We start from the raw sequence: 43,849 nt of genomic DNA, 5'->3' as shown, positions 1-43,849 counted from the left end.
ATCAAAAACAGCAGGTCGCTTGATTCTCATACACCAGATTTGACTATAGCTCTTCTTAAACTTTGAATGTAATAGCACGGCATTTTCTTGGTGCTGATTACGAATAAAGCTTTTTTGCGCGGTCAAAGCTGTATTGCTGATGACAATGGTGTTGGAGTTCTGGCTTTGATATAGGGGATTAGTTTCGTCTTGCTTGGTTTCATCAAAGATTTTGAATCCAATACGGTATGTGCTTTGGTTAAAAGACGGCATGGCAACAATATCTTCTGGCTCAAGCGTCAATACATGTCTGAGATAAAAATAATGCGGTGTGGCAGACACGAGCAAGGTATTGGCTGCGCGCTCTTGCTGCTGTTTGCAAGCGATTAACTCAGCAAACAGCAAATTGAAAGCCGGCATGTTGATATATTCGTGAAACTCATCAAACACCACATGCGCATTCAGATATTTAATCAACGTATTAACTTTACTATGTGTAATGATGCCGCTGAATATTTGATCTATGGTGGTGATGACTATATCGCCAAAGAAGTAATCTTTTTCTGGTGTTGGGTTATCCCATTTGCTTGTAAATTTAAATTCTCCTGTATTAATTTCTATTCTGGCATCCGGCAAATATTGCTCAGAGGTTAGGTCATAGAATAATCCTTGGCAAACTTGCACTCTTGGACATATCCAAATCAATTGTTGGGCATTTTTTAACTTTGCCCATTCCAGGGCAATTTTGGTTTTGCCGCAACCGGCAGGGCCGGCCAGAACGCTAACACCTTGGGCTTTGATGAGTTGGATGGCGACTTCATTTTGTTTGTTGCTACGATCACCTACAGGGAATTGTTTTAGGCTCGCATCAATGCGGGAACACAGCGTAGATTCAGATAGGAGAGTTTCAGCTACTAAGTTATCAAGAGAGTTATTTTTTATGTGAGCGTGCAAATCAGTGGCTGATAATGCGGATACTAAACGGTCGGATGAGATAACACAGGTGCGCATGATGTTATTGTCGGCATTGTGCTTGATTTGCGATTGATATTTCTCAATGTGTTCTACTGGCTTGTATTTTTTATAATAGGGTAATAGCAATCCATCCAGTTCTTCGGTAGCATCTAAATCAACATCGGCATTAAAAATTTTGGAAACTACCGATTCTTCAATCATCCGATACTTGATATCAACGGTACACACATTGTTAAGCAATTTAATGGCTTTATCTAATAACTCGGTGAAAGAAGTGTTTTTTAGGTTATTAGTTAATTTGGTATAGATGTCGCCATAATTGGCAAAGTCCTTTTCCTTGCGAAAAGGTTTGGCATGATGCCAATAAATGGCATGCTTAATGGATTCTTTATTGTCGGGATTTATTAATTTCAAGCTTCTGTCATCGAGCAAGCGATAGAGCAATACTGAAACTTCATTGTGCCGAGGATGCTTATCAAAGCTGAATTTAATATCGTCAATATGCTGACCATCTTCGGCCACGAAATCTTTCCTTTTCGGATTTCTTACCCATTCTTGAAAACACGGGTCTATTTTGCCTAAATCATGTAAACAGCCCGCAACAAAGATAGCCGTAGATTGTTTTTCTTGGCTCGGCATCAGCTTTCTGTGCAATTGCTCTGCGACATAACCCACAGCAAATAAATGTTCAGCTAAAGACTGCAAATGGGTATTTGCGTATAAAAAATCTGGATTTGGTTTATCGCTTGTTATGTCCATAATTAACTCTTTGGAAGTAGTATTTACTGGCACAATGCCTTGTTGATCAAATTGTTCACGATTCCCCACAATCCAAACCAATTCACTGCGACTTCTGGAGCGTATCCAGTGGCAAGCAACAGCAGTGTTTTTAGTAGCGGTTTTTCTTAATAAAGTTTTAACAGCAATTAAGCCATCCTCGGTAATCACAGTCTGCCAGGTTCGGCTGCCGATGCGATTGGCGAAAGCATCGAGTACGCGTCTGGTTCTGGTCAGTGCTTTTTTTTCGCATTCAGATATAAAAGTAACCATCATATTGAGCCACCTCGTAAACTGACTTGTTTGATGCTATCAAACATAAAATCCAGCGCTTTATGTTCGGTAAATTTTTGTAAGATTTGCTGGCGGAATTCCTGTTCGGTAGTTTTTTCTTTAGCGCAGATAAATGCCCAAGGAAGGATTAAAGCATCTTTGACCAGATCAGCCACGTCAAATACCAAAGCGCCACGTCGGGTTTTGCCATGCATAACGGCAAAGCCGTGGGGTATGCCCAATACCCAGAGTGTGCTGGCTGCCAAGCCGTAGGCCAAGTAATTGCCGTGATTGAGAAACAAGTTTGCATTATCCGTATTGTCATAGTTGCGGACAAAGTCTTCCTGTTTCGTGCGGTTGACGGCGGCTTTATAGAGATTCTTGGTGAGTTGGGCCTCGATCAGTAGTAAGTCGGTAACATTCCTTGCATGTTCCACTTTGTCCGGATAACCGGAGAATGATCGAGTAATATCTTCGTCGTCAATAAAGAAGCCTTCATTCTTCAGATCCTTATCTTTGCTCCATACGGATTGCAGATAATTGATGCGCAATAATTGGAAGTGTTTTGCGATTTGTAAACGTTTTCCATCATCAAACCAGAATGATAACCATCCCTGGACATATTCAGTGGGTCGATATTCACTTTGTGGCGTAAGCCATTCAATTTCACTGGCTGCCAGTAATGGTGTGGCTCCACCGCCACTGAAACCAATCAAAACACCAGCTGATGCGAGCATGCGCACAGCCGCTTGCGTGATAGAAGTGCCGGTGCCTAATAAAACAACGGTGGTATTGGCAATTGGGATATTCCAGTAAAGTTGCTCGTCTTTGGCTTCTGTCAAATAGAGAACGCGACCGTCTTTTTGCATTACCCGACATTTCTCCAGGTAGTAAATATTGGCCCGTTTGGAGTGCAATATCGCTTTTAGGTCAGTTAATTGTTCCATTTATTGCCATCCTATAATCTTACACAGAGAAGAAGCAGGAATATCAATACAAATCACGAATAAGTGTGGAATTTCTGACATCTCACTTTCACCATGACTCGGTTCCACGAATTATTACTTTTTTTCAACCCTACAATCAAAGCTGACATTCTTTCTCCGCGATCAATCAATTGCTAGACGGTGGTGTTGTCCTTTCGGAGAATGATTTTAAAAATACGCGACGTAGCGTGATGTTCGCGGTAAAAATATCTTCTGGAAGATTTTTTCTAGGTTCGGAATGATCCATTTGGCTTGGAAAGATAAAAAACATGTCGTGTGGCATTAGTCACATCGATTGCTGGAGAATTTCACTAGAATAGCGCACTGAACAGCTTCATACGTGTGACAGAGGTAGTGCTGCTGGGATGTAATGCATAGTCGTAGGTTTGATCAGGTATATATTGAGCTCGCTTATTTGTTTTTCTTGCAATGATTGTCTCGATTATGTTTTTCAACAGCTTGTCAGATAAATAACTCGCGCTCATTCACGTTTTTGTAGATAATACGACACCTGTTATCGCTGTCATAATTCTGCAATCAAGCAATATGAGTGGAGGGGATTTTCTTCCATTTTTTGCAGAAGTGCTTTCGGTAAGGGTTTATGCATTTTGTAAGATTAGAAAGTTTGTTTGTAAGCTTGGAATATTAAAATTGAATCCGCACGCTGCTCGATCGATCTCTCCATTTACCCTAGTCAATACACTCAAGACTCATCGAAGTCTGATCTATTCCCTGATCAAACGGGAAGTTATTGGTCGCTATCGCGGTTCGATTATGGGGATATTATGGTCATTCTTTAATCCAGTTTTGATGCTGATTATTTATACATTTGTTTTTAGTGTGGTATTCAAGGCACGCTGGGCGGGCGGCACTGATTCCAGAACCGAATTTGCCTTGGTGCTGTTTGCCGGCCTGATGATCTATAACTTGTTTGCAGAGTGCATCAACCGATCTCCGGGTTTAATATTGGGAAATGTGAATTACGTTAAGAAAGTGGTGTTTCCCTTGGAAATACTACCCATTGTTACCATTGGTTCTGCAGTTTTTCACTTCTTGATCAGTTTTTTGGTCTGGTTGATTTTTTACTTGCTTTTTTTTGGCGTACCGCAAGCAACGCTTTTATTGTTTCCTTTGCTACTGATTCCATTTTTATTGCTGACTTTGGGGCTTAGTTGGTTTTTGGCAGCTTTGGGCGTATTTTTACGCGATGTCAGCCAAATTGTTGGCGTGATGACGACGGCGCTGTTATTTTTGTCGCCGATTTTTTATCCGATCACTGCTTTGCCTACGGAATATCATCGATTTCTGCAAATGAATCCACTGACATTTGTCATTGAACAAGCTCGTGGCGTGATGATTTGGGGAAATGGAATAAGCTGGCAGGGATGGATTATCTATTTGATGCTTGCCGCGATAACGGCGTGGCTCGGTTTTGCCTGGTTTCAGAAGACACGTAAGGGATTTGCCAATGTCCTCTGACATTGCCGTTAAGGTCGAAGACCTGAGCAAGTGCTATCAGATTTACGATCATCCGCGTGATTTCCTCAAACAAATCATTCTTCCCCGTTTGCAACGCCTGGCTGGACGAAGGCCTAAGCAATATTTTCGTGAGTTTTGGGTGTTGCAGGATATTTCATTCGAGATCAAGAAGGGTGAGACCGTTGGCATTATTGGTCGCAATGGCTGCGGCAAGTCTACTTTGCTACAAATGATTTGCGGTACGTTAAACCCGACCAGTGGTAATGTCCAGACCTACGGGCGTATTGCCGCGTTGCTGGAATTGGGGTCAGGCTTCAATCCGGAGTTCACTGGGCGGGAAAATGTTTACATGAACGCTACTGTGCTGGGTTTGAGCCAGGAAGAGATAGATGCGCGTTTTGATGATATTGCGGCCTTTGCCGACATCGGTGAATTTATTGAACAGCCGGTCAAGACATATTCTAGCGGGATGATGGTGCGCCTTGCTTTTGCTGTTCAAGCCCAGATTTCTCCGGATATATTGATTGTTGACGAAGCTTTGGCAGTGGGCGATGCAAAGTTTCAAGCTAAGTGCTTTGAGTGTTTAAAACGACTCAAAGACAAGGGGGCATGCATCTTATTAGTGACGCATTCCAGTGAGCAGATTGTGACGCATTGCTCACGCGCGATGCTACTCAATGAAGGTTCAGTCGTGGTGACCGGCGAGCCACGACATGTCACCAATCGCTATATGGATTTGTTGTTTGGTAAGGTGCGTAAAGAATCTAGTCTGCTACCTTCTTCCACTATCCCCAGCTTTTCCACGGATATAGGAAGCGATCCGCTCATGCTGAATTACATCGACGATGTATTTGCTACGCGTGCTGGATATAATCCGCATGAGTATCGTTGGGGAGATGGGTCGGCAACAATTCTTGATTTCTATTTGTCAGCTGGGAATGAGCTTTATCCATCAGTGGTTACGACAGGGCAGTCCATTACGCTGGGTGTTGTGATAAGGTTCCACGCCGACTTGATAGATCCGATTCTGGGTATCACTATCAAAACTAAGGCAGGTGTTACAGTTTACGGTGCTAATTCTACAACGCTGCAAGTAGCAGCCTTTGAGTCATTGGGTAAAAAAGATACGGTGATAGTTGCCGATGCTGTTTTTAATTGCCGACTTGCACCGGGAGATTATTTTATTTCTCTAGGAGTTGCAACCCAACAGAATGGGGAAGTGATTCCGCATGATAGACGGTATGATGCCATTCATCTGCAGGTGAGCCCAGTTACTGCATTTTTTGGTTTGTGTGATCTAGAGCTGGAACTGACAGTACAGGAAATAATATGATGCAATCATTTCTGTCACAAGCGGGCTATATTTCGAATGCCGAAGCCGACATTTGGTCGCGACCTGAATATTGCGGCATTGCTTACAGCGATGGGGACGAAGTTGAGCAGCGTATTGAGCAAATTGTTAGGTCGACAAAGGATCTTAGCGTATTGTCAAGTGAGTTGCGCAGCCATTGCACAGATTGGCCTTCGTTGTATCATTTGTCAGGTGTCCGTGCCAATATTTTGCGCCCGTTTGAATCCGATCTTAATGGGCATATTCTTGAAGTCGGCGCCGGTTGCGGTGCGATTTCACGTTATTTAGGAGAATGCGGTGCAACTGTTTTAGCGCTTGAAGGTAGTCTTCGGCGCGCTGCTATTGCCAGATTAAGAACGCGTGATCAGCCGAATGTCATGGTGGTTGCAGAGCAATTTGATCAGTTCCTGATTGATCAGAAATTTGACGTAATCACGCTCATTGGAGTGTTGGAGTATGCTAATCTTTTTGCTACGGTTGAACATCCTGCATTAGCGATGCTCGAGCATGCACGGTCATTGTTGAAGCCAAATGGCAAGCTGATTATAGCAATCGAGAATCAACTTGGGCTTAAGTATTTTGCAGGCGCGCCTGAAGATCATCTTGGGCAATCAATGTACGGTATAGAAGGGCGTTATCAAATGGATGAGCCACAGACGTTTGGGCGTAGATTCCTTTCTGAATTGATCCATCAAGCAGGTTTTGCAAAGTCAGAATTCCTGATCCCGTTTCCTGATTATAAACTTCCGGTCTGTATCCTCACTGCCGAAGGCTTAAATGCGCCTGATTTCGATGCGGCTGAACTTGCATGTCAATCTATCACGAAAGATGCGCAATTGCCCGAGAGGACATTGTTTTCGTTAGAACGGTCTCTACCGGTTGTTTTTCTCAACGGCTTGGCTGTCGATTTGGCAAATTCATTTTTGATCGTTGCGGCCAATAGCTCTGAAGATGATTTGAGATCAGGCTCACTTGCCTATTATTTTAGTACAGACCGGAGATCTGATTTTTGTAAGGAGACTATTTTTGTTCGATCCGATGAATCTATCCTGGTAAAACGTCGTGCTCTTCCAACCAATAGTTTTCCTGAACCGATAGAGAATGCCCATCTATTTTTTCAGCCACCGTGTGACTTGGCTTATTTCCGTGGGAAAACACTTTACCAGAAATTTGTTGCGATCGTGACCAGACCGGACTGGAGTATTAAAGAAATTCAGCATTATTTTTCTAAGTATCTGGAAATTATTCTGGAAATTGTCCATTCGGAAGGCCATTTGTGTAGCTCACAGTTGCAAAATATATTACTTCCCGGAGATTATCTTGACGCCATTCCGTCGAATATTGTTATGACAGATGATGGAAAAGCAGTCTACATTGATCGTGAATGGTGCGCGTTGCAGGGGATTTCGCTCGATTACTTACTTTTTCGTGCAATCACATCGCTGATGAAAGGCATTTCCACATTCTCCCAGCCGCAAGATCCTGCATTGGCAACGAGAGGAGGGTTTCTTCTGGCCGTTATGAATAGCCTCGGTTTTTCACCTACCGACGAAGATTTTTCTAGATTTTTGTGGATGGAATCCGAGTTAGGTATTTTTGCATCCGGTGTTGAGAGTAGGGTATTTACAACCTGGTCTCCCGATGCAAGCTTGCCAGGTTGCTCCGGTTCTTTTCCAGGAGAAGCTCTGGAGTCGCGACTTAAGCGCACAGAGTTGGCAAAATCTGTGGCCGAAAAATTTGCTTATGAACGCCTGGCCGAAATTCAGCGTTTGCAAACTCAACTTGTTGCTACCGAAGAAGCCAAGGATTATGCAGAATCGCTTGCTATTGATCGGTTGCAAGAGTTACAGCAATTACAGGGCCAATTGACACAAACACGTGCGCAACTTGAATTTATTCAGTCTTCTCGAGGCTATAAGCTACTAAAAATAATAAGGCTCGACCCAAACCGCAGGAGACCGGATGTCTGATTTATATTGGACAATTGATTCCTTGGTGGTTAAGGATAATGTGTTATTTGGCTTTGGCTGGATTTTTCATGCTCGACACGAAATTGCTTCGCTGCGTTTTCGGGTGACGTCAGCGGAAAAGGATGTGCCAGAATATATTTACGCCGACTTTGGAAAACCTCGGGAAGATGTTGGGCGTACTTATCCGAGCCATATTAGAGCATTGAATTCTGGCTATGTGGTGTTCGGAGCGCTTTCTGATGAGAAATATCCAGATGCCATTGTATTGGAATGCGCCTTGGCGGATGGTTCTGTAATCGACTTATCAGTTCCACCTTCGAAAATCATCCGCTTTTCTGATGATTATACAAAGGTTAAGAATCGTATTGTACTAAGACAAGCAGGTACTCTATTTAAACGGGGACTGTATCTTATCCGATCAGGAAAAATTTCTTCTTTCTTTGATAAAGTAAAACGATACCTTAATGGAAGACCGCAAACCGCGTTGCAAAAACCTGATGAGCTTGCCTCTTTGTTTGAGCCACTGGAAGGCGAGAATCTGAGTGTGATTCTAGATCACAATCTGGGTGGAGGTGCAAATCAGTACCGAGATCGTCTGGTTGAAGCCATCATTCGCGAGGGACGAAGCGCAATTATCTTGACCTATCATGTGACAACCTTATCGCACATGGTGATTGTGCGGAACAAACGGTTGAATGTTCGATATTCAATACCCAATATCACATTCTTGTGGAGAGCGCTCCAACAGCTTTCAGTCAGCGATATTATATACAATACCGCAGTGTCTTTTGTTAAGCCAGATGAGATTCCGCAATTCTTAATACAATTGAAAACGCTGACTTCCGCTCGGCTCATAGTGCTTGCACATGATTTTTATCTGGTTTGCCCCTCTCATTTTCTCCTTGATCATGAGGGGAAGTATTGCCAGATTCCAGAGATAAGCTTGTGTAATAATTGCTTGCCTAAAAATCGCTATGGCTTCGCTACGCTTTTTACCGAACGTGATATTTCTAAGTGGCGGGCAATATGGGGGTCGCTCCTGGCTGTTGCCGATGAAATCGTTACTTTTTCCAACAGCACGGCACAGCTCTTAATGAAAGCTTATCCACAAATTGAAAGCTCGCAGATTTCCATCAGGCCACATCAGGTTGCGTATCTGGTGGACAAGATTACCCGGGTCAAGCAGACTGCGCCACTGCGCATCGGTGTTGTTGGACAGATCGGATTCCACAAAGGCGCGGTATTTATTCAGCAGCTATCTCGTGAGATTAAACGGCGTGAGATCAATGTCAATATTGTTGTCATTGGTTCCATTGAGGTAAGTTGTGAGCCTTCTATTGTCAGTCAGACCGGGGCATACCGATACGATCAGTTAGCTAGTCTCATTGATGCCTCAGGCGCGAATGTTATGTTGTTTCCTTCAATCTGGCCTGAAACGTTTTCCTATGTTGTGCAGGAATTGATGTGCATGGATCTACCCGTTGCATCATTTAACGTTGGCGCGCCAGCTGAACGTATTGCTACTTATTCGAAAGGGCTCATCCTTGCTTCTATGGATGCTGCAAGCGTTCTTGATGAATTGATTTTGTTTCACAGCAGGATTTATCTTGCACACTGAGGTTCGCATGTCCAATATTCACGTATTTACCAGCGCAGCTTTTAATTATATTCCAAAAGTACGCATGCTATTTCAATCCTTGCGGCAGCATCATCCGGAGTGGCGTCTTCATTTGGCGCTTGCCGATGAACCGAGACCAGGTGTCGATCTTAGCCAAGAGCCTTTCGACGAGATTTGGCCCGCAAGTGAACTGGATATTCCTGATTGGCGCGGATGGGCGTTTTGCCATACGATCGTAGAATTGGCAACCGCTATCAAGCCATTTATGCTGGCCCGGTTGCTTAAGCTGCCTGGCTGCCAAAAAGTTATTTACCTTGATCCGGATACCGTTGCATTTTCTCGTCTTGATGACATTACCGCAGCATTAGACACTGCGAATATTGTTTTGACGCCGCACCAGACTCGACCGGAGCAAACGCTCTCCGCGGTGATGGATAATGAAATCTGTAGTTTGAAGCACGGTATCTATAATCTTGGATTTATCGCCGTTACTGCTTCTGATGTCGGTCACGAATTTGCGGAATGGTGGAGTCAGCGTATATATCATTTTTGTCGTGCTGATATTCCAAATGGGCTTTTTACAGATCAACGGTGGATCGATCTTGTACCTGCATTCTTTGAGGGTGTTGCAATCATGAAATCTAGTCGTCACAACGTTGCGACTTGGAACCTGACCACTCGCAAGTTAGGTTTGTCTGCATCGGGCAGCTACACTGTTGACGGTGAGCCATTAGGATTCTATCATTTTACCGGTTTTGACAGTGGTGCCCATCGCATTATGGCTGCCAAAAATGCCGGAAATAATCAGGCTGTACATCAGCTTGTTAATTGGTATGCAAAGCAGATTGAAGGATTGGTTGATGAGCCGCTGGCAAAAGAGCCTTGGGCTTATGGTTCCTATACTGACGGAACACCGATCACTAAGCCGCAACGTCTTGTTTATCGTGAAAGAATTGATCTTCAAGGCGTATTTCCGAACCCTTTCGATGCGACTACTTATTTGGCTTGGTGGAATACCCAAGGCAAAATGGAATTCCCAGATTTCTTCGATCAAAAGAAGTGTGAAGCGGCAATGAAAGAATTCTCATCGGTACTGACTCCTGGGTTCCGTGGAAACACAAGCAATATCGATTGGGGAAAATTAGGCGGAATCCTCCGTCAATCGTTATCCCAGCCTAAGACGGGTTTGGTGATAGGAAAGCGCAGTTGGGAAGTTCTTAAGAGTGAGGGGATTGCCGGCCTAAAACGCCGGCTGCTTGGATAAGTTAGCCTTATTTATAGCAAGAAAAAGGTTGCCAAACCTAAAAAAATAAAAAAACCGCCGCTGTCTGTCACCGCAGTGATCATCACACTGGAGCCTAAAGCCGGGTCTCGGCCTAGTTTGCGCAAGGTCAATGGTATTATTACGCCCAATAAAGCGGCTAGCAGCAAGTTGAGGGTCATGGCCAGCGTCATCACTAAACCCAATTCGGCATTTTGGTAAATGGCGAAGGTGAATAAGCCGACAACGGTTCCCCATAGCAGGCCATTGACGATGCTGACACCGACTTCCTTGGTGATTAATTTCCAGGCGCTGCTGGTGTTGATCTGGTCTAGTGCCAATGCGCGTACGATCATGGTGATGGTTTGGTTGCCCGAATTACCGCCAATACCCGCGATGATCGGCATGAGTGCGGCGAGGGCGACTAACTTTTCGATCGAGTCTTCAAATAAACCGATGACCCGTGATGCGATAAAAGCGGTGACCAGGTTGATCGCCAACCAGCCCCAACGGTTCTTGACACTTTTCAGAATCGGCGCAAAGAGGTCTTCCTCTTCATTCAAGCCGGCTAAGTTCAACGCTTCGCTTTCTGCTGTTTCACGAATGAAGTCGATAACTACGTTAACAGTGACACGGCCGAGTAACTTGTTGTTTTCATCAACCACCGAGGCTGAAACCAAATCATAGCGTTCAAACGCGTTAGCAGCCTGTTGCGCGATATCGTTTGGCCGCAGTTTAATCATTTCCTTGGTCATCACTTCGGCAACCAGGATGTCAGGGTCACTAACGATTAGTCGGTTGATCAGTAATACCCCTTTCAATTGTTCATTCCTGTCCACGACGAATAATTGATCGGTATGATCCGGCATTTCATCCAGCCGGCGTAAATAGCGCAGAACAACTTCCAGTCGCACATCTTCCCGAATTGTGATGACATCAAAATCCATCAGTGCGCCTACGGAATCTTCCGGATACGACATGGCTGCACGCAGTTGCTCGCGTTCTTCCATAGGTAATGAACGAAAGACATCATCCATCACTTCCTGTGGTAAATCAGGCGCAAGATCGGCAATCTCGTCGGCATCCAGATATTCCGTGGCCGCGACTAATTCTTGAGTGCCCATATCAGTGATCAGCGAGGTGCGAACGGCATCGGAGGTTTCCAGTAATACTTCACCGTCTCGATCAGTTTTGATCATGCCCCAGATCAGAAGACGATCTTCGATTGGTAGTGCTTCCAAAATGTTAGCGATATCGGCGGGATGAAGCTGATCCAGGAAGTCCTGGAGTTCGGTTAGGTTTTGTTTTTGGACTGCTGATTCGCTGAACGACTGATCTGTGCTATCTTGCAAATTAACCAGGCCTTCGACTAATTTGTATTTACGTAACAGAAAAGAGGCTTGTTGCAGCGGAGTCGAGGGGCTTTCCTGATCGTTGTTATTGTGCGGTTCAGTCATAACGGATTTTTGCTAGCAAGATAATCTTTTCATTGAAAATAAATTCAGACTGTTTATACGCCGAACAGTTTGCAATTTGATGACCGGTGAGTATAAACCGCGTTGCGACCTCAGCACCATAAAATTGTTGATCGGCGTTGCGGTTAATTAAATCGGTTTGATGAAATTACAACTGATAACTATAAGAAGCAGCTAAGATTGATTTTACATGTGCGATTTCAGCATCGTAATGACTGGTTTTGTCTGAGGATTAATGCCGCGCCAGATAAAGAAAGATTCAGCGGCTTGCTCGACTAGCATACCGATACCGTCGGCCAATTGTTGCGCGCCGTTTTGTTGAGCAAATTTAAGGAAGCGCGTGAGTTCACGGCTGTACATCATATCGTAGACAAGCTCGGCATGCGAAAAAACACTCGCGGATATTTGCGGCAATGCATCGTGCAGGCTAGCGGAAGTGGCATTGATAATGATGTCGAATTTTTCATCTGAAAAAGCCATAAAATCACCCGCTACGATATGGCCATGCGAAATAAACTGTTGTTGTAATGCTTCAGCTTTGTGCGGTGTGCGGTTTGCTATGGCTAGTAAAGCGGGATTTTGCTGCAGCAATGGAAGAATAACGCCTCTTGAAGCACCTCCGGCACCGAGTAACAGTATGCGTTTTGCTGTAATTGAGAGGCCCAGATTCGATCCGATATCGCGTATGAGTCCCGTGCCATCCGTGTTATCACCTAATATTCCATTATTTTCAAATTTAAGGGTGTTAACTGCCTGCGCGATTTTTGCCCGCCCCGTCAGGTGGGTGGATAGGTGATGCGCTTCCAGTTTGAAGGGTACGGTGACGTTCAATCCTTTGCCGCCTTGTTGCCGGAAGTTTTCTACAGCAAGCATGAAACCATCGAGCGGAACCAAGCGTGCATCGTATTGCATGGATTGATTGGTTTGTTGTGCAAAAGCAGCGTGGATCAGTGGTGATTTACTATGTGAGACGGGATTGCCAATTACAGCATACAAATCGAGCATAGGTAATAACTCTTTAATTAAATTTGAAGAAAAAGATTAATTCCCATTTCAATAAAAATTATTGACTCAGCAGTGTGTCTGAGGATGCGAATACCCACGTCCGTGTAATATGTAAAATGTCCGTATCTTGACTAATATCTGGCGGAAAAGGTGCGAATCCATTCTGTCCAGCTAATCTTACGATATTGATCGCGGCTTTATCGAGAACTTTTTTTCCGGAAGAGCGGTTAACTTCAATTGATTCCAGGCTGCCGTCTGCACGGATTCCAACCGTGAGTTGCAAGTTGCCATATAGCTTTTCTTTTCTGGCTGCTTCCGGGTAATTTAAATTACCGATACGCTCGACTTTCAAGCGCCAATCCTCAACATAGCGCGCAAAGCGGTATTCTCTAGTGCGCGCACCAACAAATTTTCGCTTTGGACGTTTCTGATAGCTATCGTGATCTTCATCCACTTGTGCTCTGAGCCGAGCGATGTCAAGGCTGCGCAACAATAATTCAGTGGCATCAGCGGTGACAGGTTTGCTTTCGTCCTCATTTTCATTATCGTCTGTGCTAGGTTCCTGGATTTGCGGTATGTCACTGACAGCGGCCATTAATTTCTTAGCTTCCTGTTCCAGTTGTTTTACTTTTTGTTGCGCGATTTTTTCATTCAGGATGGGCTTGTTTTTCGGCAGAACCGGGAAGGGTGTTTTTGCCTTGCGATCATCTTCTGTATTACCACCGCCATCCAGATTATCTTGTGCAAGTAATTTACTTTCTTTAGGTTGACTTAAAGTCTTATTGTTAACTAAAACAACTTCAAGGGAGGATGTAATTTTGTCCATTGGAGGTGGCGGAAATTGAAAAGTCACTCCAAATAATATAATGACGTGTAACAGTAGCGAAGCTACCATCGCAGTAAAGAAGCGATTGGTCTGCAAGAGTTGATAGCCACCCGTTATTATGGATGAGATTCCGTGTGTTTGAAAGGTCACAGCCAAAGGGTCAAACCTTGAAAATTAAATCTAATATCTCTAGGGATTGCGGTATTTTAGGCAACAATCTTTTTCTTATCACTGGGTTCATTTTATTCCCGATCAGTGAATTTCATGCATCCTGTTTTTGCATGAATTCTGCATGCAAAGTTCGTTCTAGTAAATCTATTTCAGATAGTTTAAGCTTGACGTAAGTGTTTGGTGCCATCTCCGGTAGTGAAGGAACCCGTGTGATGAAAGGAATACGATCAAACTTCACTAAATTTTCTTTAATAACTTGTGCATTTATGGTTTGAATTTTTTCTTGTAGCAGCCAGCGCATGCACCAGTAACGTTCCATGGCTCGTTGAAATTCTCCATAGATGCCATAAATCATTTCAAAATCGCGCATCGCAATTAAAAGCTTGTCGCTATCTTTGGTGTAAAAAGGAGTTTCATTACGTAACAGCGCAATAATTTGCCGTTGGTTAATCAGATCCACATAGCGCCTCATAGGAGAGCTGCTCCAGGCATATTGAGATACCCCGAGTCCTTGATGTGGAGCGGGAGAGGTGCTCATTCTGACTTTTCCATTAGCTTGGCTGCGAAAAATACCGGTAATACCTGCATCAGCCAGCTGTTTACCCCATTCCATATTGACATAAATCATCAGCTCGGACACTACTTTATCAATCGGAGATCCACGCCTACGTTCGTTGATTGTGACATGATTGTTTTTGATTTCAAAATTGTAGTCAATTTTATCGTTATTAATATCGTTGGCTTTGCCACGCTGATTTTCCATTTTGCAGGCAAATTTCCATAGCAGACCTAATTCCTGGCTAAAGGTATGTTGAAAATCGTCTTTATTTAATGAAGTTTCATTGAAGTGTTGTTCCAATTCGTGGTGACGCAAATTTGCGACGATTTTTATTTTCTCAATTCGGCTTTCGGTCTTGATGACGGTAAAGTCATCGGAAACGTCTAAATATAAAGAAAGTGCCGGGCATACCGTGTTTTCCGCGAGTGTGAAATGATTGATTATTGCTTCCGGTAACATAGTGATTTTGTTTCCGGGCAAATATACCGTCGATAATCGCGTTGCAGCGGTTTTATCAAGCGAGGAATCAGGATCAATTCCCAGGGCAGGTGCGGCAATATGAATGCCAATGCGGAAACTTCCCAATGGCAGGAATGTAACAGAGAATGCATCATCAATTTCAGTCGTTGAAGCATCATCTATACTGAATGCCGCCACATCTGTATAGGGTAGGTCGAGCACTTTGCTGGTTGTTGGCTGCGAATCTAATTCACTAAAACCGGTTCCAGAAGGAAAATGTTCCCAGATAAATTGATTGAAATGATAGTTGTGTGAACACGGAATGGCACCGCATTTTTCCATTAACTTTACAGGAGTGAGCTTAGTTTCGGTACAAACTGCTTCGAGCGCCTTCCACTCAATGGAATTTTTTTCTGGTTTGTAGAGTAATTGTGGAAGATATGGTTTAAATTCCTCGGGTAGGATGAATTGTTTAAGTCGCTCAACATAAAGCGCTTGTTGTTCTGCTTGCAGTCGCTTTTTCTCCAGGCTGGTGAGGGCTGCTTTGAGTGCATTGGGCGGTGCTGCTTTGTAGCGTCCTTGTCCCTTTTTGTAAAAATACATCGGAGCATTTTGAAGTAGCATCAATGTAGCAGCGGCCTCAATCGGATTGGGTGAGTGCCCAAAGTAATCAGTAGCCAGTGTATCGCTGGCGAATTCAACTTCCTGAGCGCAGCATTCCCAAAGAAAATTTGGATCCAGTTCTTCAATAATTTTCTGCACATGACTCATGAATTCGGATAATGGTGGCGTATCGAATTTGAATAATACGGATGCGGCTTTAATCTTTGAGCGTTTGCCATGGATAGCTTCGATTTGTAATGAGGTATTATTATCAGCCAGTATGGTTCCTATCTTGAAGGTTCCGGCTTCTTCATAAAAAACGTTCATAGGGTTTTTATACGGTCAGCGGGATAATTGGAACTAAGCTGACGCATTGAGGTTAAATTATCATCGGAAAAATAAAGGTTTTGACAGACAATTGAGAACAAGTTGTTTTGTCATGTATAAACCTGTTTAGTATGTATGCATTATATACGAGACAGTTACAGAAAAAAATGAAGCAGACAATCGTGCGCAAGAATAGTGCAGTTTCTCTAGGATGCTGATTGGGTCAGGTGATCGATAAACTGATCGGTATCAAAAAGAAGAGAAGAGCTTCATTTTTTGGAGCGAGGCTCTTCATTTGCGTCACGTTTCTGAAGCATTGTGATCAGCTGGATCGTTCTGGTGTTTTCCTACGAAGAGTTGTATGGTGTTTCTGAGTTCTGAATCTGGCATCGTAGCAGCAAGCTGAGTTAAGCATTTTTTGCCAGTCTGGCTTAATTTCAATTTTCTTTTACTATGTCCTTGCTTTTCAAATAATCTTGAATTTCTGGCTGAGTTATGTGCTTGCACCAATATTTGAAATGCAGTAACTTTCCAACCAAGCTGCTGTAGTTTAACCAGCAGTGATGGTGAAATTTGCTTGAGCTTTGAAGCAATTGCGCCATTTTCTACCAGGATGGTCAACTTGCCATCCAAAATCCGACCCATACGACAATATTGTATTAATTGTGTTGGGATGAGTTTAAAGAATGTTGATTGAGCCTCGTGCAATTGACGCGCCGATGAAAGCAAACCCGCGTACTCAGGTGTTTTGCCCAGAGGATCAAGATATGTATCAACTTTAAGAGGAAACATGGTTATTTAAGAAATACCCTGTGAAAATAAAGCATGAATATTATTTTTATTTCTAGTAATACCGAGCGTGCGCGCAAGCTGACACTCACACGACCACTTATTATATTATTGTTAGGTATTTTTTCTGTCATAGTTGTGATAGTGGCTCTGGGGTTGAATTTTGTTTCGCTGCGTTACGCTGACAAAATTGATGCTCCATTATTAAGAGCAATTTTGGTTAATCCGCAAGAAGAAAGACATCAGAAAATTCAAGCCCATCTGCAAGATAATCTCAATATTATGGCCAGTAAAGTTGGACATATGCAAGCACAATTAATTCGCCTAGATGCCTTGGGTGAGCGTTTAGCGGAGTCTTCAGGAATCAAATCACGTGACTTTTTGTTTAAAGAGGCACCGGGACAAGGTGGACCAAGGAGTAGTCTCGATCTTTCAGTGGGTCAGTTAACGGTTGGGGAGTTTGACGGCATGCTTCAGGAATTGTCCAATATGCTTGACGAAAGAGCCGATAAGCTCGGGGCTCTCGATTCGTTATTGCGTTATGGCAGGATAACTAAATTTGTTTTACCTTCTGAGATGCCGGTTGAAACAAGTTGGCATTCTTCTGGTTTTGGTTATCGGATTGATCCTTTTACCGGGAAGAGAGCATTTCATGAAGGTGTAGATTTTGCGGCAAAAACAGGCACGCCGATAAAGGCTTCTGCTAGTGGAGTAGTGATCTATTCGGATCGTCATCCTGAGTATGGTAATATGGTTGAGATTGATCATGGCGATGATTTGGTGAGTCGATATGCACATGCATCAAAGCGAATAGTAAAGCTTGGGGAAGTTGTATTGCAGGGCCAAAAAATAGCTGAAGTTGGTAGTACAGGGCGTTCTACCGGACCACATTTGCATTTTGAGATTCGTCACAAGGATAAACCGCAAAATCCAGCCAAATTTCTGAGAAAGCCGAGTTGAGCCTTAATAGGTCGTTGAAAAAAGCTTTCTAGGAAGTGAATGCGAGGTAATAACGGGTGAAGGAGTGCTTAATAACCTAGTAAAGCATTCTGAGCCCGTTTTTAACGCCAGCCCAGATAGTTATTCAACGGCCTGTTATATTCCTCAGGGATATTGCAGGGCGAGAGAGAAGCTCATTCTTCGTTTCTTAACTGATTGTTCAAATATGGAATTATAAGAGACTTATTTATGTTAGGTAATCTACTCAAGAAAGTTTTCGGTAGTCGTAACGACCGGATGATTAAACAATATTCTCAGGTCGTGCGCGCTATTAATGAAATGGAATCGGTTATTTCGGATTTATCGGATGCAGATTTGCGTGCCAAGACGGATGAATTTAAGCGGCGTATCCAAGATGGTGAGGTATTAAGTGATTTACTACCGGAAGCATTTGCTGTGGTGCGAGAAGCTGGCAAACGAGTGTTGCAAATGCGTCATTTTGACGTACAGCTTATCGGCGGTATGGTATTAAACGAGGGTAATATTGCAGAGATGCGCACGGGTGAGGGTAAAACGCTTATGGCCACTTTACCGGCTTACTTAAATGCGCTGTCGGGTAATGGTGTGCACGTTGTTACCGTGAATGATTATCTGGCAAAACGTGATGCCGATTGGATGGGGAAAATTTATCAGTTCCTTGGGTTGAGTGTCGGCGTTATTTATGGGCAGATGTCTTATGCTGATAAGCAGGCTGCTTATGCCGCAGATATCACCTATGGTACGAATAATGAATATGGGTTTGATTATTTGCGTGACAATATGGTGACGCACACAAATGAACGAGTGCAACGCGCACTTAATTTTGCGATTGTGGATGAGGTGGATTCAATCCTGATTGACGAGGCACGCACGCCATTAATCATTTCAGGGCAGGCGGAAGGTGATACAGAAATCTATATACGTATCAATGCATTGATTCCCAAACTCATACGTCAAGAAGCGGAAGACAGTCCAGGTGATTATAGTGTCGATGAGAAATCTCATCAGGTTACATTAAGCGAATCTGGTTTTGAGCACGCTGAAAAATTATTAGCATCTGCTGGATTATTGAAACAAGGAACTAGTCTTTATGATCCAGCCAATATTAATTTGATCCATCATGTAAACGCAGGTTTGCGTGCACATGGTTTATATTTTCTGGATCAACATTATGTTGTGCAGAATGATGAGGTGGTGATCGTTGATGAATTTACCGGACGTTTGATGGCTGGACGCCGTTGGTCCGATGGATTGCATCAAGCTGTAGAAGCGAAAGAGGGGGTGGTTATTCAAAAAGAGAATCAGACGCTTGCTTCCATCACTTTTCAGAATTATTTTCGTATGTACCAGAAACTATCTGGTATGACAGGAACAGCGGACACGGAAGCAGCCGAGTTTCAGCAAATCTATGGATTGGAGACCGTTATTATTCCGACGCACAAGGCAATGATTCGTGATGATCGGATGGATTTGGTATTTCGTACCACAAAAGAGAAGAATGAAGCCATTATTCTAGAAATCAAAGAATGCTATGAGCATGGGCAGCCGGTGCTGGTAGGTACGACATCCATTGAAAGCAACGAATTACTATCTAAGCTGTTGGAGCGAGAAAAGTTGCCGCATCAAGTTTTGAATGCCAAACAACATGCGAGTGAAGCGAGTATCGTCGCGCAAGCTGGACGACCTAAAATGGTTACAATTGCTACCAATATGGCAGGTCGTGGAACTGATATTGTGCTGGGAGGGAATCCAGAACCAGAAATTGAACGGATACGACATGATGAAAAGATAAGCGAGGAAGCTAAACTAAAGCAAATTAGTGAAGTTTCGGAGAAATGGAAAGAAATTCACGAAGAAGTCTTGAGGAATGGAGGATTACATATTATCGGCACTGAGCGGCATGAGTCGCGTCGGGTGGATAATCAATTGCGTGGTCGATCGGGCAGGCAAGGTGATCCAGGTTCCAGTCGTTTTTTTCTTTCGTTGGAAGACCCACTGCTTCGAATATTCGCTTCTGATCGTGTTGCAAATATTATGACGCGTTTAAATATGCCCGAAGGGGAGGCGATCGAGCATCCTTGGGTTACAAAGGCTATTGAAAACGCGCAGCGCAAAGTCGAAGCAAGAAATTTTGATATGCGCAAGCAATTGCTGGAATACGATGATGTCGCCAATGATCAGCGGCAAGTGATTTATCAGCAGCGCAATGAATTATTAGAAGCGGAGCAGAATATTTCGGAAACCATCACAGCGGTTCGTGAGAGCGTATTGAATGATTTATTCAATGTGTATATACCACCGCAGAGCGTTGAAGAGCAATGGGATGTGGCCGGACTTGAGAAAGCGCTTGTGACAGATTTTCAGTTACACTTTCCAGTGAGAGAATGGCTTGAGCAGCAACCTGATTTGCATGAAGAAAGTTTGAATCAGCGAATCATTGATCTGGCCAATAAAAAATATCAGGAAAAAGTTGATGCGGTTGGTGCAGAAATAATTCATCACTATGAACGTGTTGTAATGTTGCAAATTCTTGATTCTCATTGGCGAGAGCATTTGGCGGCATTGGATCAATTGCGTCAAGGCATACATCTCCGCGGTTATGCGCAAAAGAACCCAAAACAAGAATATAAGCGGGAAGCTTTTGGACTCTTTACTAATATGCTTGAAGAAGTCAAGACCGTAGTAACAAAGATACTGCTGACGGTTCAAATAAAAAGTGAACAACAAGTGGAAGCGGTGACAGAGACACTGCGGTCGCCAGAGAATGTTCAGTATCATCATGATAATTATGATGAGATAACTGGAGAAGAATCAGGTAGAAGCAATGTTGAGGCCGAAAAGAATCAGCCATTCGTGCGTAATGACGAGAAAATAGGGCGTAATCAACCATGCCCCTGTGGCTCTGGTAAGAAGTATAAACAATGTCACGGAAAGGTTAAGTAATGAGCTTGTAAATAATACATACACAGCTTTTTTACTTGACTCTCAGACAGAGCAACCTGCATAGAGTTTTTTATAATCCTTATAATGATTGTGGTATACTGCGCGCTTTTGAAACAAGCATTGGCGAATAAATTAGCAGAAGCGATGGGGATCTAGTAAAAATTCCCTTTTATTGATAGGGTTGCGTGAAAAAAATTACTGATGGAATGATTGAATATGATGGCAGATAGTTTCAGCATAAGTGAGAAGATGAGCGGCAGAAGAAAATTTTTAGTCGCGGCAACTTCTGTAGCTGGTGGTGTTGCGGGCGCTGCGATAGCAACGCCTTTTTTGTTAAGTATGATGCCGAGTGAGCGCGCTAAAGCAGCAGGGGCTCCGGTAGAGGTAGATATATCAAAACTTGAGCCTGGCATGCTGTTGATGGTCGAGTGGCGAGGTAGGGTGGTGTGGATTTTGAGTCGTACACCAGAAATGTTGGAAACTCTGGGAAAATTAGAAGATGAATTGGCTGATCCGAATTCGGAGAAAAATCAGCAACCGGAATATGCGAAAAATCGCACGCGATCAATCAAACCCGAAATACTGGTTACCGAAGGTATCTGCACTCATTTAGGCTGCTCTCCCGTATTTAGAAAAGATATTGCGCCCGCAGATCTGGGGCCTGATTGGTTGGGTGGTTTTTTCTGTCCGTGTCACGGTTCAAAATTTGATTTGGCGGGTCGTGTTTATAAGCATGTGCCGGCTCCAACAAATATGGTTGTACCTCCTCATGTTTATTTGAGTGATAGTCGTCTTTTAATTGGATCTGAAAGCGAGGGATCTGCGTAAATGAGTAATTTATTTAATTCCATGATCGAGTGGATTGATAAGCGTTTTCCATTGACATCAAACTGGAAAGCTCATCTTTCTGAATACTATGCGCCAAAGAATTTTAATTTCTGGTATTTCTTTGGTTCATTGGCTTTGCTGGTATTAGTTAATCAGTTAATTACCGGTATTTTTCTAACCATGAATTATAAGCCGGATGCTAGTCAGGCTTTTGCGTCGGTTGAATATATCATGCGTGATGTGGATTACGGTTGGTTAATCCGGTATATGCATTCTACCGGTGCATCGATGTTCTTTGTCGTGGTCTATCTTCATATGTTCCGTGGAATGTTGTATGGTTCATATCGTAAACCGCGGGAGCTCTTGTGGTTGGTCGGCATGTGTATATTCTTTGTGCTGATGGCCTTAGCCTTCACCGGATATATCTTGCCATGGGGACAAATGTCTTACTGGGGAGCGCAAGTAATTGTCAGTATGTTTGGAGCAATACCGGTCATCGGAGACACCCTTCAACAATGGCTTTTGGGTGATTTTACCCTTTCAGATGCAGCACTTAATCGTTTTTTTGCTTATCACGTCGTAACGTTGCCATTGGTTTTGTTGGTCTTAGTATTTGTGCATATTCTTGCTTTACATGAAACCGGATCAAATAATCCTGATGGGATTGAAATAAAGGAAAATAAAAATCCATCAACGGGAATCCCTGTTGACGGCATACCCTTTCACCCTTATTACACGGTTAAGGATATTGTGGGCGTCGTGGTGTTCCTGTTTATATTTTGCGGGATTATTTTCTTCGCGCCTGAAATGGGCGGATACTTCTTGGAATATAACAATTTCATACCTGCCAATACGTTACAAACACCTGATCACATTGCGCCCGTCTGGTATTTCACGCCGTATTATTCAATGTTGCGTGCTGTCACTGTCAACTTTCTGGGGATAGAAGCAAAATTATGGGGTGTAATATTGATGGCGGGATCCGTGGTGATTTTCTGTTTATTGCCGTGGTTGGATCGGAGTCCTGTTAAATCAGTGCGCTATAAAGGTCCTTACTTTAAAATCGCTTTGACATTGTTTGTTATCAGCTTTTTCGTATTGGGCTGGTTGGGAACGAAATCACCAACTCCCTTGTATACACTGCTAGCGCAAATCTTTACCGTGATATATTTTGCATTCTTTATTTTGATGCCATGGTATAGCAAGATTGATAAAACCAAACCTGAGCCAAAAAGACTACAAGAGTAAAAAAATGAAGAAAATAACCATTGTTGCTATATTAATCTTATGCATGGCTCCATTTAGTGTGTATGCTGCTGAATCTGGCATGCCATTAGAGCGGGCTCCAGTAGATATAACTGACAATGCTTCTTTGCAGCGCGGTGCAGAAAGCTTTGTTAATTTTTGTTTGACATGCCACGGTGCGAGTTATATGCGTTATAACCGTCATCGTGATATTGGCTATACCAATGAAGAAATACTTGAAAAAATGGTCCATACAGGGCAGAAAGTTGGCGATTTGATGTTGTCTGCTATGCGCACTAAAGAAGCTGAGGAGTGGTTTGGTGTAGTTCCGCCTGACTTGTCAGTCATTGCACGGTCAAGAGGGGCCGATTGGCTGTATACTTATTTAAAAGCTTTTTATCGTGATGATGCGACCGGAACTGGATGGAATAATTTGGTATTTGATCGCGCCGCGATGCCTCATGTGCTTTATCAATTGCAGGGTGAGCAAAAACTGGAAGTGAATGGTGATCAGAAGAGTTTGTTGCTGGATAAACCAGGTCAAATGACTGGGGCAGAATTTGATAAATTTGTAGGTGATTTAGTAAATTATCTAGTCTACTTGGGTGAACCACATGCCAATGAACGAAAAGAATTAGGTGTTAAGGTGATGCTTTTCCTGCTGGGTATGTTGGTATTGTCTTACTTCCTGAAGAAAGAATATTGGAGAGATATTCACTGACGTCGTTTGCCACATATATAAAATAGCCTAGAGTCAGAGAATAATAGTTATGATGACGTTATATTCAACAATTACTTGTCCATACAGTCATCGTTGCAGAATTGTATTGCACGAGAAAGATATGGACTTCCAAGTGATTGATGTCGACCCTAATAATAAATCAGAAGACTTGGCGGTAATGAGTCCATACGGGAAGGCGCCGGTGCTGGTGGAACGTGATCTGGTATTGTATGAATCAAACATTATTAATGAATACATTGATGATCGTTTTCCACATCCGCAATTAATGCCAGCTGATCCGGTTATGCGTGCTCGCGCACGATTACTGCTGTATCGTTTTGAGGAAGAATTATTTTGCCACATTGATGCTTTTGAAGGCATCGATCAGAAAATAATAGACAAGGCACGAACCGTTATTTCTGATAATTTAACGATCATCTCACCAATTTTTGAGAAGCAAAGATTTATGTTGGGCGATGAATTTTCTATGCTTGATGTTGCGATAGCACCGCTGCTTTGGCGCTTAGAACATTTTGGAATTCGCCTTCCCAAACAAGCAGCGCCATTATTAAAATATTCTGAAAGATTGTTTAGCCGACCGCTATTCATTGATGCATTGTCAGCCTCAGAAAAAGTAATGCGAAAATGACGACTAACTCAACTAAGCCTTATTTAGTTCGTGCAATTTATGATTGGTGCTTAGACAGTGGTTTTACGCCTCATATTTCCGTGCAAGCGTTTCCGGAATTGTTTGTTTCAAAGGAATATATTAAAAACAACGACATCGTATTTAATATAAGCGTAAATGCTGTGCAAGAACTCATTATTAATAATGATATTGTGAGTTTTACCGCAAGATTTAACGGCATGGCAAGAAAACTGGAGATACCAATCAATGCTATAAAAAGTATCTTTGCCAAGGAAGTGAATCAAGGTATCACTTTTTCTGATGAAAAAGAAGGAGATCAGGAAGCTATGAGTGCTATCAAGAATAGTAATTTAGATCAGAGATCTAAGGTAAGTCAGGAAAAAAGAATACGTAAGCCAAAGCTTAGAATAATCAAATAAATTTATTCATTTGAAATTATTCTTACTCAACTGCCGGCATAGCTCAGATGGTAGAGCAGCTGATTTGTAATCAGAAGGTCCCGAGTTCGATTCTTGGTGTCGGCACCATTAAAACAATAACTTAGTAATAAAATAAACTGACAGTATCTAGTATTGGGGCAATAGTGGGGCACTAGCAAATAATAAAGTGCAATACTTATGCCCCATTTTTATTTTGGCATTTTTATAGAATCGCACCACAAAAGCCACAAAAGCACCCCTTTTTATTTTCAATTACCCCATGAGTGTCCTTATAAAAAATAAATATATATTAATATATTGATTAATAGCATTATTAATTCATATTTATTATGATTGATAATCAGATGTTGTTATTTATTGCGCTTTGTTGTAATCTGCTTGCAGTGTTTAATCACATGCGAGGCAATTATGGCAAATATAGAAGAACGGATTTCTAATGATGGAAAAACAAGCTATCGAGTCAAGATACGCTTAAAAGGATTTCCCATCCAGTCTGCTACATTTGAGCGTAAAACTGATGCTAAGAAATGGGCGCAACAAACAGAATCGGCAATTCGTGAAGGCCGACACTTCAAAACAACGGAAGCTAAGCGTCACACTCTGGCCGAATTAATAGATCGCTATTGTCGGGAAGTTTTACCAAAAAAGAAAAGTGCAAAAGACCAAGCCCAGCAATTGGGATGGTGGAAGTCAGAGATAGGTAGTTATTCGTTAGCTGATGTAACAAGCGCATTATTGGGACAATGCAAAGACAAATTAGGTCGAGAAATCACTGTACGTAATAAACCTCGTTCATCGGCAAGCGTAGTGCGATATTTAGCCGCGCTATCTCATGCTTTTACTATTGCGGTAAATGAATGGGGCTGGCTAGAAGATAACCCCATGCGTAAAGTAACCAAACCCCAGGAATCACGCGGACGGGTTCGTTTCCTATCCGATGATGAGCGTATAAGCTTATTAAAAGCCTGCAAGGAATCCAGCAATCCCTATCTTTATAGTGTTGTTGTGCTGGCATTATCTACCGGAATGCGTCAAGGTGAAATAATGGGTTTAACTTGGGAAGTGGTAGATTTAAACCAAGGTCGTGCGATTCTGCATGAAACCAAGAATGGTGAGCGCCGTGCCGTGGCAATTACTGGCCATGCTTTGGAATTAATAAAAGAGCTTTCCAAAGTTCGCCGAATTGATTGCAATTTACTTTTTCCAGCCAAGCAAAATACGCCACAAAAGCCTATGGATTTACGATCGCCCTGGGAAACAGCCGTTAAGAAAGCAGAACTTCAAGACTTTAAATTCCATGATTTGCGCCATAGTGCAGCATCATACCTTGCAATGAATGGGGCAAGCCTTGCGGAAATTGCCGAAGTGTTGGGGCATAAAACTTTGCAGATGGTAAAGCGTTACGCCCACTTAAGCGAAGGGCATACTGCGCGTGTGGTTGCCTCTATGAATGACAAGATTTTCGGGGATGCGGTATGAACAAGCCTAGTAGCGTAACTATGCAGCAGGCAATCCAAGAAGCAAATAAAGAAGTAGAGCATTTTGTTTCTGCTGAAACTGACTCGATGTTGCGCGATTCTCTTGTCAGAGGAATTGATCTTTCCATTCGCAACATCGGTGACTCTATCGAGAATGGCTCTATTGAAGGTTCGGTTATCAAGGAAAATGATGGTTCCCCTGATCCGCTGCAATCAACCATCACGAAAGATGGGATGACACGTCTCATTGAATCTGTCAGGCGTTCATTGGAGAAAACAAAGGCAGTGTACGTGTATCAACGCGCCCCAGAGAATACATCAGCCATACACGCGGGTTACATTTTTGTTACTTTCTCTATCAGGAAAGAATGGGATTTGTGGGCGAGAAAACAGCAACTACTTGCTAATGAAGCAATATCACTCATGAATGGCTCAGATCCTAAATCGTGGGAAGAATACAGGGACGGGGCAAAGAATCTACCCGATGAGATGGTTTCTTCGATCAATCGATCCTTAAATTTAGCCGACAATGAAGGTTTTAACAACAAAACACCTAAGGAATGGCTTACATGGGGACGTAATCACGATCTAGATAAGCCAATGCTTAAATCTAAGGATTGGCTAGAGGCACCCGACGTATGCATGTTCTATCTGTTTGAGACTGCCGTGATGGAAATATTAGAACCTTCTGGACACACAGACTCTATAAAAAAAACTATCAAAAGTGAAAACGGGAAATCAGAAATAGAAACAGAAAATACGAAACCTAATACAGAGTTGATACCTGACGAACCATTAAAGCCGGAAATATACGACTTATTTGACGCGATGAACAAAGCGGGAATTACTGCTTTGTTTGAAAAGGTTACACAAGATAAATGGAAAATACATTTTGAAAGAGCCGCACGCAACGGCTTAAAGTGTGCCCGCCAAGGCGATGTCCGACCATTCCAATACAATCCGGCAAAAGTTGCAGATTGGCTTGTCACTGAAGGGCTATGCACTCGTGAATATGCAGATCGTAAATTAAAAAACAACCTGCCTAATCGTAGCAAAGATATGAAGCATGTTATTACGGGATATTTTGATTAATTCCGCCACATTCCCGCCAAGTTATTATAGCGAATGAGCCCTACTTCCGCCATTTTCCGCCAAAACACCGCCACTTTTCCTCCGAATTATTACCATACAAATCATTGTGTTAGATTTTACTCAAGTTTAACGGTGCAACATTGCCCCGCAACGAGCAGATTTTAGGAGTCAAACGCAATGCAAGAGACTATAGCTTCACAAGCGATTAAATCCGCTTACCCTGATTTACCCCCACAACCACGCACTTTGTTAACCGTTCGCCAATTCAGCGATAAGCATCATGCATTCACACAAGGCGCAATTCGCAATTTAATTTTTCTCGCTGAAGATCGCAAGACTTCAAAAGGCATTATCAAAGGTAATGGATTGAATATTGCCCTAATAAGAATAGGCAGAAAGCTGCTAATTGATGAGGTCAAGTTTTTCCAGTGGATTGATGAGCAACAAGGGGGTAAGTAATTATGCGCCCAATTAATCCGAAAAGACCCAGAAGAAAAGCCGCCGGAACTGTCCAAAGCATCACGGCGACTTCTCAAGTAAAACATAAGCATTTTACCATGTTGCTTAATCGCTATGCCATTTTGAAAAATAGCGGGGACAATAACGATGAATAAGCTTAACAAATCAATATCCGCACCTAAACAGTACAGCCACAGATTCGCAACTAATCTTGAATATGCACTGGCCTATGCAGAAATCGGCTGGCACATATTTCCATTATGGAACACTGAGAGCGAGCAATGCCGATGCGGTGATTTAAAGTGCATGCAAGCCACTCACAAAGCTGGAAAGCATCCTCATGGTCGCTTAGTTCCACGTGGTATGGATGAAGCCACAACCGATGTAAAGATCATTCGTAAGTGGTGGACTACCGATCCCGAAGCAGGCATGGGCGTAAACCTGAAAAAATCTGGCTTGATGGCGGTGGATATTGATCCGCGTCATGGTGGAAATTTTACAATTGAGCAGATCGAAGCGAGACATGGCGCGATTACTTCGGACGTGGTGCAAATGACACAGGGCGGCGGGTGGCATCGTGTGTTTGCTTATAGTGGCAGGGATGAGTTGAAAGACTTGGGCGGTGGCGTTGATATAAAGCATAACGGATATATCGTGCTTGAGCCAACACTGGGCGGACAAGGCGCCTATTCATGGCAGGAATTGGAAGCTGACCCATTAGAAGGTGTTAAACCTTCACCGATGCCGCTGAATCTGTTTAACCTCATTCGCAAGTCAGTGAATGAAAAAGCCGAAGCCATGCAAGGCGAACAAGTGATGACGGCGGGATTATTTGCTGACATTGAATCCGCACTTGAGTTTATATCGGCTGATCCATATCCGTTATGGGCGAATTATGCCCTTGCGCTTTATCCGTATGGTGAAGATGGCTTTAGCCTTTGGGACAAATGGTCGCAATCATCGGATAAATATGACGCACACGAAGCGCACAAAAAATGGCGGGCGTGTCGTAACACGCAAGGTAAAATCACTTATAGAACCATTCTGCATGAAGCCAAGATGCAAGGATGGATTAATCCTCACAATTCAACCACAGAAAGCAATTTAAGCTACTTTGACACAGGAGCAGATACCGCAACAGAGGATCTGGAATGGCAAGCTGTGATTAGTTTGGATGAAGCGGCATTGCCCGCATGGCCTTGTGAAATTTTTCCGGTTGAAATTCAACACTTCGTGAATGGTCTGGCTGAGTCTACCGAAACGCCAATTGAGATGGCATCCATGCTAGTACTAGCGGCAATATCAGCGGCGGTGGCGGGCAAGTACCAGGTACGAGTTAAGCAGGATTACTTTGAACCGATAAATATCTGGGCATGTATTGCCTTACCCCCTGCAAATATCAAAACGGCAGTGCAAAAAGCAATCAACAAGCCTATTATCGAATGGCAAAAAGAACAAGCCATAAACTTAGCGCCGCACATCAAAGAGGCTGAATCTATACACGCTACGCAATCGGAAAAGATTAAAGAAAAGCGCAAACAAATTAAGGCGGTCATGGATGACACTATCGAATTTTCCAAATTGCAAAAAGATATTGTTAATTTCGAAGCAGCATTGCCAATTATTCCAACTACACCACAAGTGTTGGCACAAGATGTAACTACGGAACGGCTAGGTACATTAATGAGCTTGAACGATGAACGTATGGCGGTGATGAGTGATGAGGGCGGCATCTTTGAGACAATGGGCGGACGGTATAGCGGCGGTGTGCCAAACATTGATTTATATTTGCAAGGCCATGCCGGGGGATTTGTACAAGTAGATCGTGGTGGGCGGGCAAGCATAAGTTTATTCGCCCCTGCGCTGACCATTGGGCTGGCAGTGCAACCAGACGTATTGCGCGGCATCACTGCAAACAAATCTTTCCGTGGGCGTGGTTTGCTTGGCCGTTTTCTTTATGTTTTACCACATAGCTTGATTGGCTATCGTACAGGCAACACTAGCCCACTATCTGACGATATTAAAGCAGCTTATTCACGTGTCATTACTGCCTTGCTGAATCTAACAAAGAATAAAACTGGTGAGTTCACTACCGAACCCTACACGCTCAAATTGAAATCCGATGCTTATGAGGTATGGAAAGCTTTTTGGGATAGGAATGAAATCGCAATGCGTGAAGGTGGCGTGTTTTCCCATATTACCGATTGGGCAGGTAAATTATCCGGTGCAGTGATTCGTATTGCAGGCTTGTTACATTGCACCCGCTACGCCTTCGATCAACCTGCATTCTACGCAATCGGCAAACATGACGTGGAAGCCGCTATTAGCATGGCGGAAGTATTAAGCTTACATGCATTAGTAGCCTTCGACCTGATGGGGGCTGACCCTGCCCTAGATGGTGCGCGTCAAATATTACGATGGATTAAGCGCGAAGGTAATTCAGAATTTACTTTTCGAGATTGTCACCATGCCCATAAGTCACGATATAAGCGAGCTGCAGATATACAACCTGTAATCGACCTTCTGATAGAACGCCACTTTATACGGGCAAGGGTAGCAAAAAAGGTGGCACATAGACCCAGCCGAGATTTTGAAGTTAATCCTTCAATTCTGAGTGGTTCGTTATGACACACTTCTGTGGCTTTTGTGGTCGAGTTTCTACGGAAAAGAAAATAACAACACTACTCAAATCGCATTTAATTTTACTTGATAGAGCAGGAAAAAAACAATGATAACTACAACAGAAAAAAAGAAACGTGGGCGCTGGAAATCTGGTGAATCTGGCAATCCAAAGGGACGTAAGCCCGGTACTGGTGAAGTCGCTAAGCTTAGAGCAAGCATTGCAAAGGATGTGCCGGACATTATCAAGCAATTGGTAATCAAAGCCAAGGAAGGCGATGCCCAAGCAGCAAGGTTATTACTGGAACGTGTGTTACCCCCGATGAAACCGATTGAACAACATGTTGAGATCAACCTGCCAGAAAATGCTGATTTATCTACTCAAGGGCAAGCGATTTTTCAAGCTATTGGCACTGGAACCTTGACACCAAGTCAAGGAAACGCACTGCTGACTAGCTTAGGTACATTAGCAAGAGTTATAGAGTTGGATGAACTGGAAAAAAGACTAACGGCACTGGAGGATGCAAATGAGTCTAAAAAATAGGTTGATAAAATTAGAACAAGCACTTGAGACTCAAAATAAATCACTATGTGTGCTGATCCAATTTGATGATAAATGGACACTTGAGCAGAAGAAACAGCTTGCTCAGGCCGAATCAGCGAAACATCAAATAATAATAGTTAATTTTGTATGATAAAAACTTTGCGATGCTAAAAAACAGAATCAGGAAATTGGAATACAAGACAGGCATGAAAATCACAATTGAAGATATTATTCGGTTTATTCGTTGTAAAGATTCATTAAGTGCCAAAGAACAACGTCATATTATTTCTTCAAACTTATATCAGGAGTTATTCAATTCTGAAGCTCACGCTTTAGGATAAAGAAATTAGGTGGTGTTTTTATATATTACACTCGTTAGCCATTAATCAATTAAAGGTTAATGCTGTTTTATAGATAAAATACCTGGCTTCGAAGTTTGTGAGAGTTGGCTATTTAAGCAATCAGATATCGAAATTTAGATCTGATCGAAAAGTAGTAAATAAAGGATAGGAATAAAAAATGGCAATTAAGAAGACAGAATTATATTCATCCCTATGGGCAAGCTGTGATGAGCTTCGCGGGGGTATGGATGCATCGCAGTATAAAAACTACATTCTGACCCTTCTTTTCGTGAAATATGTTTCTGACAAATATGCTGGACAGAAGCATGCACCCATCTTTGTTCCGGAAGGTGGTTCATTCTCCGACATGGTTGCACAGAAGAATAAGAAAGACGTTGGCGATCAGCTTAATAAAATCATCGGCAAGCTGGCAACTGAGAATGACATGGCTTGGCTTTCCAGTCCAGACAACGATTTCAATAACGAAGAGCGTTTAGGTAAAGGCCAAAAAATGGTCGATAGGTTAACCAACCTCATCGGAATCTTCGAAAATATAAATCTCGGAAAAAATAAAGCCGAAGGTGATGATCTTCTCGGCGATGCCTATGAATATCTGATGCGCCATTTCGCAACAGAATCCGGCAAGAGCAAGGGGCAGTTTTATACACCATCGGAAGTGTCGCAGATTCTTTCCAAAATTCTGGATATCAGCAAAAAAACTCGTCAGGATGAAACAGCCTACGACCCAACATGTGGATCGGGTTCGTTATTGTTGAAAGTTAACGATGCGGCCCCTAACGGCTTAACGCTTTACGGGCAGGAAAACGATAACGCCACCGCAGCCTTGGCCAAGATGAATATGATCCTGCACGATAGCCCATCGGCTGATATCTGGCAGGATGATACTCTTTCTGATCCCCATTGGATCAATAATGACGGCAGCTTGAAAACCTTTGATTATGCCGTAGCCAATCCCCCGTTTTCGTCTAAGTCCTGGAGCAGCGGCATTAATGTCGCCGAGGATAAATATAAACGCTTTGAATACGGCACACCGCCAGAGAAAAATGGCGATTACGCCTTCCTCCTGCATGTCATTAAATCTTTAAAAAGCACCGGAAAAGGCGCGATCATTTTGCCTCACGGCGTGTTATTCCGTGGCAATGCCGAGGCGGATATCCGCCGCAATATCGTGCGTCAAGGTTATATCAAGGGCATCATCGGCTTGCCTGCAAACTTGTTTTATGGCACGGGCATTCCGGCTTGTATCATTGTCATTGATAAAGCAGGCGCAAAAGCCGAGCGACCGATCTTTATGATTGATGCAAGCAAAGGCTTTATGAAGGATGGCAATAAAAACCGTCTTCGCGCTCAGGATATCCATAAAATCGTGGATGTGTTTAATAAGCAGCTCGTGCTTGATCGCTTCTCCCGCCTTGTACCTTATGATGAAATTGTAGGTAAGAATGAGTTCAACCTCAATATTCCGCGCTATATAGATTCCAGTGAACCAGAGGATATTCATGACCTGAATGCCCACCTTAATGGCGGAATTCCAAAGCGGGATATTGATGTGCTTCAAAATTATTGGGACGTGTTTCCAAGCATGCGCAAAACTTTATTTAAAGATAGCGCCCGTGAAAATTATGCCGAGGCCTTGGTCGAAGCGAGAAACGTCAAAACCACCATTCTTGGGCATGATGAATTCACTGCTTTCAAAGCCAAAAGCTTGAGCCTGTTTGAAGGCTGGAAGTCAGAGCATGAAAGCGAGCTTTCGAATATAAGAGTCGGTGATAGTCCGAAAGAACTGATCTTCGATATTTCGGATATTTCGGAAAGCCTGCTCAGTAAATATACAAATGCCGAACTGCTCAGCAAGTACGATATCTATCAAATCCTGATGGATTACTGGGCAGAAATCATGCAAGACGATGTTTACATGATTGCTCAAGATGGCTGGAAAGCCGCCAATGTGGTGCGCCAATTGGTGCCGGTTAAGGATAAAAACGGCAAGGCCGTTTATAAAGAAGATCACGACTTCGAATTTGGCGCATCCAAAAGCAAAAAACGCTATAAAAGCGATATCCTTCCACCCGCGTTAGTCATTGCCCGCTACTTTGCAGATAAACAACAAAAACTTGATGAACTGCAATCCAATTACGAAGCCGCCACACAAGAGCTGGAAAGTTTTATCGAGGAAAATAGTGGCGATGAAGGTTTGATTGAAGCCACCAAAAACGACAGTGGCAAAATAAATCAAAAAGGGCTGAACGATCGCGTCAAAGTATCAAAAGATCAAGATGAAATTGTGGCGCTTAAGAAGTGCCTTGAGCTGGTCAATGAAGAATCCGCCTGTAAATTCGCCGTCAAAGCCGCTAAGGATGAACTGGATAATCTGGTCTTTAAGAAAATTCCGAACATTCCAGAGAACGAGTTAAAAGCCCTGATTGTAAATGATAAATGGTTTGAAAAAATTGAGAAGCAAATTATCGAAGAGATTGAGCGCATGACCCAGCAACTCGCCAATCGTGTCAAAACGCTGGAGGAACGCTACGCTGAGACTCTGCCGTCCTTGAGTAAGGATGTAGAAACCTATAGCGAGCTTGTCGAAGGCCACCTGAAAAAAATGGGACTGTCATGGTAAGGCCGGGATATAAACAAACAGAAGTCGGCGAAATTCCTGAGGATTGGGATTCTACAAAACTAGGTTATCTTGCCAATATACAACGCGGTGCATCACCTAGACCGATTAATAGCCCTGTTTGGTTCGATGATAATTCTAGTGTTGGATGGCTTCGAATTTCTGATGTTTCTAAAGCTAAAAAATATTTATATGAAACTACTCAGTTTCTATCACAAAAAGGAATTGAAAATAGTAGATATGTGGAACAAGATAATCTAGTAATGAGTATTTGCGCGACTGTTGGGAGACCAATTTTGACGCGACTAAATGTATGCATTCACGATGGATTTGTTGTATTCAAAACGATAACAGTCAGTAAAGAATATCTTTATTATGTTCTAAGTGACATTGAGAGAAACTGGTCTAAGCACGGACAAACAGGTTCTCAAATGAACCTAAATACAGGCCTCATAAATTCAACTTCAATTCCTCTTCCTCCTATAATAGAAGAACAAAAAGCCATCGCCAAAGCCTTATCCGATGTTGATGAATTGATTGTTTCGTTGGAAAAAATGATTGCGAAAAAGCGCGACATCAAAACCGCCACCATGCAACAATTCCTCACCGGCAAAAAACGCTTGTCGGGGTTTGGTGGTGAATGGAGTCTTATTCAAATAGAAAATAATGCTAATTTGAAAGCTCGCATTGGATGGCAAGCTTTAACAACGAAAGAGTATCTTAATTCAGGTGCTTACTATTTGGTGACTGGCACTGACTTTGCTGGAGGAAGAGTGAATTGGTCTACATGCCATTTTGTTGATGAATGGCGTTACGATCAGGACAGGAATATCCAACTTAAAAAAGGCGATGTTCTATTAACCAAAGACGGAACTATTGGGAAAGTTGGCTACGTTGATTACTTGGAGCTTCCTGCCACATTAAATAGCGGTGTTTTCGTAATCCGCCCAATTAATAATAAGTTTGATCCCTTATTTTTATACTATGTCCTCAGTTCAAGAATATTTGATGAGTTTATTGCCAAAATTACAGCAGGTTCAACAATTACACACCTTTATCAAAAAGATTTTGTGAATTTTGAGTTTCTTGCTCCTGATATAACAGAACAAAATGAAATCGCACTTATGCTAAATGCGATGGATGTCGAACTTGCGCACTTGACTGGGAAATTGGATAAAACCAAATCCATCAAACAAGGCATGATGCAGGAATTGCTCACTGGCCGCACGCGCTTGGTTGATGTGGCTCAGTTGTCGCAAGTTGCATAAAGCAAAGAGGATGTCATGAGCGCAATCGGCCAGAAAGAACGAGCAACACAAAGCAGGGTCGTGAAGCTGTTTCGTGATCACCTGAAATATGAATATCTCAGTAACTGGCAGGATCGTAGCAATAACAGCAATATTGAAAAAGGACTGCTCAGCAAATGGCTGTCTGGTCGCAGGGTTAGTGACGCCCTCATTAATAGAACTTTCCGTACTTTGGAACTGGCCAGTGCCTTAGGCGATGGCAAACATCTTTATGAGGCAAACAAGGAGGTCTATAGCCTGCTGCGCTATGGCGTTAAAGTTAAAGAAGGTGCTGGGGAGCAGAATAAAACTGTTTGGTTGATCGACTGGGATAATCCGCTTAACAACCACTTTGCTATCGCAGAGGAAGTCTCAATCAAGGGTGAAAATAAAAAACGCCCTGATCTTGTTCTTTACGTGAATGGTATTGCCCTTGGTGTTGTCGAGCTTAAACGCTCCAGCGTATCTGTGGGCGAAGGAATTCGCCAGAATCTGGATAATCAGAAAAAAGCTTTCATTCGTAATTTCTTCACCACGATGCAGCTTGTGATGGCCGGTAATGACACTGAAGGGCTTCGTTACGGAACCATCGAAACATCAGAAAAGCACTATTATCAATGGAAGGAAGAATTTGATAATTCTTTCGGAAATCCGCTTGATTTTCATATTAGCAGAATGTGCAGTAAAGAACGCCTCTTAGAAATTATTCATAACTTCATCGTGTTTGATGCGGGTGTTAAAAAGACCTGCCGCCATAATCAGTATTTTGGAACCAAAGCCGCTCAGGAGCATGTGAAGCGTAAAGAGGGCGGCATTATCTGGCATACACAAGGATCAGGCAAAAGCTTGACCATGGTGTGGCTGGCCAAATGGATACGCGAAAATGTTGAGGGTGCGCGTGTTTTGGTGGTAACGGATAGAACTGAGCTGGATGACCAGATTGAGAAAGTCTTCACCGGTGTTAACGAACAAATCTACCGCAGTAAAAGCGGCGCTGATTTAATCGGCACGTTAAACCAAACAAACACGTGGCTTATTTGTTCTCTGGTTCATAAATTTGGCAGGCAATCGGAAGATGAAAATGATAAAAACGCCGATGATTTTATCAATGAATTGAAAGCAAGCATCCCTTCAGATTTTAGCGCCAAGGGCAATATTTTTGTCTTTGTCGATGAATGTCACCGCACGCAGTCAGGCAAGCTGCATGAGGCCATGAAAGCCATTTTACCCAATGCCATGTTTGTTGGTTTTACAGGTACGCCTTTACTCAAAGCGGATAAGAAAAAAAGTATCGAGATATTCGGCAGTTTTATTCATACCTATAAATTCGATGAAGCGGTGGCCGATGGTGTGGTTCTGGATCTTCGTTATGAAGCACGGGATATCGATCAATATGTAACATCCCAAAAGAAAGTCGATCAGTGGTTTGATCTGAAAACCAAAGGCCTTTCAGATATGGCGAGGGCTCAGCTCAAACTGAAATGGGGCACGATGCAAAAAGTACTGTCCAGTCAGGACAGGCTAGAGCAAATCGTCAACGATATTTTGATGGATATGGAGACCAAGCCAAGGCTTATGGATGGCCGTGGCAATGCAATGCTTGTTTGCTCCAGTATCTATCAGGCCTGTAAGGTTTTTGAGATTTTTAATAAAACAGATTTCTCTGGGAAATGCGCCATTATTACGAGCTATCAACCTTCACCCGCTGATATAAAAGGCGAAGAATCTGGCGAAGGTCTGACTGAAAAACTTCGTAAATATGAAATATACCGCCGCATGTTGGCGCAGTATTTTGAAAAGCCTGAAGACGAAGCCATGTATATGGTGGAAGAATTTGAAAAACAGGTTAAGAAGAAATTTATAGAAGAGCCTGGGCAAATGCGCCTTCTTATCGTGGTCGATAAGCTATTGACTGGATTTGATGCGCCATCCGCGACATATCTGTATATCGATAAGGAAATGCGCGATCATGGTCTGTTCCAAGCAATCTGCCGTGTTAATCGTCTTGATGGTGAAGACAAGGAATATGGCTATATTATTGACTATAAAGACCTGTTTCACCGTCTTGAAGGTGCTATCGGTGATTACACCAGCGGTGCTTTTGATGCTTATGAAGCCTCAGATGTTGCCGGATTGCTGTCTGACCGACTGGAAAAAGCAAAGGAAAAATTAGAGGAAGCAAGAGAAACCGTTAAAGCGTTATGCGAACCGGTATTAGAGCCTAAAGGTCAGAAAGAATATATTCATTATTTTTGTGGTGATACTGCAAAACCCGATGATCTACGCGCTAATGAGGCAAAACGGCTTACTCTTTACAAATCTGTGGCAAGTTTACTAAGAGACTACGCGAACCTTGCTAATGAATTGGAGGATGCAGGTTATACGGCTGAGCAAGCAGCAAAAATCAAGCAGGAAGTTGAACGTTTCAATAAAATTCGCGAAGAAATTAAGCTGGCAAGTGGTGATTATGTTGACATGAAGCTTTATGAGCCTGCCATGCGTCATTTACTGGATACGTATATTCGTGCTGAAGGCAGTGAAGTGATTGCGGATTTTGAAGAACTTGGCCTAATCGATTTAATCGTGCAAAAAGGTTTAGGTGCCCTTGATTCAATGCCTGCATCTATGAAGGCAAATGAAGAAACGATGGCTGAAACTATTGGAAACAATATGCGCAAAGTTATCATTGATGAGCAGGCTGTTAATCCAAAATACTATGAAAAAATGTCCGAGTTACTCGATGCGCTTATCGAAGAACGCAGGCAACAGGCCATTGATTACAAAGAATATCTGGAAAAAGTAAAAGAACTGTCCATTCAGGTTGTTAATGCTGGAGGGATTGATCCTTCAGCCTATCCGAGCCCAATCAATACGCCTGCTAAAAAGGCACTCTATGATAATTTGGAAAAGAATGAAACATTGGCACTTCAGATCGATACTGCTGTGAGGCATACAAAAAAAGCTGATTGGGTAGGAAACCGGATAAAGGAGCGTGAGGTCGCTAAGGCAATCAGTAAAGAATTAGACGATGATAGCCTACTTGAAGTAATATTTGAGTTGGTGAAAAATCAATATGAATATCGCTAGTCAGTTCATCACAGTTTCTGATATTCCCGTTGAAATTGTTCGGAAAAATATCAAGAACATACATCTTGCTGTCTACCCTCCTGAAGGTAGTGTTCGAGTCTCAGTTCCTAGGCATATTACAAATGAAAATGTACGTCTTGCCATCGTCTCGCGCTTGTCATGGATAAAAAAGCGTCAGGAAGAATTCAAGAAGCAGCCTCGCCAAACTGAGCGTGAATATGTTTCAGGAGAAAGCCATTATTATCAAGGGAAACGTTACATACTTGAGGTTGTTGAACGCCAGGGAAAGCATGATTTGTCTCTGAAAAACAATTCAAGAATGATTCTGCATGTTTCTTCTGGGACAAGTAAGGAGAATCGGGCTTTAGTGCTAAATAACTGGTATCGCCGCCAAATCAAGAAAGTTATCCCTCAGCTTTTAAACAAATGGCAGCCAATAGTTGGCAAAGAAGCCAATAGTTGGGGTGTTAAGAAAATGAAAACAAAATGGGGAAGCTGCAATATTACTGATCGCCGGATATGGATCAATTTAGAACTCGCCAAAAAAACGCCAGAATGCCTTGAATATATTGTTGTCCATGAACTCGTTCATTTGCACGAGAGACTCCATAATGACAACTTCAAATGTCTTATGGGCAAATTTTTACCTAATTGGCGGCAGAGTAGAGATTTGCTAAAGAATGAACCGTTGGCTCATGAGGATTGGGGTTATTATCACTACTGTCCCGTTAACTTTCACACCAAGTCCATCTGGTAATTGTTAGCATTTTCATCTATGAGTGAATCCCCACGCAATAAAGCCATGAGGTCACGTTTTTCAAACAAATTGAGCTGCAATAATCGCAGAATTTGTTGCATGCTTTTGCTCATTTTTGACTGAAATTTGATGAATGCTAATAGCAAATATACGCATACAGCGATCCAAACCTGAGTCATGACTGCATTCTTGCTTGTCCCAACAAAAGTCTTGATTTTCAGATTCTGTTTAATCCATTTGAAGAACAACTCTACCTGCCAGCGTGCCTTATAGATATTAGCAATGGTTTTGGCTGATAACTTGAAATTGTTGGTTAGAAACACATAATGTTTGCCGGTTTCTTTGTCTCGGTAACCGATACGCCGCAGCTGAGTTGGGCATTCTTTTGCTGACTTCAAACCAGTGAACTTGATGATTTGATCACTGCTCAATCCTTTGTACTTCAAGACCGGCTCACGACTGACAACCTTGAATTTAGTGTTGGATTTGAGGCGAGTAATAAAGAATATCTTTTTCTCTGTCAATTGGTTGTACCAACCGTAATCGCAGTACCCCCTGTCAACAGCTACAATGCTACCATGGGGAAATTGCAGTGTACGGCCAATCTCAACATCACTGGTCTTGCCTTCCGTAATGGCGACAAACTCAGGAAGATAGCCGCTGTGATTCAATCCGACATGAAGCTTAATGGCGCTTTTTGTCGTGCGAAAATTTGCCCACGGAAAGACCGACAAACAAAGGTCTATGGTAGAAGTATCCAATGAATAGAGTGGGTTCTTGAAGCGAAAATTGTGGCCTGGTGTCATTCCCTGGCAACGACTTAATAACTTTCCCGCCAGGGACTCATATAACGCATAAGGTTTATCTTCGTTGATGCGAGACAAGTTGGAACGCGTCAACTTCACACTACCCAGATGATAGAGACGATGCGCCTGGACTGAGATATTTTCAACAATATCTCGCAAGCTCTTCCGTCCTGCCAATTGTGCCATCGCCAAGGTCACAAACTGCGACCATCTAGATGCAGTGCGGAATGAACGACCTGAATGATGTTCTTTTGCCAGAGTCTCAAACTCATGTCTCGGTACAAATTTTAGTATTTGTGAAAAGATCGTATTATAATGTGACATGGCCTGATTTCCTATATCGGTTCAACAAGTTATAAGCAAACTTATTATACCAATTTAAGCTGAATCAGGCCGCCTCAATTAGATGTTAACGGGACAGTAGTGGGTTATTATGCACTTGCTCAGATATCTGATCATATAAACATAACAATACTGTTGCGTTTAATTCCAAAGACATGGAAGATATGCAAAAAATAAATAATTATCTATTTGTGAAATAACGGCATGAGTAAATTTATAACGGTTCAATTGGAGTGGAGTTATTCTCCCGAAGATTATTTGGAGGAACCGATTTCAATTGAATTTGAAGGGGGAACTCTCGAAATCAAGGATGGGGTTGCGCTAGCAAACGTTACTCCTAAATTATTTCTTGAAAAAGCAAGATATTAGTAATGAATTAACTCGTAAAATAGAAAGCAGGTTGCATGCTGTTCAAATAATGACGCACCGCAGTTTCAAATTGAGCAAAGCATCTCGTTCCGACATTCAAGAAGATGGTAGTAAGCATCACTTTGTAGAGTTAGATTCTTTCGTAATGACTGTGATCGCTGGAGCAGTTGATTTAATTGTTCATGATAAAGACGAGAATGTTATTTTAGACAAAAAAAAGCGTCTCGATAATCAAAGTAAGTTTGCCGCCTTAGTTTATAAGCATAGAGCATGTGATGCAACTCTCGACCATATGCTCAAAAGTTATCAGCTGTCTGTGAGCGATCCTAAAAATGAGTTGGTGCATTTGTACGAAATTCGCGATGCACTTTCCAAAAATTTTAGTTCAGAGAATGCTGCAATTGCACAGTTAGGCATCACGAGAGATGAGTGGAATGATATGGGAAGAATGGCAAACTCCCTAACTATTCAGCAAGGTCGGCATAGGGGCGAAGCCATTCGCTTTCTCAGAAGCGCAGAGCCAGTTAAACTCGATGAAACGCGCAAATTGGCCGCCAGGTGGGTTGAAAATATCTTGATTTTCTAGAGAAAGTTTCACTAACATAACGTTCCAGCGGATGCTTGCATTGGCTGCGCCGATAAGGGTTGACGTTAGGTATCGCAGTCGCGAGTTAGCTACAAACGGGAAGAAAATATGACCGATCCGATGGAGGCAGTTAATGGACTTCAGGCAACTCTAAATGTAGGATCTGTGAAGCTGAGTTCATGCGAGACGCATGCAGATATCAAGATGTTGTTCGACCAGCCGAATGGAGTTGTCCCCTTTGAACGGACACATTACAGAACTTTGCGCTTGGTTAGATGCGGAGTGGTCAGACAGAAATACTTACAAGTTAATCAATTACGCGTGTTCTTTGCTGGACTCAGCAAGGTTGTGTCGATTATTGAGGCGTTAAGTGCAGCGCCTAGCAAACGTCAACATTATAACGGGGAGAATGGAGATGAAGAAAATAGTTTTAATTGCAGCATTAGTGTTATACGTTACTGCAAACGTAAATGCACAGGCTTGGCGGGTTTGTATTCCGGGTTCTATCGGCCCCGGTGGGTGTGACTCTATAGGTCCTGGAGGTGGACGTTCTATTGGGCCCGGTGGTGGCCAATCAATCGGTCAGGATGGTGGTAAGTCAATACTCCGTGATAGAAGCAGAGGATTAAACACCGACACAATGCGTCCATATCAAAATCCATATAGCAACTATTGAGTGCGATGATGAAGCGACTCACAATGCCTAATAACTCGGATAGTTTCCAAGGCTCAGATTTTATTTCTTACCACAATCAATACAATCTACTCGTGAATAGTATTTTTACGAACTTAAGACTTTAGGTGCGTGTGCATACAGTAATCTATTCTGGCGCTCTATCCGGTACATTTTTATTCCGGCATTGACACCTTGATTGGTGATACTTTTGTGGCTTTTGTGGGCAAGTTTGTATAGATATAAAATATCCTGATTACCAAGAAGTTTCAGCCAGTTTTAGCAGTCGTCCCGGCATGGGTGGCGTCTGAACTGATGCACGAACCAATCTAGGTACTATCGCATCGAGCTTAACCCCCGATTAAATCGATATTCAAATTCCGCCAGATAGCGTGGCAGATGTTTTGATTGAATCGCATGATAGGTTCCTTGCATCGCAGATTTAACATTGCCCAACAGGGTATTGATCCAGCGAAACGCCAGTAGCTCGACGCTTTTACGGCCACCTCCTGTTACAATGGCTTCATGCTTGATTCCAATATCCTGCAAGCCTTTAAAGGCCCATAAACCGTCTGTAATGACATGACTGTCCTTTTCTATCTGTTGCTGGCCCCAGTGTCTAATCTCTTCTTTCCGAAAGCCTTTAACCTTGTGCATTTTTATTCGAACAGGCTGACCTTCTTCAGTGGTTTCTACCGCCGCAACAAAGGGCGTTTTATTTTCACTGCCTCTTCCTCTTTTGCCGCCTTGCTTTTCTCCACCCCAGTAGGCATCATCCATTTCAACCCGACCTGACAGGGGTTGACTGCGTTCCCTTTCCAACATAACTTGCATCAACTTATGTTTGACACTCCAAGCAGTGTTATGCGAAACACCCAATTGTCGTGAAAGCGTCAAGGCAGATAAACCATTCTTATGCTGCGTAAGTAGATAACTGGCTAAGAACCATTTGCTTAATGGAAGCTTGGTCTGCTCATAAATCGTTCCCGACAATAAAGAGGTTTGATGATGGCAGCGATTACATTGAAAACACTTGCGGCTCTTGATCTCGCAAAATTTATCATAACCACATTCAGGACAACAAAATCCCTGCGGCCAACGGACTTTAAAAATAAAACTTCGACACTGCTGCTCATCCCCATACTCAGCCATGAAATCAGTTAAACTCAACCCTTTCTGGAATTGGACTTTGTTCTTACTCATAATCCTTCTCCTTATAGATTCAGTAGTTGTATTATCTATTCCGAGTTCAATACTGGCTGAAGGTTCTACGTAATCAGGTAAAATATTAACATGCAATCCACACCAAAATGATTAAGCTGGCTAGAACATGATACACATCTTGAACAAACGCAATTCTATATCAGACTTGATATTTTTATGGGGCACTAGTGGGACACTCACAGAAAAAATACTAGCAAAAACCACAACAAATGGCAATAACAGAAAAGCATTAACTATTTGATATAATTGTCTTAGTTTGTTGTCATGTGTTGTGAGTTATTCATTGCACTTGATTTGTAATCAGAAGGTCCCGAGTTCGATTCTTGGTGTCGGCACCACTCATGTTTTATTATTAAATACAGTAGTTTATGCATATCTCTATGTGGGTTTTTACGATTTGCATTATGTTAACCATACTCGTTGCGGAATCTTGCTTCAAATAAATATAAACTTTTATAATCAACAAGTTAATAGATTTTTTTAGACTTTTGGTTTGATAACTAGCACCCCTGACTAAAAATCAGATCATCTGTCGTTATAAATCACAGATTTTTTTATGTTTTCTTAGAAGTTGTATTTGGATTGGTTTGCAACGTGCAACTGTACACGTATATCTGCTCATCGTAGAATAAATTCCTTTATGCGGTCCGAAGGACAGAGCACCACGACTTTAGCTGTGGGTGAATGAGGAATTCAGTCAGTTGCGCAAGCAGGTGCTGTGCAGATTGGTTGGTCAATTCCGTGAGGAATTGTAATGCGCGAAGTGCGGCGAAGCCATGTAGAGCCACGGGTTTCTCGTGGATATCTACTTAGTCAGTCCTGCAAAACGCTTGGAGACCCTATAAATATTGGAATTCATGC

At 42.6% G+C, this 43,849-nt stretch carries 34 protein-coding genes, 1 tRNA gene and 2 pseudogenes; 28 read left to right on the top strand and 9 right to left on the bottom strand.

Annotated elements, in window-relative coordinates; translation table 11 throughout:
- Together QZV86_RS05030 and cas1f are read right to left on the bottom strand one after the other, a co-directional pair.
- Positions 1 to 2,007 (bottom strand): CRISPR-associated endonuclease Cas3'' (locus tag QZV86_RS05030; RefSeq protein WP_295624663.1); only part of this gene is annotated, 2,007 nt, incomplete at its 3' end.
- Positions 2,004 to 2,951: a type I-F CRISPR-associated endonuclease Cas1f gene (gene cas1f / locus QZV86_RS05025; protein WP_295624660.1), complete on the bottom strand. Its 948-nt coding sequence runs from the start codon at positions 2,949 to 2,951 to the stop codon at positions 2,004 to 2,006. The genes cas1f and QZV86_RS05030, both read right to left, overlap by 4 nt.
- A gap of 690 nt (positions 2,952 to 3,641) precedes the next feature.
- Here cas1f and QZV86_RS05020 point away from each other — a divergent pair.
- From QZV86_RS05020 to QZV86_RS05000, 5 genes are read left to right on the top strand one after another with little or no spacing between them, the layout of a single operon-like run.
- Positions 3,642 to 4,469: an ABC transporter permease gene (locus QZV86_RS05020; RefSeq protein ID WP_295624658.1), complete on the top strand. Its 828-nt coding sequence runs from the start codon at positions 3,642 to 3,644 to the stop codon at positions 4,467 to 4,469.
- Complete coding sequence (locus QZV86_RS05015; RefSeq protein ID WP_295624656.1) at positions 4,459 to 5,802, top strand: ABC transporter ATP-binding protein; 1,344 nt, start codon at positions 4,459 to 4,461, stop codon at positions 5,800 to 5,802. Before QZV86_RS05020 ends, QZV86_RS05015 begins: the two co-directional genes overlap by 11 nt.
- Positions 5,799 to 7,790: a bifunctional 2-polyprenyl-6-hydroxyphenol methylase/3-demethylubiquinol 3-O-methyltransferase UbiG gene (locus QZV86_RS05010; protein ID WP_295624654.1), complete on the top strand. Its 1,992-nt coding sequence runs from the start codon at positions 5,799 to 5,801 to the stop codon at positions 7,788 to 7,790. The genes QZV86_RS05015 and QZV86_RS05010 overlap by 4 nt, the downstream gene beginning before the upstream one ends.
- Positions 7,783 to 9,408, top strand: a complete 1,626-nt coding sequence (locus QZV86_RS05005; protein ID WP_295624652.1) for a glycosyltransferase — start codon at positions 7,783 to 7,785, stop codon at positions 9,406 to 9,408. Before QZV86_RS05010 ends, QZV86_RS05005 begins: the two co-directional genes overlap by 8 nt.
- A gap of 7 nt (positions 9,409 to 9,415) precedes the next feature.
- The gene (locus QZV86_RS05000; protein WP_295624650.1) at positions 9,416 to 10,672 is read left to right on the top strand and encodes a glycosyl transferase; all 1,257 of its coding nucleotides are present in this window, start codon (positions 9,416 to 9,418) and stop codon (positions 10,670 to 10,672) included.
- 11 nt (positions 10,673 to 10,683) lie between these two features.
- On the opposite strand, the gene mgtE is transcribed toward QZV86_RS05000, so the two are convergent.
- The 5 genes from mgtE to QZV86_RS04975 all read right to left on the bottom strand — a co-directional run bounded on the left by mgtE (position 10,684) and on the right by QZV86_RS04975 (position 16,886).
- Positions 10,684 to 12,126 (bottom strand): magnesium transporter, encoded by a 1,443-nt coding sequence (gene mgtE, locus QZV86_RS04995; protein WP_295624648.1) that lies wholly within the window; start codon positions 12,124 to 12,126, stop codon positions 10,684 to 10,686.
- 204 nt (positions 12,127 to 12,330) lie between these two features.
- Positions 12,331 to 13,149, bottom strand: coding sequence for a shikimate dehydrogenase (gene aroE, locus QZV86_RS04990; RefSeq protein ID WP_295624646.1), 819 nt, complete (start codon positions 13,147 to 13,149; stop codon positions 12,331 to 12,333).
- Between the two features lie 58 nt (positions 13,150 to 13,207).
- Positions 13,208 to 14,131 carry an energy transducer TonB gene (locus QZV86_RS04985; protein WP_295624643.1) on the bottom strand — a complete coding sequence of 308 codons (924 nt, stop codon included), beginning with the start codon at positions 14,129 to 14,131 and terminating at the stop codon, positions 13,208 to 13,210.
- 106 nt (positions 14,132 to 14,237) lie between these two features.
- Positions 14,238 to 16,094 (bottom strand): RNB domain-containing ribonuclease, encoded by a 1,857-nt coding sequence (locus QZV86_RS04980; RefSeq protein WP_295624641.1) that lies wholly within the window; start codon positions 16,092 to 16,094, stop codon positions 14,238 to 14,240.
- Between the two features lie 300 nt (positions 16,095 to 16,394).
- A complete protein-coding gene (locus QZV86_RS04975) occupies positions 16,395 to 16,886 on the bottom strand; it encodes a DciA family protein (protein WP_295624639.1) in 492 nt (163 codons plus the stop codon).
- Positions 16,887 to 16,919: 33 nt separating this feature from the next.
- On the opposite strand from QZV86_RS04975, the gene QZV86_RS04970 reads away from it, so the two are divergent.
- The 20 genes and pseudogenes from QZV86_RS04970 to QZV86_RS04880 all read left to right on the top strand — a co-directional run bounded on the left by QZV86_RS04970 (position 16,920) and on the right by QZV86_RS04880 (position 38,988).
- Entirely contained in the window at positions 16,920 to 17,843 is a 924-nt protein-coding gene (locus QZV86_RS04970) for a M23 family metallopeptidase (RefSeq protein WP_295624638.1), read from the top strand.
- 228 nt (positions 17,844 to 18,071) lie between these two features.
- A complete protein-coding gene (gene secA / locus QZV86_RS04965) occupies positions 18,072 to 20,804 on the top strand; it encodes a preprotein translocase subunit SecA (protein WP_295624636.1) in 2,733 nt (910 codons plus the stop codon).
- A gap of 216 nt (positions 20,805 to 21,020) precedes the next feature.
- Positions 21,021 to 21,632 (top strand): ubiquinol-cytochrome c reductase iron-sulfur subunit, encoded by a 612-nt coding sequence (petA, locus tag QZV86_RS04960; RefSeq protein ID WP_295624634.1) that lies wholly within the window; start codon positions 21,021 to 21,023, stop codon positions 21,630 to 21,632.
- Entirely contained in the window at positions 21,633 to 22,880 is a 1,248-nt protein-coding gene (locus QZV86_RS04955; protein ID WP_295624632.1) for a cytochrome bc complex cytochrome b subunit, read from the top strand.
- 4 nt (positions 22,881 to 22,884) lie between these two features.
- Positions 22,885 to 23,598 carry a cytochrome c1 gene (locus QZV86_RS04950; RefSeq protein ID WP_295624664.1) on the top strand — a complete coding sequence of 238 codons (714 nt, stop codon included), beginning with the start codon at positions 22,885 to 22,887 and terminating at the stop codon, positions 23,596 to 23,598.
- A 49-nt stretch (positions 23,599 to 23,647) separates the two neighbouring features.
- On the top strand, positions 23,648 to 24,247 hold the full coding sequence (locus QZV86_RS04945) for a glutathione S-transferase N-terminal domain-containing protein (RefSeq protein WP_292921466.1): 600 nt from the start codon (positions 23,648 to 23,650) through the stop codon (positions 24,245 to 24,247).
- Positions 24,244 to 24,666, top strand: a complete 423-nt coding sequence (locus tag QZV86_RS04940) for a ClpXP protease specificity-enhancing factor (protein WP_295624628.1) — start codon at positions 24,244 to 24,246, stop codon at positions 24,664 to 24,666. Before QZV86_RS04945 ends, QZV86_RS04940 begins: the two co-directional genes overlap by 4 nt.
- A 32-nt stretch (positions 24,667 to 24,698) precedes the next feature.
- Positions 24,699 to 24,774 (top strand) — tRNA-Thr (locus QZV86_RS04935).
- Between the two features lie 321 nt (positions 24,775 to 25,095).
- Positions 25,096 to 26,166, top strand: coding sequence for a site-specific integrase (locus QZV86_RS04930; RefSeq protein ID WP_295624625.1), 1,071 nt, complete (start codon positions 25,096 to 25,098; stop codon positions 26,164 to 26,166).
- Positions 26,163 to 27,257 (top strand): hypothetical protein, encoded by a 1,095-nt coding sequence (locus QZV86_RS04925; RefSeq protein WP_295624623.1) that lies wholly within the window; start codon positions 26,163 to 26,165, stop codon positions 27,255 to 27,257. Before QZV86_RS04930 ends, QZV86_RS04925 begins: the two co-directional genes overlap by 4 nt.
- 177 nt (positions 27,258 to 27,434) lie before the next feature.
- Positions 27,435 to 27,716 carry a hypothetical protein gene (locus QZV86_RS04920; protein WP_295624621.1) on the top strand — a complete coding sequence of 94 codons (282 nt, stop codon included), beginning with the start codon at positions 27,435 to 27,437 and terminating at the stop codon, positions 27,714 to 27,716.
- Between the two features lie 2 nt (positions 27,717 to 27,718).
- A complete protein-coding gene (locus tag QZV86_RS04915) occupies positions 27,719 to 27,871 on the top strand; it encodes a hypothetical protein (protein WP_295624619.1) in 153 nt (50 codons plus the stop codon).
- The gene (locus tag QZV86_RS04910) at positions 27,864 to 30,344 is read left to right on the top strand and encodes a DUF3987 domain-containing protein (RefSeq protein WP_295624617.1); all 2,481 of its coding nucleotides are present in this window, start codon (positions 27,864 to 27,866) and stop codon (positions 30,342 to 30,344) included. Before QZV86_RS04915 ends, QZV86_RS04910 begins: the two co-directional genes overlap by 8 nt.
- Positions 30,345 to 30,444: 100 nt before the next feature.
- On the top strand, positions 30,445 to 30,879 hold the full coding sequence (locus QZV86_RS04905; protein WP_295624615.1) for a DUF5681 domain-containing protein: 435 nt from the start codon (positions 30,445 to 30,447) through the stop codon (positions 30,877 to 30,879).
- Positions 30,863 to 31,030, top strand: a complete 168-nt coding sequence (locus tag QZV86_RS04900) for a hypothetical protein (RefSeq protein WP_295624614.1) — start codon at positions 30,863 to 30,865, stop codon at positions 31,028 to 31,030. The genes QZV86_RS04905 and QZV86_RS04900 overlap by 17 nt, the downstream gene beginning before the upstream one ends.
- Positions 31,031 to 31,280: 250 nt before the next feature.
- A pseudogene (locus QZV86_RS13785) lies at positions 31,281 to 31,358 on the top strand ((2Fe-2S)-binding protein); the annotation flags it as partial.
- A gap of 40 nt (positions 31,359 to 31,398) precedes the next feature.
- Entirely contained in the window at positions 31,399 to 33,861 is a 2,463-nt protein-coding gene (locus tag QZV86_RS04895; RefSeq protein ID WP_295624612.1) for a type I restriction-modification system subunit M, read from the top strand.
- On the top strand, positions 33,855 to 35,126 hold the full coding sequence (locus QZV86_RS04890; RefSeq protein WP_295624610.1) for a restriction endonuclease subunit S: 1,272 nt from the start codon (positions 33,855 to 33,857) through the stop codon (positions 35,124 to 35,126). Before QZV86_RS04895 ends, QZV86_RS04890 begins: the two co-directional genes overlap by 7 nt.
- Positions 35,127 to 35,141: 15 nt before the next feature.
- Positions 35,142 to 38,231, top strand: coding sequence for a type I restriction endonuclease subunit R (locus QZV86_RS04885; RefSeq protein WP_295624608.1), 3,090 nt, complete (start codon positions 35,142 to 35,144; stop codon positions 38,229 to 38,231).
- The gene (locus tag QZV86_RS04880) at positions 38,218 to 38,988 is read left to right on the top strand and encodes a SprT family zinc-dependent metalloprotease (RefSeq protein ID WP_295624606.1); all 771 of its coding nucleotides are present in this window, start codon (positions 38,218 to 38,220) and stop codon (positions 38,986 to 38,988) included. Before QZV86_RS04885 ends, QZV86_RS04880 begins: the two co-directional genes overlap by 14 nt.
- On the opposite strand, the gene QZV86_RS04875 is transcribed toward QZV86_RS04880, so the two are convergent.
- Complete coding sequence (locus QZV86_RS04875) at positions 38,967 to 40,118, bottom strand: IS4 family transposase (protein WP_295624604.1); 1,152 nt, start codon at positions 40,116 to 40,118, stop codon at positions 38,967 to 38,969. The genes QZV86_RS04880 and QZV86_RS04875 overlap by 22 nt on opposite strands.
- Before the next feature lie 222 nt (positions 40,119 to 40,340).
- Here QZV86_RS04875 and QZV86_RS04870 point away from each other — a divergent pair, with 222 nt between their 5' ends.
- The 3 genes from QZV86_RS04870 to QZV86_RS04860 all read left to right on the top strand — a co-directional run bounded on the left by QZV86_RS04870 (position 40,341) and on the right by QZV86_RS04860 (position 41,767).
- Positions 40,341 to 40,505 carry a hypothetical protein gene (locus QZV86_RS04870; protein WP_295624602.1) on the top strand — a complete coding sequence of 55 codons (165 nt, stop codon included), beginning with the start codon at positions 40,341 to 40,343 and terminating at the stop codon, positions 40,503 to 40,505.
- Complete coding sequence (locus QZV86_RS04865; protein WP_295624600.1) at positions 40,486 to 41,091, top strand: hypothetical protein; 606 nt, start codon at positions 40,486 to 40,488, stop codon at positions 41,089 to 41,091. Before QZV86_RS04870 ends, QZV86_RS04865 begins: the two co-directional genes overlap by 20 nt.
- A gap of 415 nt (positions 41,092 to 41,506) precedes the next feature.
- Positions 41,507 to 41,767: a hypothetical protein gene (locus QZV86_RS04860; RefSeq protein WP_295624598.1), complete on the top strand. Its 261-nt coding sequence runs from the start codon at positions 41,507 to 41,509 to the stop codon at positions 41,765 to 41,767.
- 253 nt (positions 41,768 to 42,020) lie between these two features.
- Here QZV86_RS04860 and QZV86_RS04855 read toward each other — a convergent pair.
- Positions 42,021 to 42,967, bottom strand: a pseudogene (locus QZV86_RS04855) (IS1595 family transposase).
- Between the last annotated feature and the right edge of the window lie 882 nt (positions 42,968 to 43,849).

This window comes from uncultured Nitrosomonas sp. (assembly GCF_902826915.1).
Lineage (GTDB): Bacteria > Pseudomonadota > Gammaproteobacteria > Burkholderiales > Nitrosomonadaceae > Nitrosomonas.
Note: the sequence above shows the minus strand (reverse complement) of the source record. Positions and strands in the feature narration are given on the sequence as shown.

Excerpts from the sequence above, each read along its gene's own strand:
- cas1f (WP_295624660.1), bottom strand. The coding sequence starts at position 2,951 with ATGGAACAATTAACTGACCTAAAAGCGATATTGCACTCCAAACGGGCC.
- QZV86_RS05015 (WP_295624656.1), top strand. The coding sequence starts at position 4,459 with ATGTCCTCTGACATTGCCGTTAAGGTCGAAGACCTGAGCAAGTGCTAT.
- QZV86_RS05010 (WP_295624654.1), top strand. The coding sequence starts at position 5,799 with ATGATGCAATCATTTCTGTCACAAGCGGGCTATATTTCGAATGCCGAA.
- QZV86_RS05005 (WP_295624652.1), top strand. The coding sequence starts at position 7,783 with ATGTCTGATTTATATTGGACAATTGATTCCTTGGTGGTTAAGGATAAT.
- QZV86_RS05000 (WP_295624650.1), top strand. The coding sequence starts at position 9,416 with ATGTCCAATATTCACGTATTTACCAGCGCAGCTTTTAATTATATTCCA.
- mgtE (WP_295624648.1), bottom strand. The coding sequence starts at position 12,126 with ATGACTGAACCGCACAATAACAACGATCAGGAAAGCCCCTCGACTCCG.
- aroE (WP_295624646.1), bottom strand. The coding sequence starts at position 13,149 with ATGCTCGATTTGTATGCTGTAATTGGCAATCCCGTCTCACATAGTAAA.
- QZV86_RS04980 (WP_295624641.1), bottom strand. The coding sequence starts at position 16,094 with ATGAACGTTTTTTATGAAGAAGCCGGAACCTTCAAGATAGGAACCATA.
- QZV86_RS04975 (WP_295624639.1), bottom strand. The coding sequence starts at position 16,886 with ATGTTTCCTCTTAAAGTTGATACATATCTTGATCCTCTGGGCAAAACA.
- QZV86_RS04970 (WP_295624638.1), top strand. The coding sequence starts at position 16,920 with ATGAATATTATTTTTATTTCTAGTAATACCGAGCGTGCGCGCAAGCTG.
- secA (WP_295624636.1), top strand. The coding sequence starts at position 18,072 with ATGTTAGGTAATCTACTCAAGAAAGTTTTCGGTAGTCGTAACGACCGG.
- petA (WP_295624634.1), top strand. The coding sequence starts at position 21,021 with ATGATGGCAGATAGTTTCAGCATAAGTGAGAAGATGAGCGGCAGAAGA.
- QZV86_RS04955 (WP_295624632.1), top strand. The coding sequence starts at position 21,633 with ATGAGTAATTTATTTAATTCCATGATCGAGTGGATTGATAAGCGTTTT.
- QZV86_RS04950 (WP_295624664.1), top strand. The coding sequence starts at position 22,885 with ATGAAGAAAATAACCATTGTTGCTATATTAATCTTATGCATGGCTCCA.
- QZV86_RS04945 (WP_292921466.1), top strand. The coding sequence starts at position 23,648 with ATGATGACGTTATATTCAACAATTACTTGTCCATACAGTCATCGTTGC.
- QZV86_RS04940 (WP_295624628.1), top strand. The coding sequence starts at position 24,244 with ATGACGACTAACTCAACTAAGCCTTATTTAGTTCGTGCAATTTATGAT.
- QZV86_RS04930 (WP_295624625.1), top strand. The coding sequence starts at position 25,096 with ATGGCAAATATAGAAGAACGGATTTCTAATGATGGAAAAACAAGCTAT.
- QZV86_RS04925 (WP_295624623.1), top strand. The coding sequence starts at position 26,163 with ATGAACAAGCCTAGTAGCGTAACTATGCAGCAGGCAATCCAAGAAGCA.
- QZV86_RS04920 (WP_295624621.1), top strand. The coding sequence starts at position 27,435 with ATGCAAGAGACTATAGCTTCACAAGCGATTAAATCCGCTTACCCTGAT.
- QZV86_RS04915 (WP_295624619.1), top strand. The coding sequence starts at position 27,719 with ATGCGCCCAATTAATCCGAAAAGACCCAGAAGAAAAGCCGCCGGAACT.
- QZV86_RS04910 (WP_295624617.1), top strand. The coding sequence starts at position 27,864 with ATGAATAAGCTTAACAAATCAATATCCGCACCTAAACAGTACAGCCAC.
- QZV86_RS04905 (WP_295624615.1), top strand. The coding sequence starts at position 30,445 with ATGATAACTACAACAGAAAAAAAGAAACGTGGGCGCTGGAAATCTGGT.
- QZV86_RS04900 (WP_295624614.1), top strand. The coding sequence starts at position 30,863 with ATGAGTCTAAAAAATAGGTTGATAAAATTAGAACAAGCACTTGAGACT.
- QZV86_RS04895 (WP_295624612.1), top strand. The coding sequence starts at position 31,399 with ATGGCAATTAAGAAGACAGAATTATATTCATCCCTATGGGCAAGCTGT.
- QZV86_RS04890 (WP_295624610.1), top strand. The coding sequence starts at position 33,855 with ATGGTAAGGCCGGGATATAAACAAACAGAAGTCGGCGAAATTCCTGAG.
- QZV86_RS04885 (WP_295624608.1), top strand. The coding sequence starts at position 35,142 with ATGAGCGCAATCGGCCAGAAAGAACGAGCAACACAAAGCAGGGTCGTG.
- QZV86_RS04880 (WP_295624606.1), top strand. The coding sequence starts at position 38,218 with ATGAATATCGCTAGTCAGTTCATCACAGTTTCTGATATTCCCGTTGAA.
- QZV86_RS04875 (WP_295624604.1), bottom strand. The coding sequence starts at position 40,118 with ATGTCACATTATAATACGATCTTTTCACAAATACTAAAATTTGTACCG.
- QZV86_RS04870 (WP_295624602.1), top strand. The coding sequence starts at position 40,341 with ATGAGTAAATTTATAACGGTTCAATTGGAGTGGAGTTATTCTCCCGAA.
- QZV86_RS04860 (WP_295624598.1), top strand. The coding sequence starts at position 41,507 with ATGAAGAAAATAGTTTTAATTGCAGCATTAGTGTTATACGTTACTGCA.